Origin of the sequence: Cribrihabitans neustonicus (assembly GCF_048820895.1) — a bacterium.
In the GTDB taxonomy this organism is placed as follows: Bacteria; Pseudomonadota; Alphaproteobacteria; order Rhodobacterales; family Rhodobacteraceae; genus Cribrihabitans_A; species Cribrihabitans_A neustonicus.
This window is the reverse complement of record NZ_JBMERQ010000016.1, coordinates 1-52,652: the sequence shown is the minus strand read 5'-3', so window position 1 is coordinate 52,652 and position 52,652 is coordinate 1. Positions and strand designations below refer to the sequence as shown.

At 63.9% G+C, this 52,652-nt stretch carries 65 protein-coding genes and 1 pseudogene (1 of these 66 running past the window's edge); 16 read left to right on the top strand and 50 right to left on the bottom strand.

Annotated features, from left to right (window positions below; all coding sequences use genetic code 11):
• The 3 genes in view from ACOHWE_RS18910 to ACOHWE_RS18900 are tightly spaced (at most 15 nt apart) and all read right to left on the bottom strand, a layout consistent with a single transcriptional unit that may run on beyond the window.
• Nucleotides 1-1,263 carry the 5' portion of a sensor histidine kinase gene (locus tag ACOHWE_RS18910; RefSeq protein WP_420668287.1) on the bottom strand. 123 nt of this gene lie to the left of the window's left edge, so 1,263 of the gene's 1,386 nt are visible here — the first part of the coding sequence; it begins with the start codon at nt 1,261-1,263; its stop codon lies off the left edge, out of view.
• Between the two features lie 15 nt (nt 1,264-1,278).
• Nucleotides 1,279-2,697, bottom strand: a complete 1,419-nt coding sequence (locus ACOHWE_RS18905; protein WP_420668286.1) for a dihydrolipoyl dehydrogenase family protein — start codon at nt 2,695-2,697, stop codon at nt 1,279-1,281.
• Nucleotides 2,698-2,699: 2 nt separating this feature from the next.
• Nucleotides 2,700-3,473: a TVP38/TMEM64 family protein gene (locus ACOHWE_RS18900; protein WP_420668285.1), complete on the bottom strand. Its 774-nt coding sequence runs from the start codon at nt 3,471-3,473 to the stop codon at nt 2,700-2,702.
• A gap of 354 nt (nt 3,474-3,827) precedes the next feature.
• Between ACOHWE_RS18900 and rpmH the strand changes: the two genes are divergently transcribed.
• From rpmH to yidD, 3 genes are all read left to right on the top strand, one after another.
• A complete protein-coding gene (gene rpmH, locus ACOHWE_RS18895; RefSeq protein WP_008554144.1) occupies nt 3,828-3,962 on the top strand; it encodes a 50S ribosomal protein L34 in 135 nt (44 codons plus the stop codon).
• A 23-nt stretch (nt 3,963-3,985) separates the two neighbouring features.
• Complete coding sequence (rnpA, locus tag ACOHWE_RS18890; protein ID WP_420668284.1) at nt 3,986-4,420, top strand: ribonuclease P protein component; 435 nt, start codon at nt 3,986-3,988, stop codon at nt 4,418-4,420.
• A 70-nt stretch (nt 4,421-4,490) separates the two neighbouring features.
• A complete protein-coding gene (yidD, locus tag ACOHWE_RS18885) occupies nt 4,491-4,778 on the top strand; it encodes a membrane protein insertion efficiency factor YidD (RefSeq protein ID WP_420668283.1) in 288 nt (95 codons plus the stop codon).
• Between the two features lie 5 nt (nt 4,779-4,783).
• Here the strand turns inward: yidD and ACOHWE_RS18880 are convergent.
• Nucleotides 4,784-5,355: pseudogene (locus ACOHWE_RS18880) on the bottom strand (DUF3833 domain-containing protein).
• A gap of 147 nt (nt 5,356-5,502) precedes the next feature.
• Here ACOHWE_RS18880 and ttcA point away from each other — a divergent pair.
• The 5 genes from ttcA (at nt 5,503) to yihA (ending at nt 11,391) form a co-directional block, all read left to right on the top strand.
• Nucleotides 5,503-6,390, top strand: a complete 888-nt coding sequence (gene ttcA / locus ACOHWE_RS18875) for a tRNA 2-thiocytidine(32) synthetase TtcA (protein WP_420668282.1) — start codon at nt 5,503-5,505, stop codon at nt 6,388-6,390.
• Nucleotides 6,391-6,455: 65 nt separating this feature from the next.
• On the top strand, nt 6,456-8,000 hold the full coding sequence (locus ACOHWE_RS18870) for an EAL domain-containing protein (protein ID WP_420668281.1): 1,545 nt from the start codon (nt 6,456-6,458) through the stop codon (nt 7,998-8,000).
• Nucleotides 8,001-8,189: 189 nt separating this feature from the next.
• Nucleotides 8,190-9,995, top strand: a complete 1,806-nt coding sequence (gene yidC, locus ACOHWE_RS18865; RefSeq protein ID WP_420668280.1) for a membrane protein insertase YidC — start codon at nt 8,190-8,192, stop codon at nt 9,993-9,995.
• Entirely contained in the window at nt 9,992-10,744 is a 753-nt protein-coding gene (locus tag ACOHWE_RS18860) for an MOSC domain-containing protein (RefSeq protein WP_420668279.1), read from the top strand. Before yidC ends, ACOHWE_RS18860 begins: the two co-directional genes overlap by 4 nt.
• Nucleotides 10,744-11,391 (top strand): ribosome biogenesis GTP-binding protein YihA/YsxC, encoded by a 648-nt coding sequence (gene yihA, locus ACOHWE_RS18855; RefSeq protein ID WP_420668278.1) that lies wholly within the window; start codon nt 10,744-10,746, stop codon nt 11,389-11,391. The genes ACOHWE_RS18860 and yihA overlap by 1 nt, the downstream gene beginning before the upstream one ends.
• Before the next feature lie 63 nt (nt 11,392-11,454).
• On the opposite strand, the gene ACOHWE_RS18850 is transcribed toward yihA, so the two are convergent.
• Nucleotides 11,455-12,183, bottom strand: coding sequence for an SDR family NAD(P)-dependent oxidoreductase (locus tag ACOHWE_RS18850; RefSeq protein WP_420668277.1), 729 nt, complete (start codon nt 12,181-12,183; stop codon nt 11,455-11,457).
• 135 nt (nt 12,184-12,318) lie between these two features.
• Here ACOHWE_RS18850 and argB point away from each other — a divergent pair, with 135 nt between their 5' ends.
• From argB to ACOHWE_RS18825, 5 genes are all read left to right on the top strand, one after another.
• Entirely contained in the window at nt 12,319-13,179 is an 861-nt protein-coding gene (gene argB / locus ACOHWE_RS18845) for an acetylglutamate kinase (protein WP_420668276.1), read from the top strand.
• A gap of 133 nt (nt 13,180-13,312) precedes the next feature.
• Nucleotides 13,313-14,107 carry a sterol desaturase family protein gene (locus ACOHWE_RS18840; protein ID WP_420668275.1) on the top strand — a complete coding sequence of 265 codons (795 nt, stop codon included), beginning with the start codon at nt 13,313-13,315 and terminating at the stop codon, nt 14,105-14,107.
• Between the two features lie 104 nt (nt 14,108-14,211).
• Complete coding sequence (locus ACOHWE_RS18835) at nt 14,212-14,904, top strand: ferredoxin (protein ID WP_420668274.1); 693 nt, start codon at nt 14,212-14,214, stop codon at nt 14,902-14,904.
• Nucleotides 14,901-15,398, top strand: a complete 498-nt coding sequence (locus tag ACOHWE_RS18830; protein ID WP_420668273.1) for a SixA phosphatase family protein — start codon at nt 14,901-14,903, stop codon at nt 15,396-15,398. Before ACOHWE_RS18835 ends, ACOHWE_RS18830 begins: the two co-directional genes overlap by 4 nt.
• Before the next feature lie 225 nt (nt 15,399-15,623).
• The gene (locus ACOHWE_RS18825; RefSeq protein WP_420668272.1) at nt 15,624-16,061 is read left to right on the top strand and encodes a GNAT family N-acetyltransferase; all 438 of its coding nucleotides are present in this window, start codon (nt 15,624-15,626) and stop codon (nt 16,059-16,061) included.
• 63 nt (nt 16,062-16,124) lie between these two features.
• Here ACOHWE_RS18825 and ACOHWE_RS18820 read toward each other — a convergent pair whose 3' ends face one another.
• The 34 genes from ACOHWE_RS18820 to ACOHWE_RS18655 form a co-directional block, all read right to left on the bottom strand.
• Nucleotides 16,125-16,916 (bottom strand): amino acid ABC transporter ATP-binding protein, encoded by a 792-nt coding sequence (locus tag ACOHWE_RS18820; RefSeq protein ID WP_420668271.1) that lies wholly within the window; start codon nt 16,914-16,916, stop codon nt 16,125-16,127.
• A 12-nt stretch (nt 16,917-16,928) separates the two neighbouring features.
• Nucleotides 16,929-18,227 (bottom strand): amino acid ABC transporter permease, encoded by a 1,299-nt coding sequence (locus tag ACOHWE_RS18815; RefSeq protein ID WP_420668270.1) that lies wholly within the window; start codon nt 18,225-18,227, stop codon nt 16,929-16,931.
• Between the two features lie 3 nt (nt 18,228-18,230).
• Entirely contained in the window at nt 18,231-19,463 is a 1,233-nt protein-coding gene (locus ACOHWE_RS18810) for an amino acid ABC transporter permease (protein ID WP_420668269.1), read from the bottom strand.
• A 127-nt stretch (nt 19,464-19,590) separates the two neighbouring features.
• A complete protein-coding gene (locus tag ACOHWE_RS18805; protein WP_420668268.1) occupies nt 19,591-20,607 on the bottom strand; it encodes an amino acid ABC transporter substrate-binding protein in 1,017 nt (338 codons plus the stop codon).
• A 230-nt stretch (nt 20,608-20,837) separates the two neighbouring features.
• Nucleotides 20,838-21,542: an ATP12 family chaperone protein gene (locus ACOHWE_RS18800; protein WP_420668267.1), complete on the bottom strand. Its 705-nt coding sequence runs from the start codon at nt 21,540-21,542 to the stop codon at nt 20,838-20,840.
• Nucleotides 21,543-21,545: 3 nt separating this feature from the next.
• Nucleotides 21,546-22,214 carry an HAD-IA family hydrolase gene (locus ACOHWE_RS18795; RefSeq protein ID WP_420668266.1) on the bottom strand — a complete coding sequence of 223 codons (669 nt, stop codon included), beginning with the start codon at nt 22,212-22,214 and terminating at the stop codon, nt 21,546-21,548.
• On the bottom strand, nt 22,211-23,257 hold the full coding sequence (locus tag ACOHWE_RS18790; RefSeq protein WP_420668265.1) for an RluA family pseudouridine synthase: 1,047 nt from the start codon (nt 23,255-23,257) through the stop codon (nt 22,211-22,213). Before ACOHWE_RS18790 ends, ACOHWE_RS18795 begins: the two co-directional genes overlap by 4 nt.
• On the bottom strand, nt 23,254-23,634 hold the full coding sequence (gene crcB / locus ACOHWE_RS18785; RefSeq protein WP_420668264.1) for a fluoride efflux transporter CrcB: 381 nt from the start codon (nt 23,632-23,634) through the stop codon (nt 23,254-23,256). The genes ACOHWE_RS18790 and crcB overlap by 4 nt, the downstream gene beginning before the upstream one ends.
• A 157-nt stretch (nt 23,635-23,791) precedes the next feature.
• Nucleotides 23,792-25,114 (bottom strand): replication-associated recombination protein A, encoded by a 1,323-nt coding sequence (locus tag ACOHWE_RS18780; RefSeq protein WP_420668263.1) that lies wholly within the window; start codon nt 25,112-25,114, stop codon nt 23,792-23,794.
• Entirely contained in the window at nt 25,114-26,505 is a 1,392-nt protein-coding gene (locus tag ACOHWE_RS18775; protein ID WP_420668262.1) for a trypsin-like peptidase domain-containing protein, read from the bottom strand. The genes ACOHWE_RS18780 and ACOHWE_RS18775 overlap by 1 nt, the downstream gene beginning before the upstream one ends.
• Before the next feature lie 153 nt (nt 26,506-26,658).
• Nucleotides 26,659-27,738: a 3-deoxy-7-phosphoheptulonate synthase gene (locus ACOHWE_RS18770; protein WP_420668261.1), complete on the bottom strand. Its 1,080-nt coding sequence runs from the start codon at nt 27,736-27,738 to the stop codon at nt 26,659-26,661.
• A gap of 286 nt (nt 27,739-28,024) precedes the next feature.
• On the bottom strand, nt 28,025-30,322 hold the full coding sequence (locus ACOHWE_RS18765; RefSeq protein WP_420668260.1) for a CHASE3 domain-containing protein: 2,298 nt from the start codon (nt 30,320-30,322) through the stop codon (nt 28,025-28,027).
• A 174-nt stretch (nt 30,323-30,496) separates the two neighbouring features.
• Complete coding sequence (gene rplQ, locus ACOHWE_RS18760) at nt 30,497-30,919, bottom strand: 50S ribosomal protein L17 (protein WP_420668259.1); 423 nt, start codon at nt 30,917-30,919, stop codon at nt 30,497-30,499.
• Between the two features lie 136 nt (nt 30,920-31,055).
• Nucleotides 31,056-32,072: a DNA-directed RNA polymerase subunit alpha gene (locus ACOHWE_RS18755; protein ID WP_420668258.1), complete on the bottom strand. Its 1,017-nt coding sequence runs from the start codon at nt 32,070-32,072 to the stop codon at nt 31,056-31,058.
• A 113-nt stretch (nt 32,073-32,185) separates the two neighbouring features.
• Nucleotides 32,186-32,575 carry a 30S ribosomal protein S11 gene (rpsK, locus tag ACOHWE_RS18750; RefSeq protein WP_420668257.1) on the bottom strand — a complete coding sequence of 130 codons (390 nt, stop codon included), beginning with the start codon at nt 32,573-32,575 and terminating at the stop codon, nt 32,186-32,188.
• A gap of 15 nt (nt 32,576-32,590) precedes the next feature.
• Complete coding sequence (gene rpsM / locus ACOHWE_RS18745) at nt 32,591-32,959, bottom strand: 30S ribosomal protein S13 (RefSeq protein ID WP_420668256.1); 369 nt, start codon at nt 32,957-32,959, stop codon at nt 32,591-32,593.
• 253 nt (nt 32,960-33,212) lie between these two features.
• Complete coding sequence (locus ACOHWE_RS18740; protein WP_420668255.1) at nt 33,213-33,857, bottom strand: adenylate kinase; 645 nt, start codon at nt 33,855-33,857, stop codon at nt 33,213-33,215.
• Nucleotides 33,854-35,218 carry a preprotein translocase subunit SecY gene (secY, locus tag ACOHWE_RS18735; protein ID WP_420668254.1) on the bottom strand — a complete coding sequence of 455 codons (1,365 nt, stop codon included), beginning with the start codon at nt 35,216-35,218 and terminating at the stop codon, nt 33,854-33,856. Before secY ends, ACOHWE_RS18740 begins: the two co-directional genes overlap by 4 nt.
• Nucleotides 35,219-35,329: 111 nt before the next feature.
• Nucleotides 35,330-35,800: a 50S ribosomal protein L15 gene (gene rplO, locus ACOHWE_RS18730; protein WP_420668253.1), complete on the bottom strand. Its 471-nt coding sequence runs from the start codon at nt 35,798-35,800 to the stop codon at nt 35,330-35,332.
• A gap of 424 nt (nt 35,801-36,224) precedes the next feature.
• Nucleotides 36,225-36,437, bottom strand: a complete 213-nt coding sequence (locus ACOHWE_RS18725; RefSeq protein ID WP_420668252.1) for a DUF1127 domain-containing protein — start codon at nt 36,435-36,437, stop codon at nt 36,225-36,227.
• A gap of 268 nt (nt 36,438-36,705) precedes the next feature.
• Entirely contained in the window at nt 36,706-36,921 is a 216-nt protein-coding gene (locus ACOHWE_RS18720; protein ID WP_420668251.1) for a DUF1127 domain-containing protein, read from the bottom strand.
• 272 nt (nt 36,922-37,193) lie between these two features.
• On the bottom strand, nt 37,194-37,382 hold the full coding sequence (rpmD, locus tag ACOHWE_RS18715) for a 50S ribosomal protein L30 (RefSeq protein WP_093423267.1): 189 nt from the start codon (nt 37,380-37,382) through the stop codon (nt 37,194-37,196).
• 12 nt (nt 37,383-37,394) lie between these two features.
• Nucleotides 37,395-37,964 carry a 30S ribosomal protein S5 gene (rpsE, locus tag ACOHWE_RS18710; protein ID WP_420668250.1) on the bottom strand — a complete coding sequence of 190 codons (570 nt, stop codon included), beginning with the start codon at nt 37,962-37,964 and terminating at the stop codon, nt 37,395-37,397.
• 117 nt (nt 37,965-38,081) lie between these two features.
• Complete coding sequence (gene rplR / locus ACOHWE_RS18705) at nt 38,082-38,441, bottom strand: 50S ribosomal protein L18 (protein ID WP_420668249.1); 360 nt, start codon at nt 38,439-38,441, stop codon at nt 38,082-38,084.
• An 11-nt stretch (nt 38,442-38,452) separates the two neighbouring features.
• Nucleotides 38,453-38,986, bottom strand: a complete 534-nt coding sequence (gene rplF / locus ACOHWE_RS18700; RefSeq protein ID WP_420668248.1) for a 50S ribosomal protein L6 — start codon at nt 38,984-38,986, stop codon at nt 38,453-38,455.
• A 12-nt stretch (nt 38,987-38,998) separates the two neighbouring features.
• Complete coding sequence (gene rpsH / locus ACOHWE_RS18695; protein WP_008554600.1) at nt 38,999-39,391, bottom strand: 30S ribosomal protein S8; 393 nt, start codon at nt 39,389-39,391, stop codon at nt 38,999-39,001.
• A 13-nt stretch (nt 39,392-39,404) separates the two neighbouring features.
• Complete coding sequence (gene rpsN / locus ACOHWE_RS18690) at nt 39,405-39,710, bottom strand: 30S ribosomal protein S14 (protein ID WP_420668247.1); 306 nt, start codon at nt 39,708-39,710, stop codon at nt 39,405-39,407.
• A gap of 18 nt (nt 39,711-39,728) precedes the next feature.
• Entirely contained in the window at nt 39,729-40,292 is a 564-nt protein-coding gene (gene rplE, locus ACOHWE_RS18685; protein WP_420668246.1) for a 50S ribosomal protein L5, read from the bottom strand.
• Nucleotides 40,285-40,596, bottom strand: coding sequence for a 50S ribosomal protein L24 (rplX, locus tag ACOHWE_RS18680; RefSeq protein WP_420668245.1), 312 nt, complete (start codon nt 40,594-40,596; stop codon nt 40,285-40,287). The genes rplE and rplX overlap by 8 nt, the downstream gene beginning before the upstream one ends.
• A gap of 2 nt (nt 40,597-40,598) precedes the next feature.
• Entirely contained in the window at nt 40,599-40,967 is a 369-nt protein-coding gene (rplN, locus tag ACOHWE_RS18675) for a 50S ribosomal protein L14 (RefSeq protein WP_005621870.1), read from the bottom strand.
• Nucleotides 40,968-41,065: 98 nt separating this feature from the next.
• The gene (rpsQ, locus tag ACOHWE_RS18670) at nt 41,066-41,296 is read right to left on the bottom strand and encodes a 30S ribosomal protein S17 (RefSeq protein WP_420668244.1); all 231 of its coding nucleotides are present in this window, start codon (nt 41,294-41,296) and stop codon (nt 41,066-41,068) included.
• Between the two features lie 11 nt (nt 41,297-41,307).
• Nucleotides 41,308-41,508 (bottom strand): 50S ribosomal protein L29, encoded by a 201-nt coding sequence (gene rpmC / locus ACOHWE_RS18665; RefSeq protein ID WP_420668243.1) that lies wholly within the window; start codon nt 41,506-41,508, stop codon nt 41,308-41,310.
• Between the two features lie 228 nt (nt 41,509-41,736).
• Nucleotides 41,737-42,132 carry a hypothetical protein gene (locus ACOHWE_RS18660; protein WP_420668242.1) on the bottom strand — a complete coding sequence of 132 codons (396 nt, stop codon included), beginning with the start codon at nt 42,130-42,132 and terminating at the stop codon, nt 41,737-41,739.
• A gap of 3 nt (nt 42,133-42,135) precedes the next feature.
• On the bottom strand, nt 42,136-42,756 hold the full coding sequence (locus ACOHWE_RS18655) for a 2OG-Fe(II) oxygenase family protein (protein ID WP_420668241.1): 621 nt from the start codon (nt 42,754-42,756) through the stop codon (nt 42,136-42,138).
• 203 nt (nt 42,757-42,959) lie between these two features.
• Here ACOHWE_RS18655 and ACOHWE_RS18650 point away from each other — a divergent pair, with 203 nt between their 5' ends.
• Nucleotides 42,960-45,122, top strand: a complete 2,163-nt coding sequence (locus tag ACOHWE_RS18650) for a methyl-accepting chemotaxis protein (RefSeq protein ID WP_420668240.1) — start codon at nt 42,960-42,962, stop codon at nt 45,120-45,122.
• 240 nt (nt 45,123-45,362) lie between these two features.
• On the opposite strand, the gene rplP is transcribed toward ACOHWE_RS18650, so the two are convergent.
• The 5 genes from rplP to rplB are packed head-to-tail and all read right to left on the bottom strand — an operon-like array spanning nt 45,363 to nt 48,013.
• A complete protein-coding gene (gene rplP, locus ACOHWE_RS18645) occupies nt 45,363-45,776 on the bottom strand; it encodes a 50S ribosomal protein L16 (protein WP_420668239.1) in 414 nt (137 codons plus the stop codon).
• Nucleotides 45,777-45,788: 12 nt separating this feature from the next.
• A complete protein-coding gene (rpsC, locus tag ACOHWE_RS18640) occupies nt 45,789-46,505 on the bottom strand; it encodes a 30S ribosomal protein S3 (protein ID WP_420668238.1) in 717 nt (238 codons plus the stop codon).
• Complete coding sequence (gene rplV, locus ACOHWE_RS18635) at nt 46,505-46,885, bottom strand: 50S ribosomal protein L22 (protein WP_222456120.1); 381 nt, start codon at nt 46,883-46,885, stop codon at nt 46,505-46,507. The genes rpsC and rplV overlap by 1 nt, the downstream gene beginning before the upstream one ends.
• Nucleotides 46,886-46,888: 3 nt before the next feature.
• Nucleotides 46,889-47,167 (bottom strand): 30S ribosomal protein S19, encoded by a 279-nt coding sequence (rpsS, locus tag ACOHWE_RS18630; RefSeq protein ID WP_008554066.1) that lies wholly within the window; start codon nt 47,165-47,167, stop codon nt 46,889-46,891.
• Nucleotides 47,168-47,170: 3 nt separating this feature from the next.
• The gene (gene rplB, locus ACOHWE_RS18625) at nt 47,171-48,013 is read right to left on the bottom strand and encodes a 50S ribosomal protein L2 (RefSeq protein WP_420668237.1); all 843 of its coding nucleotides are present in this window, start codon (nt 48,011-48,013) and stop codon (nt 47,171-47,173) included.
• Between the two features lie 297 nt (nt 48,014-48,310).
• On the opposite strand from rplB, the gene ACOHWE_RS18620 reads away from it, so the two are divergent.
• Nucleotides 48,311-49,201 carry an SDH family Clp fold serine proteinase gene (locus ACOHWE_RS18620; RefSeq protein WP_420668236.1) on the top strand — a complete coding sequence of 297 codons (891 nt, stop codon included), beginning with the start codon at nt 48,311-48,313 and terminating at the stop codon, nt 49,199-49,201.
• A gap of 10 nt (nt 49,202-49,211) precedes the next feature.
• Nucleotides 49,212-49,412, top strand: a complete 201-nt coding sequence (locus ACOHWE_RS18615; RefSeq protein WP_420668235.1) for a hypothetical protein — start codon at nt 49,212-49,214, stop codon at nt 49,410-49,412.
• Between the two features lie 211 nt (nt 49,413-49,623).
• Here ACOHWE_RS18615 and ACOHWE_RS18610 read toward each other — a convergent pair whose 3' ends face one another.
• From ACOHWE_RS18610 to ACOHWE_RS18585, 6 genes are all read right to left on the bottom strand, one after another.
• Nucleotides 49,624-50,268, bottom strand: coding sequence for a hypothetical protein (locus ACOHWE_RS18610; protein ID WP_420668234.1), 645 nt, complete (start codon nt 50,266-50,268; stop codon nt 49,624-49,626).
• A gap of 8 nt (nt 50,269-50,276) precedes the next feature.
• Complete coding sequence (locus ACOHWE_RS18605; RefSeq protein ID WP_420668233.1) at nt 50,277-50,573, bottom strand: 50S ribosomal protein L23; 297 nt, start codon at nt 50,571-50,573, stop codon at nt 50,277-50,279.
• Nucleotides 50,570-51,187, bottom strand: a complete 618-nt coding sequence (gene rplD / locus ACOHWE_RS18600; RefSeq protein ID WP_420668232.1) for a 50S ribosomal protein L4 — start codon at nt 51,185-51,187, stop codon at nt 50,570-50,572. The genes ACOHWE_RS18605 and rplD overlap by 4 nt, the downstream gene beginning before the upstream one ends.
• Nucleotides 51,184-51,906, bottom strand: a complete 723-nt coding sequence (gene rplC, locus ACOHWE_RS18595) for a 50S ribosomal protein L3 (protein WP_420668231.1) — start codon at nt 51,904-51,906, stop codon at nt 51,184-51,186. The genes rplD and rplC overlap by 4 nt, the downstream gene beginning before the upstream one ends.
• A 19-nt stretch (nt 51,907-51,925) precedes the next feature.
• The gene (rpsJ, locus tag ACOHWE_RS18590) at nt 51,926-52,240 is read right to left on the bottom strand and encodes a 30S ribosomal protein S10 (protein ID WP_005621947.1); all 315 of its coding nucleotides are present in this window, start codon (nt 52,238-52,240) and stop codon (nt 51,926-51,928) included.
• A gap of 273 nt (nt 52,241-52,513) precedes the next feature.
• Nucleotides 52,514-52,652, bottom strand: a 139-nt coding sequence (locus tag ACOHWE_RS18585) for an EF-Tu C-terminal domain-related protein (protein ID WP_446247891.1), incomplete at its 5' end; no start/stop codon positions are given.

Genomic DNA, 52,652 nt, shown 5'->3' with positions numbered 1-52,652 from the left:
GCCGGTGCCGCCCTTGCGGGTGCCGCCCTGGAATGGGGTGAACAGGTTGTCGAGCGCCTTTTGCGGCAGACCGGGGCCGGTGTCGGCGACCTCGATCCACCAGGCATCGCGCTCCTCCCGTGCGGCGATGGTGACGCGGCCGGCGGTTCCCGTGCCTGCAATCGCCTGGCGGGCATTGCGCACCAGGTTCATGATAATGCGGTAGAGCTGCTCGGGATCGGCGCGCAGCATCATGCCAGGCGGAACCTCGTTCAGGATTTCGATACCCTCCTCATCCGCGGCCAGGGCTTCGCTGCTGGCAATGTCGCCGCAGACCTGGTGCAGGTTCACATGGGCAAAGGCCGGGGCCGGCTCCTCTGCCCGGCCGAAAGCGAGGGTGCCTTCGCACAAGGAGACCGCGCGGGTGATGGAATTCACCAGCTTCGGCGCCAGCCGCCGCACGAGCGGGTCCTGGCTGGCTTCGATCCGGTCGGTGAAGAGCTGTGCCGAGGTCAGGATATTCCGCAAATCGTGGCTTACCTTGGCCACCGCTCCGCCCAGCTGCGCCAGCCGTTCCTTCTGCTTCAGCGCATGGGTAAGCTCGGTCTGCAGCTTCATCAGCGCCTCTTCCGCCTCGCGCAGCTCCACCACACCGGCTTTGGGCTGGATGATGCCGCGGGCGTCCTCGGGCGCGGCGGCGTAGCGCTGCATGTAGCCGATCACGCCCTTGATCGGCTTCACCAGGAAGATCCGCACCGCGGCAAACAGCAGGAGCGCCGTCACAATCGAGATCACTGCCGACAGGATCAGGATGCGCACACCGTAGTCGAGCATCGCCGCCCTGAGCGGCGCGGTCTCCATGGTGACCTCGATCAGCAGACCCGCATCGCGCACCGGCGCGCCGATCACCCGGATAATCTCGTTGCGGGGCGTCACCAGACGCAGCAGCGCGTCGCGGATCAGGACAAAGGCGCTGGCATCGCGCAGGTCATAAGTTGCATCGATCGGGCGGGGGATGGGCGAGGCCAGCATCAGCTGGCGGATCTCGTCGCGGCGTAGAACCACGTTATAGACGCCCGCGTTCTCCAGCAGCTCCGCCTCGAGGTCGGTGTCCAGCATGTCGTCGGCCAAAAGCGCAAGCGATGCGATCTGCGCCCGTTCCAGCCGGTCGGAGAGGTAGTCCAGCCGGAAGCGCGCGATTGATGGGACAAAGATCAGGACTTCCGCCAGCATCACGAAGACCGTGGTCAGGACCAGAAATCTCCCCGATAGCGTGTTGAGCATTCCCCAGCCCTATATTCAAGGAATCCAGCGCTGAACCAGCCGCACCGCGCGTTTAACCAACTCACTATCAAATAGCCGGGGCGAGAAATAGGCCCCCGCGGCCCGCTTGTTGACCTCACCGATTGTCGGGTAAGGCGCCACCATGGCCGCCACATGGCTCATCTTGAGGTTATTGACGAGCACCAGCGACCACAAGCCGATCAGTTCCCCCGCCTGACGGCCAGCAATGGTTGCCCCCACGGGACGCCCCTTTACCACCATCACCTTGATGAAACCTTCGGAACAGCGCTCGGCAATTGCGCGGTCGTTATGATCGTAGCTGAACCGCGCGACGTCCAGATGCGCACCGTATATATCGCGGGCCTCGGCCTCGGTCAGCCCAACCTGCGCCAGTTCCGGCTCGGTGTAGGTGACGCGGGGAATGTGGCTGGTCTTTGCCTTGGAGGGCAAGCCGAAGAGGATCGAGCGGATCACCACATTGGCGTGGTAGCCCGCGAGATGGGTGAATTGCATGCCGCCTGCCACGTCCCCAATGGCATAGACCTTCTTGTTAGTGGTGCGCAGGCTGTCGTCCACCTTGATACCCGTGCCCGCAGTCTCGATCCCAGCAGCCTTGAGGTTCAACCGTGCAGTATTAGACTTGCGCCCCACCGCCACCAGGAGGTGCGATCCCTTGAACAGGCGGCCGTCCTTGCATCCGACCTCCACCGCGCCCGCGCTGCCGCGCACCTCCGCGGCATGCGCACCCTCGGCGACCTCCACGCCCTCTTCGCGCAGCCGCTCCAGAACCAGCGCCGCCGCGTCCGGGTCTTCGGCGCCCAGCGCCCGGGCGCCTTCGATCACGGTGACCTTGCAGCCAAGCCGCACATGCGCCTGCGCCATTTCGACTCCGATCGGCCCGCCGCCGATGATGAGCAGGTGATCCGGCTTCTCGCGCAGGTCAAACAGCGTCTCGTTGGTCTCATAAGGCACCTTGTCCAGCCCCGGCACCGGCGGAACCAGCGGCGACGAGCCCGCAGCGATCACGATCCGCCGCGCGGTGATGCGGTGGGGACCCGCCTCAACCTCGTCCGGGCCGGCAAAGGCACCGTACTCCCGGATCACCCGGACCCCCAGCCCTTCAAATCGCTCCTGGCTGTCGGCCGGCGCGATGGTTTCGATGATTTGATGCACGTGATCCTTGGCAGCCGCATAGTCGGGCTGCGGCGCATGATCCGGAACCCCAAAGGCGGACGCATGCGATTGTCCATGTGCGGCCTTGGCGCTGGCCAGCAGCGCCTTGGAGGGCACGCAGCCGTAGTTCAGGCAGTCGCCGCCCATTTTCCCGCCTTCCAGCAGCACCACTTCAGCGCCCATCTGGCTCGCACCGGCCGCCACTGAAAGCCCGCCTGACCCTGCTCCGATGACAAGGAGATCACATTTGATACGGCTCATCGTCACTGTCCCCTCTGCTGGTCCTTCGCCTTGGCCGCCGCCCGCAGCTTGCCCCGTACAGTTTTCACGATGATCGGCAGCACCGCCAGCCCGCAGAGCCCCAAAATCGGGCCGATTACGTAAGGCTCCCACAGCAGGCTCAGATCCGGCGCGCCGCCACGGCCGAAAACCTCGCCCAGCCCGACGCCGATCCAAGTGAAGACCAGAGCACCGGGAATGATGCCCACCGCAGTGGTCCACAGGAAGGTGCGGAACTTCACCCCGACCAGCGCGGGCAGGAGGTTGGCGGCAAAAAAAGGCACCGCAGGCACCAGCCGCAGCAGAAGCAGCACTTCCGCCTCATTCTCGCGCAGGCCGCGCTTCAGGGTCTCGATCCGCCCCTCGGCGGCCTCCAGCTTGGCCGTCAGCATCCGCCCCAGCCCCCAGCGCGCCGCAAGGAAGATACCCGCCGCCCCGATGGTGGCCGAGACCACATTGATAGCGGTCCCCGCTGCCAGTCCAAAAAGGAATCCCCCGGTGACGGAGGCCACCGTGGCTCCCGGCAGAGAGAAAACCACGATCAGGATGTAGGCCGCCATAAACAGCGCAGCCATGCCGAGGTAGTTGCGGTCCCGGAATGCCTCCAGCGCCTCCCGATGCTCCCGCAGGGTCTCGAAGGTCAGATAGTCGCGCAGCAGTACCGCGCCGGCCAGCGCCGCCGCCAACAGCGCGAGCAGCGGCAGATAGCGGATCAGTCCTGGCCCGCCCTTGGCGCGGGATTTGGGAGAATCAGTCATTCGTCCTTTCCGGTCTCTAAGGCAGATGCCCGGCGCGTGCCCCGGGTGTCATCCTTAAGCTTGCTACGAGTTAATTGGCCCGCCTGCGAGGCCGCGCAGCCCCGGCTCACAGCTGCTTGATCAGCAAGGGTGCAATCGTGAGCCTCTTTGCGGATTCGCGCGGCCGATGTTACAGGCAGCCCCGGAACCGGGGCATTCCGGCGCCTGTTCGGGCAGAAATGTTGCAGATCGGGCGGAAAACCTGCCCCAATGGGTTTGACTTGCCCGCCATTCCCTTCTAGAGACCGGGCTTCGAGATAGACCCCGGGGGGCCGATTCCGCGCCGCACCCGCATTCAAGTTGGAGACCGGAGCGATGAAACGCACCTATCAGCCTTCGAACCTGGTTCGCAAACGCCGCCACGGCTTCCGTGCGCGCATGGCCACCAAGGCAGGCCGCAAGATCCTGAACGCACGCCGCGCCCGCGGCCGCAAAGAACTGAGCGCATAAGCTCAGTTCCCGCGTCGACGGACATGACACCGCCGGAGGCCCCCAAGGACGGCAACGCTGCCCGCGGGGACACGCCTCCGGCGGTGTCCGTTTGTGCATCCGATGCACCAAAGATCGAGGTCCTGGCAAAGCGCCGTGACTTCCTCGCCTGCGCCCGCCCGCCTGCCCGCAAGCAGGGCACCAAGGGGATGATGGTCCAGGGCCGAAACCGGCAGGATGCCGGTGAAGGCACCGGCATCCGCGTGGGCTTCACCTGCTCCAAGAAGGTCGGCAACGCAGTTGCCCGCAACCGTGCCAAGCGCCGCCTGCGCGAGGCCGCGCGGATGATTCTGCCCGCGCATGGCCGCCCGGGCTGGGACTACGTGCTGATCGGCCGCGCGGCCGAGACCGCCCAGCGCCCCTTCGAGGAGCTGAAGTGCGACCTGATCTACGCCTTGAAGAAGATCCACGGCCAGTAACAGCGGCTCTGGCCCCTGCCCGCCCCCTGGCCGCATTGCCTCGCGGCCCGGACGGGCCTATCTACCCCTCATGACTCCGCTGGCCCACATCCTTGCGCTGCCCGTGCGCGCCTACCGGCTCTTGTTCAGCCCCTGGGTCGGCTTCAACTGCCGCTACCAGCCCACCTGCTCGGCCTATGCGCTGGACGCACTGGAGAGGCACGGGGCCCTCAAGGGCGCCTGGCTCACCATCCGCCGCATCGGCCGCTGCCACCCCTTCGGCGGCGACGGCTATGACCCGGTGCCGGGCAGCGATCCCTCCCATGACCGTGGCGGCCCCACCCGCGGAGACAGCACGCAGGACCGATCGCGGAGCTGAAACCGCTATTTCTTCTCGAAGAAGATCGTGAGCTCGCCCAGCGTCACGCCGTAGCGGCTCATGTAGGCTTTGTTCAGCAGGCACCCGTCCTCCATCAGCCACATCCAGTCATCGAAGGACACCCGCATGGTGTCTCCCCCGGCATCTGCAGGTCGATGGTAAAGGTCCAGTTGAACGTAGCGCCGCGCTCTTCCCCGCGGGCGATGCCTTGAACGCCGTCCGCCGTGCCTTCCCAGGTGTCTTCACCGGTCTTGGTCAGCGTCCAGATCCGCTGCTCGGTGCTGCCATCGGAATAGCGGAAGTCCTCTGTCAGGGTCAGCCGCTCGCCATCCCATTCCCCGGCGATATCCACCACGAAGCGCCGCCGCACGGTGCCGAAACGGTCCGCGAACTGCCCGTAAGCCACTGCGCTCCCGTCGAGATACTCTTCGAGATTTAGCTCCTTGCCGCTCAGTTTGTCATCGGACAGGCTGGGCCGCCCGCAGGAGGCCAGCGCGGCAATCCCTGCCTCCCCAAGCCCCAGGGCGGCCCACCCGGCCCAACGGCGCCGGCTTGCGGATTCTCTCGCGGCTGTCATCGCTCGCGACTCTCAACGATCACGCCTTGCATTCCGTACCGACTACGCAGGCCCCGCCGGTTTGGATGACTTGCCATTTGCCGCGCCAAGACCGGGCCGCCGCATATTTTCCTTGGCAAAATCCCCGTCCTCGGCTACGGGGCCGGCATGCTTGATGATGATCTGGACGAAATCCACCCGCTGTTTGCCGGGGCCCCCGCCACCACCGAGTTCAAGAAGCTCCGGAAGCGAATCGTGCGCTACACGCGCGAGGCGATCGAGCAATACGGCATGGTGGAACGGCGCTCCGACGGCAGCACGCCGAAATGGCTGGTCTGCCTTTCCGGCGGCAAGGACAGCTACACGCTGCTCGCGGTGCTCTACGAGCTGAAGTGGCGCGGCCTGCTGCCGGTGGACCTGCTGGCCTGCAATCTTGACCAGGGACAGCCCGGTTTCCCGGCCACGGTACTGCCCGAGTTCCTCGAGAAGATGGGTGTGCCGCACCGGATCGAATACCAGGACACCTACTCCATCGTGGTGGACAAAGTCCCCCAGGGACGCACATATTGTGCCCTCTGTTCGCGGCTGCGGCGCGGCAACCTTTACCGGATCGCCCGCGAGGAAGGCTGCTCGGCGGTGGTGCTGGGGCATCATCGGGACGACATCCTGGAAACCTTCTTCATGAACCTGTTCCACGGCGGCCGCCTGGCAACCATGCCGCCCAAGCTGGTCAATGAAGAGGGCGATCTCTTCGTTTTCCGCCCCCTCGCCCACGTCGCCGAGGCGGACTGTGAGAAATTTGCCCGCGCGATGAACTATCCGATCATTCCCTGTGATCTCTGCGGCAGCCAGGACGGGCTGCAGCGGCAGCAGGTGAAGCAGATTCTCGACCAGTGGGAATCAAACAGCCCGGGCCGCCGCCAGGTGATGTTCCGCGCCCTGATGAATGCGCGCCCCTCGCATCTGCTGGACCCCGCCCTGTTCGATTTTTCCGGGCTGGAGCTCAAAAAAACCGCAAGCAGCGAAGAAAATCCGGAAATCCCGAAGCTGCGTTAACTCCCGGGTCAGAACCCAGACCTAATCTGCGGATTGCACGAAGGCTGCAGGCGAAAGGTCTGAATATGACAAACAGGGGTCCAGGTCTCCTGGCACGCATCCGGAAATCCGCTGCCCCGGTCCTGTTCGGGCCGCCCGGCCTGGCGTTCCTGCCGGCCCTCACCCTCGCCACCTACTGGCTGGGCGGGGAGGTCGCGCTGCTGATCGTGGCGCTTGGCGCGCCGCTGGTGATTGCGGCGGCCAGCGGGCTGACGCGCCGCGCACCTGCCGCGCAGCCCAGGGATGGGGTTACCGGCATGATTCTGCGTGAAGGGTTCGAGGCGGCAGCAAGCCGTATTCACGCGGACAGCGCGGCCTCCGGCCTGCGCTCGGCGCTCTATATCCTGGACGTTGACGACTACAAGCACGTCGCGGACCGCCACGGGCAGGAAGCGGGCGACCGCGTGATGCGCCATTGCGGCACCCAGATCGCCGCAATTTTGCGCAACAACGATGTGGTCGCGCGGATCGGCGACAGCCGCTTTGCCGTCTGCATCGGCCCGGTAATGCAGCTGGACCTCGAGCTTTGTATCCAGATGGCCGGCCGCATGCAGGCCGCGGTAGAGGAGCCGCTGGCACTGGATGGCAGCACGCTCTATGTCTCCTGCTCGATCGGCTTCTGTCTGCGCAGCCGGGCGCCGGGAACCGCCGCGAGCGAGTGGATCGCCGCCGCCCACGCCGCGCTCGGCGAGGCCCAGAGCAACGGCCCGTCCAGCATCCGTGCCTATTCCGCCGACATGTCCGAACGCGTCACCGCGCGCAGCAACCTGCGCGAAGAGGCGGCGGCCGCACTTGAGAGCGGCCAGATCCAGCCCTGGTTTCAGCCCCAGATCTGCACCGATACCGGCCGGGTCTCCGGGTTTGAGGCGCTGGCGCGATGGTCGCATCCCGTCCAGGGCCTGATCCCGCCCTCCACCTTTCTGCCCGCATTGGAGGCGGGCGGGCTGATGGAACGCCTGAGCCAGGTGATGCTCTACCACTCGCTGGTGGCGCTCAAATCCTGGGATGCCGCCGGGGTTTCGGTGCCGCGGGTGGGCGTGAACTTCGCCACCCAGGAGCTGCGAAACCCGGCGCTGGCCGACCGGATCCGCTGGGAGCTGGAACGCTTCGAGCTGCCGCCGGGGCGGCTGACGGTGGAGATCCTCGAAACCGTGATGACCGACCAGCCCGACGATGCCGTTACCCGCAACATCCTCGCCCTGGGCGAGCTGGGCTGCCAGATCGACCTCGACGATTTCGGCACCGGCCATGCCTCCATCGCCGCGGTGCGCCGTTTCAACATCTCCCGCATCAAGATCGACCGTTCCTTCGTGATGAAGGCGGATCAGGATCCCGGCCAGCAGAAGCTGATCGCTGCCATCCTCACCATGGCCGAACAGCTCGACCTGGACACATTGGCCGAAGGGGTGGAGACGGCCGGCGAACACGCGCTCCTGTCGCAGCTGGGGTGCGGCCATGTGCAGGGCTTCGGCATCGGCCGCCCGATGCCCTTCGATCAAACCCTGGATTGGATTGCCGCGCATCAGGCCCGGCTGCAGGACGCCCCCGCCATCGGCCGCGGCGCGTATTAGGCCGCGCCGAATCGGCCCGCCCCCGCTGCGGAAGCCTGCGGCGCAACGCCGGCCATCCCCGGCTCCGGGACGATGTGCCGCCCCGCCCCGGCCGCCGCGCCTGGCCTTGCTCCCCGATTCTGCTTGACCTTTGCGGCCCACGTCTGTTGAACCCCACCTGTCATACTATGCACGAGGTGGCAGTCCCCAATGGACGATCAGAACAAAAATCTCATTCTCGCAACCGCACTCAGCTTTCTGGTGATCCTCGGCTGGTACGTCGTCTTCCCGCCGCCGGAGCCGGAGCGGGCGCCTGAGACCGCGATCAGCGAAACCGCACCGGAAAGCCGCGCCGCCGCGCCTAGCGCCGCCGAGGCTGAAGCGGATTCCGTCCCCGCAGCCGAATCGGAGGCTGGCGGGGAGGCTGGGCGCGTTGCCATCGAAACCCCGCGGATCAAAGGCAGCATTTCGCTGCGCGGCGGCCGGATCGATGATCTGTCGCTGAAGGACTACCGGGTTTCGATTGAAGAGAATGCCGAGATCGTCAAGCTGCTGAAGCCCGCGGGCGAACCGCACGCCTATTACGCGCTGTATGGCTGGGCGGCCGGGGCCGGGCTGGCGGCAGGCGACGTGCCGGGGGCGAACACCCTGTGGCAGGCCGAGGAAGGCGCGGCCCTCACGCCCGGCAGCCCGGTGACGCTGACCTGGGACAACGGCAAGGGGCTGACCTTCACCCGCACTGTCTCGGTGGACAAGGACTACATGTTCACCGTCACCCAGGCGGTCACCAACGGGTCCGGCAACAGCGTTGCGCTGGCGCCCTACGGCACGCTTGCGCGCCACGGCGAACCGGAGAACCTGAAGAACTTCTTCATCCTGCACGAAGGCGTCGTCGGCATGGCCGATGGCGAACTGGCCGAGATCGACTATGACGACATTGCCGATTTCGACCCCGACCCGCGCGACGGCTCGCTGTCGAAGGTGCGCCAGGTCGAGAATAACGGCTGGATCGGGTTCACTGATCATTACTGGATGTCGACCCTGGTCCCCGCGCCGGGCCAGAGCTTCCGGTCGCTAGTGAAATTCGACCCGCGCCGCGAGATCTTCCAAACCGACGTGGTGCTGCCGACGATGAGCGTCGCTTCGGGCGAAACCGCCGAGGTCACCACCATGCTGTTCTCCGGCGCCAAGGAATGGGCGACCATCCGGGCTTACGAGAAATCCGGCATCGAAGGCTTCCTCGATTCGATCGACTGGGGCTGGTTCTTTTTCCTTACCAAGCCGATGTTTGCGGTGCTCCATTGGCTGAACCAGCTGATCGGCAACATGGGCTGGGCGATCATCGGCCTCACCGTACTGATCAAGATCCTGGTCTTCCCGCTGGCTTTCAAATCCTACGCCTCGATGGCGAAGATGAAGGAACTGCAGCCGGAAATGGAGAAGCTCAAGGAGCGCGCCGGCGATGACCGCCAGCGGATGCAGAAGGAGATGATGGAGCTCTACAAGCGGGAGAAGGTGAACCCCGCCGCAGGCTGTCTGCCGATCCTGATCCAGATCCCGATCTTCTTCTCGCTCTATAAGGTGATCTTCGTCACCCTGGAACTGCGCCACGCGCCCTTCTTCGGCCCTTTCCAGGACCTGAGCGCCCCGGACCCGACGTCGATCTTCAACCTGTTCGGCCTGCTGCCCTGGGCCGCGCCGGCGCCGGAAAGCATCCTTGGGCTGGTCTTCATCGGCATCCTGCCGCTGCTGCTCGGCATCTCCATGTGGCTGCAGCAGAAGCTGAACCCGGCGCCGACCGATCCGACTCAGCAAATGATCTTTGCCTGGATGCCCTGGGTGTTCATGTTCATGCTCGGCGGCTTTGCCTCCGGCCTGGTGGTCTACTGGATCGCCAACAACACGATCACCTTCACCCAGCAGTACCTGATCATGCGCAGCCACGGCTACAAGCCGGACGTGTTCGGCAACATCAAATCGGGTTTCAAAAGGAAGCCCAAGGCGGACACAAAATGACGCACACCGTTACGGACATCTGGCGCCACCCGCTCAAATCGCACGGGCAGGAAGCGCTGGAGAAAGTAACCCTGACCGCCGGGCAGACTATGCCCGGCGATCGCGTTTGGGCGGTGGCCCATGAGGCGTCCAATGCCGATGGATGCGAATGGATGCCATGCGCCAATTTCACCCGCGGCAGCAAGGCGCCAGCGCTGATGGCAATCCGCGCCCGGCTCGAAGATGCAACCGGAGAGCTAACGCTGTCGCACCCGGACCGTCCCGACCTGCGTTTTTACCCCGAGGACCCGGCCGACCTGCCCCGCTTCCTGGAGTGGCAGAAACCGCTGACGCCCGCGGACCGCGCAGCTTCGGTCCGGATCGTGCGGGTGCCGGGCCGAGGCATGACCGACACTCCCTTCCCTTCGGTGTCGCTCTGCAACTGGGCGACGCACCGTGCGGTAGAGCAGGCAATCGGTCATGATCTGTCGCCCAAGCGCTGGCGCGGCAACATTTGGTTCGACCTGGGCGAGGCCTGGGCCGAAAATGAGCTGCTGGGCCGCGAGGTCCAAATCGGAACGGCGGTCTTTGCGGTGCGCGAGCGGGTGCGCCGCTGCCTCGCAACTACCGCCAACCCGGAGACAGGCGAGCGCGATGCGGACACGCTGAAAACCCTGCAGGACACTTGGGGCCATCAGGATTTTTCGGTCTATGGCGAAGTAGTCCGGAGCGGTGAGATCCGTCTCGGCAATGCGGTGGAGGTGCTGTGATGCATATGCAATTTCCCCTGGCCGAAGCGCCGGATGAACTCTCGGCCGAAAAGGGCCGCAAGCTGTTTGCGGGGCAGACCGAATTCCTCAAGGGCGTGGTCGCGATGAACGGCCTGCCGCCCGCCGACCGGGTGGAGATCTGCTTTGCTGGCCGCTCCAACGTCGGCAAGTCGAGCCTGATCAACGCACTTACCGGCACCAAGGCGATCGCGCGCGCCTCCAACACGCCGGGCCGCACGCAAGAGATCAACTATTTTACCCAAGGCCCGGACCTCTACCTTGTCGACCTGCCAGGTTATGGCTACGCCAACGCGCCGCTTGCGGTGGTTGAAAAGTGGCAGAAGCTCCTGAAGCAGTATCTCTCGGGCCGGGCCTCCCTGCGCCGCGCTTTCGTTCTGATCGACAGCCGCCACGGCGTGAAGAAGGTCGATGAGGAGATCATGAAGCTTCTTGACGGTGCAGCCGTCACGTTCCAATGCGTTCTGACGAAATCCGACAAGGTGAAGGAGAAGGACCGCGCCAAGGTGCTCGATCAGGTCCGCGGCGCGCTGGCCAAACACCCGGCTGCCTATCCGGAAGTCGTGCTGACCTCCTCGGAAAAAGGTGACGGCATCGCGACTCTGCGCGCGATCATCGCAAACCTCTGATCCTGCTTCCGGAGGCCTGAAGGCTTCGCTCCAGGCCGGGGTATCCATCTGCGGCCAGCGGCTTCAGACGTGCTGGGCGCCGTTCACCTCGATTTCGGCGCCGGAAATATATGAGCTGTCAGGGGAACACAGGAAGTAGATTGCCGCCGCCACTTCCTCTGGCTGACCCAGCCGCTGCAGCGGCAGCTTCTCGACGATCTTCTCGGTCCCGGGGCTGAGGATCGAGGTCTCCACCTCACCCGGTGCAATGGCGTTCACACGCACGCCCAGCGGGCCGAAGTCATGCGCCATCTCCCGTGTCAGCGCCGCCAGTGCCGCCTTGGAGGTGGCGTAGGCCGCGCCTGCAAACGGATGGACCCGGCTGCCCGCGATTGAGGTCACATTGACTACCGAGCCTTTGGCCGCGGCCAGCTCGTCCTTCAGCCCGCGGGCCAGAACCACCGAGGCGAAGAAATTCACGTGAAACACTTTGCCCCAGTCCAGAAGGTCGGTGTTAAGCGTGTTGAGCCGTTCGCCCTCCGGCCCCTTGGGCGAAATGCCTGCATTGTTCACCAGCGCATCGAGCTTGCCGTCCAGACGTTCCTGGATCTCTCCCACCACGTTGATCGTGCCCGCCGGGTCTGAAAGGTCGAGCTGCACGTGGTTCTCCGCACCGCCGCCCCAGGGGCATTCCTTGGGAAACGGCTGGCGCGAACAGGTGATGACCCGCCAGCCCTCCGCATTGAAACGGCGCACGGTGGCGTGGCCGATGCCGCGGCTGGCGCCGGTCAGCAGCAGGGTTTTCTGGCGCATGGCGCAAACTCCCGGGAGGATGACATTCGCGCCACAGCCTAGCAGCCATGCCGGCAGCTGCAACGGCGCAAGCGGCACATCCCTTGGCAGAACGGCTGGAAAGGCGTAACACAGCCTGCCAAAGGGACCCAAGCGATGAAGAAACAGAACATGAACCGCGACTGGATTGCTACAGCTGAAACCCTGTCGAGCGCCCTGCCCTACCTGCAGCGCTTCTCCGGGGCGATTGTCGTCATCAAGCTGGGCGGCCACGCCATGGGCAGCGATGAGGCGATGGAAACCTTCGCGCGCGACATTGTGCTGATGCGCCAGGTCGGGGTGAACCCCGTGATCGTCCACGGGGGCGGGCCGATGATCAACGAAATGCTCAAGAGGCTGGAGATCAAGTCGGACTTCGTGAACGGCAAGCGGGTGACCGACGCCGCCACCATGGAAGTGGTGGAGATGGTGCTCTCGGGTCTCGTGAACAAACGCATCGTGCAGGCGATCAACCGCCAGGGCGGGCGCGCGGTGGGGCTTTCCGGAAAGGATGCCAATCTTATCGTCTGCGACCGGGCCGACCCCGATCTCGGCTTTGTTGGCGCGCCGGCGGAAATGGACCCGAAGGTGCTTTACGGGCTGTTCGAGAAGGACATGATCCCGGTGATCGCCCCGATTGGTGCGGGCCGGGATGGCGAGACCTTCAACATCAACGGCGACACCGCGGCGGGTGCGATTGCCAAGGCGCTGACCGCGGACCGGCTGCTGCTGCTGACCGACGTGGCGGGGGTGAAGAACGGCGACGGCGACGTGGTGACCGAGCTCAAAGCGGCCGATGTCGAGGAAATGACCGCAAGCGGCGTGATTGCGGGCGGCATGATCCCCAAGACCGAAACCGCGCTGGACGCGGTGCGCAACGGCGTGCGCGCCTGCACCATTGTGGACGGACGGGTCCAGAATGCGGTGCTGCTGGAACTGTTCACCGACCATGGCGCCGGCTCGATGATCCGCGCCTGAATTGAAAGGCTGGCGGGAGCGGCGCTGCCCCTCTTGGCCTCCGGCCAATTCACCCCGCGGTATTTCGGGTCAAAAAGTAGCCCAGCGTGGCGGAAAGCTTGCTTTCCGGGGTCAAATGCGTGTTTCTGAATGTATGGAACATGAAAACCTGATCCGCCTTGCCGTCTTTCTGGTGCTGTTTGGCCTTTTGGCCGCGGCCGAAGCATGGGCGCCACGGCGGCGGCGCTGCCTGCCGAGAGGGCGGCGCTGGGTAACCAACCTCTCGATTTCGGTGCTGAACACGGCGGTGCTGCGGCTGCTGGCCTTCGGCTTGCCGCTTCTGGCAGCGGGGGCAGCGCTGGATGCGGCGGCGCGCGGGGCCGGGCTTTTCAACCGTGTGGACTGGCCAGGCTGGCTGGAGGTGCTGCTTGCGGTGCTGGTTCTGGATTTTGCGATCTGGCTGCAGCATTTGATCACCCACAAGGTGCCGCTCCTGTGGCGGCTGCACCGGGTGCATCACGCCGACCGCGACATGGATGTGACCACAGCAGTGCGCTTTCACCCTGTTGAGATTGCGCTGTCCATGCTGGTGAAGATCGGGCTGGTCTACCTGCTGGGCGCCTCTCTGGTGGCGGTTGTTCTGTTCGAGATCCTGCTGAGCGGCACCGCGCTGTTCACCCATGCCAACCTGCGGCTGCCCGCGCGGGCGGACGGCTGGCTGCGGCTGGTGCTGGTAACGCCCGACATGCACCGGGTCCACCATTCGGTGCTGCGCGCCGAGCATGACAGCAACTATGGCTTTGCCCTGTCACTATGGGACCGGCTGTTCGGCACCTACCGTGCCCGGCCCGGCAAGGGCCACGACGGAATGACCATAGGTCTTGCGTGGCAGGACGGACGCCCTGCGCGGCTGGGATGGAGCCTGCTGTTGCCATTCCGCCGCTTTTGAGCGGAGAAGGCGCGGAGAGGCAAGCTGCGGACGTTTTTGTGCAGGTTCCATCGCCTGCCTGCCGGCTAGGCTGGCCGCATCAGCGCTGCGGCAGGACTTCCAGCATGCCCGATACCATCCACTCCCGTTCCCCTGCCGGTCCTTTTGCCGAGGCGGAGGCCGCCGTGGCAGAGGCCGGCCTTATCGTCCTGGGCGCGCTGCACCCGGCGCGGCACGGGCTGGCGGATCCGGACGCGGGCACGCTCATCCTGCTCGGCACGGGATCGGCGTTCTGGGCGCTGATGACCGCGGCGCCGGAGTACCGCGACGGGGAGCCCGATCCCATCGACCGATGGTCCCTGCGCATTGGGCAGACCCTGGCCGCGCAGCTGGGCGCAACCGCGTATTTCCCCTTTGGCGGACCGCCATATGCCCCCTTCGTCACCTGGGCGCTGGCGTCCGGGCGCGCCTTTGTTTCCCCGGCCCGGATGCTTGTGCATGACGCGGCCGGGATGATGCTATCCTACAGGGCGGCGCTGCATTTCGGAGCCGAATTTGACATACCGTCTCCGCCTTTGGCAGACTCTCCTTGCGCAAGCTGTGCCGACCGCCCCTGCTTGAACTCCTGCCCGGCCGGGGCCCTTACCGAGGGCGAACCATACGACCTGGCCGCCTGCCACGCGCATCTGGCCAGCGCCCTGGGCCAAGCATGCATGGAAGAGGGATGCCTGGCGCGCCGGGCCTGCCCGCTCAGCCGGGCTTCCGGCCGTGATTCTGCGCAAACCGCGCATCACATGAGGTATTTTCACCCGCGATGACCTGCACCCTGATCCTCTCCCGCCACGCCAAGTCCGCTTGGGACACAAATCCGCCCAGCGACCACGCCCGTCCCCTGAATAAACGCGGGCGCCGCTCCGCCCCTGCGATCGGTGCCTGGCTGCGCGAAGCCGGCCAGGTGCCGGACCAGGTGATTGCCTCCTCGGCGCTCAGGGCTCGGGAGACCTGGAAGCTGATGGGACTGCAGGCGCACGCGGCCTTCACCGAGCGGCTCTATATGGCCAGCTCCGAGATGATTCTGAAGGAGCTGCGCCAAGCGGAGCATCCGCGCGTCATGGTGATCGGCCACAACCCCGGCATCGCGGCCTTTGCGCACACCATCGTCTCCCACCCGCCCGGCCATGCGCGGTTCGACGATTTCCCGACCGGAGCCACGCTGATCGCGGAGTTTGCGATAGACAGCTGGGCGGATCTCAATTGGAGCAGCGGTACCGCGGTGGACTTCGCCGTGCCGCGTGAGCTCCTGGGAGAGTAAGCCCCGCGCTTGCGCCGCGAGGACCACGCGGCTAGGCTGGCCCCGCAACACAGGAGATTTGATGTCCCGCTGACCGGGGCGCCTTTGGCGCCGCTACGCAAGCCTGAAACGCGAAACGCCCGCCGTATTCTGCGGGCGGCTTGCGGGCTGCGGTCTTCTTTCACATGACATCTGCTGCACCGAAAGCTTCAGAGAGTGCGGCCTCCATTCGGGAAAACACCGACAATGATCAGACCCTATACGCCCTCCGACGAGGAGCGGGTTCTTCACATTTGGCGCAGCGCCAGCGCCCAGGCGCACCCCTTTCTCTCCGCGGAGCAGACAGCGCAGGCCGAAACCATGATCCGCGAGACCTTCCTGCCGATGGCGGAAACCTGGCTTGCCTGTCCCGGCGGCACGCCTGCCGGCTTCATCGCCCTTATCGGCGAGGAGGCTGGCGGACTGTTTGTGCTGCCCGGTTTTCAGGGATTAGGGCTAGGACGGGCCCTTCTGGACCATGCGCTCACGCGGCGGTCGCGGCTCGAGCTCGACGTGTTCACCGAAAATCAGCGTGCCCTGCAGTTTTACTGCCACTACGGCTTCGCCAAGGTGGAGGAGCGCATGAACGCCCTCTTCGGTCATTCGGAGATCCGGATGCGCTACGACCCGGCGGGCAAGAGCTGATATGAAAAGGCCCCCGGAATCGCTCCCGGGGGTCCTGCAACGGTACCGGCCGCAGCCGTGGGCTCAGTGGCCCAGGATCTGGCTGAGGAACAGTTTGGTGCGTTCGCTCTTGGGGTTGTTGAAGAACTCTTCCGGCTCGTTCTGTTCCACGATCTGGCCCGCATCCATGAAGATCACGCGGTTGGCGACCTGTCGGGCAAAGCCCATCTCGTGGGTCACGCAGAGCATGGTCATGCCTTCTTCCGCCAGTTCGATCATGGTGTCGAGCACCTCCTTGATCATCTCCGGGTCGAGCGCCGAGGTCGGCTCATCGAACAGCATGATGCGCGGCATCATGCACAAGCTGCGTGCAATGGCCACCCGCTGCTGCTGCCCGCCCGAAAGCTGGCCCGGATACTTGTGCGCCTGGTCGGGGATCTTCACCTTCTCGAGGAAGTGCATCGCACGGTCGACGGCTTCTTTTTTGGGCGTCTTGCGTACCCAGATCGGCGCCAGCGTGCAGTTCTCCAGGATGGTCAGATGCGGGAACAGGTTGAAGTGCTGGAACACCATCCCGACTTCGGAACGGATCTTGTCGATGTTCTTGAGGTCGTTGGACAGCTCGGTGCCATCCACAACGATCTTGCCCTGCTGGTGTTCCTCCAGCGCGTTGAGGCAGCGGATCAGGGTGGATTTGCCGGACCCGGAAGGGCCCGCGATCACGATGCGCTCGCCCTGGTTCACCGTGAGGTTGATATCGCGCAGCACGTGGAAAGACCCGTACCACTTGTTCATATTGGTGATTTCGATGGCGACCTTGTCGCTCACCTGCATCTTGGAGCGGTCGATTTCGCGGTCGATTGCCAGTTCAGACATAAGTTGAACTCCTTAGCGGTGGTCGGTGGCGAGACGGCGCTCGAGCCACTGTGAGTATTGAGAGATGCCGTAGCAGACGACGAAGAACAGGAAGGCGGCAAAGCCAAGGAGTTCCCAGTAGACGCCATTCCATTCGGTCGAAGCGAGGATCGGGCCGCGGATCATGCCCACCAGGTCGAACATCGAGATGACCGAGACCAGGGTGGTGTCCTTGAACAGGCCGACAGCGACGTTGACGATGCCCGGGATCGAGATCTTCAGCGCCTGCGGCAGGATGATCAGGCGCATCGCCTGCGGGTAATCCAGGCCAAGGCTGTCGGCGGCTTCATACTGCCCCTTCGGCAAGGCGGCGAGACCGCCCCGGATCACCTCGGCGATATACGCCGCGGAGAACATGGTGATCATGATAACCACGCGCAGGAACAGGTCCACCGTGCTTTCCGGCGGGAAGAAGTAAGCCAGCATCACCGAGGCCACGAACAAGAGTGTGATCAACGGCACGCCGCGGACAAACTCGATGAAGATGACGCAGATCCACTTGATCAGCGGCATGTCCGACTGGCGCCCCAGCGCAAGCGCGATGCCCAAGGGCAGCGACAGCGATACGCAGGTCACTCCCAGCATCAGGTTCAGCATGAAGCCGCCCAGATCGCGCGATGGCACCGGGCTCAGCCAGGCGTTCTCCGACGCGCCCTCCGGGATCAGCATGCCGCCGAGGATCCAGACCGCAAACGCGGCGGCGATGGCGCCGAAGAACCCGATGGCGAAGCTGCCCTTGCTGAAGGTCTGGAACACTGCAAAGCCGGCAACCACGCCAAGGAGCGCCACAACCGGCACCATCAGCGTGCCGCCCCAGATCAGCCAGAAGGCCAGGAACGGATAGACAGCGGTGAAGACCAGCAGCTTGCGCGGCAGGTCAAAGAAAAGCACCGGGGCCGCGGCCAGCACGAACAGCACCAGCGCCAGGTTCGGCCGCCAGTATTCGTCGGTGGGGTACTTGAAGCCGTAGAGCAGCTGGTTCCAGCGTTCGGTCAGAACCGAGAAACAGGCCCCGGTCCTGCCCTGCAGCACCTCGCGGCATTCGGCCAGAGAATTGGTGGTCCAGACCCCGTTCAGCATCCAGGGGAGGATGTTCGCCAGCACCATGAAGATTGCAGCGAGCGCAACGATGGTGAGCGCGGAGTTCGCGGCATTGGAGAACAGATTTTCGCGCAGCCATTTCACCACGCCGGTTTCCGAGGCCGGCGGGGGCGCCGGCGGGATCTGAGTTTCGCGGACAAAGGCGACAGTTTGTGCGTGTGTATCGCTCATGTCTCAGCGCTCCTTCAGCTTCACAGATGCGTTGTAGACGTTCATCACCATCGAAATCACCAGCGAAGCGGTCAGGTAGAACAGCATCAAAAGCAGCACGCATTCGATGGCGCGGCCGGTTTGGTTGAGGGTGATGCCGCCAAGGGTTGCGGTGATATCCGCATAGCCCACGGCGATGGCGAGCGAGGAGTTCTTGGTGATGTTGAGGAACTGCGAAATCAGCGGCGGGATGATCACCCGCATCGCCTGCGGCAGAACCACCAGGTTCATCACGCGGCGCGGGCGCAGACCCAGCGCGGCGGCGGCCTCGGTCTGGCCCTTGGACACCGCCTGGATGCCGGCCCGGACGTTCTCCGCGATGAAGGCGCCGGTATAGATCGACAGCGCGAACCACAGCGCGATCAGCGGGCCGCCGATTTTGATGCCGCCGCTGAAATTAAAGCCTCTGAGTTCGGGGTATTCCCAGGTCAGCCCCATGATCGTCATCAGCGCCAGGAAAGGCACCAGCCATGCGGCGAGTACCGGCAGCAGGGTCTTGGGGCGCACGCCTGTCGCTTCCTGCTTGTGGTTGGCCCAGACATTGATCTGGTGCGCCACAACCCAGGAGAGGCCAAAGCCCGCCAGCACCAAGAGCCAATTCAGCGCTGTGCTGGCAAAGATGCCGTTCTGGAACCAGGGCAGCGGCGTGTAGATGCCGCGGTTGGTGAAGGCAAAGGCATCAAACAGCATGCTGGAGGTGGCATCGTCGCCGCGGAACGCCCGCGGGCCCGGCAGCACCGCCGTCATGATGGTGAAGATGATAATGATCCAGATCAGCACCGGAATATTGCGGAAGATCTCCACGTAGACCGCCATCAGCTTGGAGACGAGCCAGTTGTTGGAGAGCCGCAGCACGCCGGCAATGACACCGAAGATGGTGGCGGTCACGCAGGCGAGGAAGGCGACGAGCAGCGTGTTCAGCAACCCGACCAGCGCTGCGCGCGCGTGGCTGGACTGGCTGTTGTATTCAACCAGGGTCTGGTTGATGTCGTAACCCGCTGAATCGCCCAGGAAAGCGTAGGAAATATTGAGCCCGGCCGCACGCAGGTTCTGGATCAGGTTGTTGCCCAGATACCAGATAAAGAGGGCCAGAACGATCGCCGCTATCACCTGAAACGTCAGGGACCTGTAACGGGTATCGTTGAGAAGCATGGACAGCCGGAAGCTTTGGGCCGGCGGGTCGGTTAACGTTGACATAGGTGTGATCCCCTGGCTCCGGAGGTCTGTCCTGGCGGTGTTGGCCACCGCTCCGCAGCATTCCGGAGTTTATTATTACGGATAGGAAAAGGGCGCAGGAATTCCCTGCGCCCCTCCCGTGGTTGGCTTAGCGGAACGGCGGAGCGTACAGCAGGCCGCCGTCGGTCCACTGGGCGTTGAGACCGCGGGCCAGGCCGATCGGAGTGTCCTCGCCGATGTTCTTAGCGAAGATCTCACCGTAGTTGCCTGCGGCCGAGATGGCGTTCTTGGCCCAGTCGTTGGACAGGCCCAGCATCTCTCCCAGGTTGCCTTCGGTACCGAGCAGACGGCTGATTTCCGGGTTGTCGGAGCCGGCCCCCATCTCGTTGATGTTGGTCGAGGTGACGCCAAGCTCTTCAGCCGCGATCAGCGCGTTCAGGGTCCAGCGGACCACATCGCCCCACTCGTGGTCGCCATGGCGGACCAGCGGGCCAAGCGGCTCTTTCGAGATGATTTCCGGCAGGATCACATGCGCGGACGGGTCGTCGAAGGTCGCGCGGGTTGCGGCCAGACCGGAGGCGTCGGTGGTGTAGACGTCACAAGCGCCCGCCAGATACTGCTGCTGCGCTTCGGCGTTGGTCTCGATCGGAACCGGCTCGTAGCTGATGTTGTTGGAGCGGAAGAAGTCAGCCAGGTTCAGTTCCGTGGTGGTGCCGGTCTGGATGCAGACGGTGGCGCCGTCCAGTTCCTTGGCCGAGGACACGCCCAATTCCTTCGGCACCATGAAGCCCTGGCCATCGTAGTAGTTGATGCCGGTGAACTCGAACTTCAGATCGACGTCGCGGGAGAACGTCCAGGTGGTGTTGCGCGCCAGCATGTCGATCTCACCCGAGGACAGCGCGGTGAAGCGGGTCTTGCCGGTGGTCGGGACGAATTCCACCGCGGTGGAGTCGCCCAGCACGGCCGCGGCCACGGCGCGGCAAACCGCAACGTCAAAGCCCTCCCATTCGCCACTCGCATTCGGGGCCGCAAATCCGACCAGACCGGTGGTGACGCCGCAGTTCAGCTTGCCGCGCGCCTTCACATCGTCCAGCGTGCCCGCAGCTGCAGCTCCAGCCGCCAGACCGGCTACGGTCACAGCGCCCAAAAATACGGATTTTTTCATATTTACCTCTTCCTGATGGCCCGCCTGTCCGGCGGTTCTTATTTGCCGGCGCTTGCCCGCCGGAACTCAGACTGAACAGGAGCTTTCCCCTGATCCGTGGCCAAGTTTGGGCGCATTCATCAGCAAACGTCAAGTATGGTATCAGGAAATTCGATGGCCGGATAACGCTCAGTCACTCCTCCGGCAGCAATCTTGCCCCCGGCCCCGAAGCTTTGAAATTTCTGGTCTTTTCAGGACAGGCGGAAGAAGCGCTCCGCGTGCAGAAATTCCTGCCGCTTCACCTCGGCGGCAGCGGCGGCTTCCTCGTCCACGCCCCATTGTTCTTCCTGCCAGCGTTCGTCCAGGCGGGAAAGCTGCCAGATTTCCCCGGCACTGCGCCAGCCCCCGGCGGCGGCAAATGCCAGCACCAAAGAGCCGGAAATCCCAACCAAATCGTGGAAGGCGGCCAGCTGGAAAGGGTTCAGCGCATGCACCCGGCCCCGCAACACATCCAGAGCCGCGGGATCCTGGGGGGCGTGCAATACGCCCTCGCGCGGCCGCAGCCGGGCACCCAGCGCCGTCTCGGCCCAGTCCAGCGCCGGGTCCCATTCCGCGGCCTGGCGCCGGGCCAGTTCCTCCGGCGTGGTGGCACGGTAACAAAGAAGATCGGTGTCGCCATACTCGCTCAGCATGTCGGCCACTTCGCCGTGCTGATGTGTCACCTTGTCAATCGCGGCATTGGCCGAACGGGTGCAAGGCATCGCGCGCGGATCAATTGATTCGCCCTGCGCATCCCATTCTGCCGCAATGGCCTCCGCCAGGGCGCGGGTCGGCACCGCCAGCGGCGCCTTGGCCGGGGTCTTCACCCGGCGGCCGTCCAGTTCCACCGCAAAGCTGCCGTCTGCCTCGGCAACCGTCACTTGTTTCCAGAACCGCTTTTGCTTCCACTCGCTCATCGCTCATGCCTTCCAGATCTGTGCCAGCAGCGGGCGCAGTTCCGCGAAGCTGCGGATCAGGAAATCGGCGCCCAAAGTTTCTGCCGGATGATAGCCCCAGGGCACGGCGATAGTTGTCACCCCTGCTGCCCTGCCCATTTCAATGTCAAACCGCGTATCGCCGATCATCACCGTGCTTGCGCGTCCGACCCCGGTTTCCGCCATCGCCGCCTCGATCATCGCCGGATGCGGCTTCGAGGGGTGGTGGTCCGCCACCTGCCGGGTCACGAAACAATCGAGCCCATGCGAAGCAATCAGCGCCTCCAGCCCGCGCTGGGATTTGCCAGTGGCGACGCCGAGCAGGTACTCCGGCACCGCGTGCAGCTCCGTCAGCATCTCGCGGGCACCGGGGAACAGCGGCGTATGGCCGGCACCCGCCGCCTCGCGTGCCTGCATGTAGGCCCGCTTATATCCCCCCACCAGCGTGTCCAGAACCGGCGCTTCCTGCTCCGGCGCCAGCTCCCGCATTGCCAGCGGCAGCGACAGGCCGACGATCGACAGGACCGCCTCGCGCGAAGGTGCCGGGAGTCCGGCGCCGCCGAAGGCCGCTGCCATCGCGCCGGTGATCGCCGCCTGGCTGTCCGCCAGCGTGCCGTCGACGTCGAACAATATGAGCCGCAGCGGCGCGGTCACTGCAGATCCTCGAAGGGATCGTCGGCGGCCAGATCCTCGTTCCAGCCGAAGGTCTCCCAGCTTTCCTTCATATGCGCAGGCAGAGGTGCCACCACGGTCACATTCTTCCGGTTCACGGGATGTTCAAACACCATGCGGCGCGCATGCAGGTGCAGCTTCTTGGAGATCACCCCGCCGATCTGCGCGCCCCAGCCGTCACCAAGATTCTCCTGACCCGACCCGCCATATTTGCCATCACCCGCAATCGGATGGCCGATACCGGCCATATGCGCGCGCAGCTGGTGGGTGCGGCCGGTGACCGGTTCCATCGCCACCCAGGCAGCGCGGCTCGCGACCCGGAACAGCGTCGCATAAACGGTGTGCGCACGCTTGGCACCCGGCGTGCCGGCAATGTCGCGCGGATCCACGTTGATCATCTTTTCGCCTTCACCGCCCTTGCCGTGGCCCGGCGCTTTCACCAGCCCGGTCTTGATCTCGCCGAGATAAGGCGTCGGCACGCCCGCCACCAGCGCCCAGTAGATCTTGCGGGTGTTCTTGTGACGGAAGGCCGCGGTCAGCGCCTGCGCCGCCTTTCGGTTGCGCGCGAGCACCAGAACCCCCGAGGTGTCCTTGTCGAGCCGGTGCACCAGCCGCGGCTTTTCCTCCAGCCCGAACTTCAGCGCTTCGGACAGCCCGTCCACATGTTTCGAGGTACCGGAGCCGCCCTGTACCGCAAGACCCGCGGGCTTGTTCAGCACGATCACGTCGTCGTCGCGGTAGATCACGCAGGCCTGGATCATCTTCTCGTCCGCGGGCGAGATCCGCGCAGGCCGCGCCTCGGCCGGCTTGTGGTCGCTGTCGGGCAGCGGCGGCACCCGCACGGTCTGCCCCGCCTCAATCCGCGTGCTGGCCTTGACCCGGCCGCCCTCAAGCCGCAGTTCGCCCTTGCGGCACATCTTCTCGATCCGCCCCTGGCTCAGGTGCGGAAACAGCCCGCGCAGCCAGCGGTCGATGCGCTGGCCGCCGTCGTCCTCGCTTACGGTGATCATCTGCACGCCGCTCATGCGAACACTCCTCTTCCGGCCATCAGGCCCAGGAACAGGCCGCCGATGGATCCCCCCGCCGACAGCCCGACATAAATAGCGGCCTGCCCGAGAGCGCCGCGTTCGATCAGATTGGCGGCCTCCAGTGAGAACGCCGAAAAGGTAGTGAAGCCGCCCAGAAGCCCGGTCATCACAAAGGGGCTGAGCCAGGTCAGCCCGCGCATCGCCGCCGCCACCACAAAGATCCCCATCAGGAAAGATCCGAGTACGTTTACCGACAGCACCGCCACCGGGAACGCGTGGTGGCCTGCCAGACGGATCACCGCCAGCCCGGCCAGATAGCGGCAAGAGGCGCCGATCGCACCGCCGAGCGCCACCATGGAAACCGTTGAAATCATCCCCGTCCTGTCGCGCGCGCAGGCGGAGATGTCAAGTTTCCGTGGCGCAAACCCGCCTTGCGGCCGCCGCTCAGGCCGCCGTGCTGCGCGCGCCCGCTCTTTCACCTCGGCCCAAATACTCCCGCCGGAGGCACCGGCTTTCCGGCGGAAAGCCGGTTCACGAGTTCCGCTGCACCCTGAGCTTCGCGAAATACTCCGTGCGGCGCTTCAGCTCGCGCTCGAACCCGCGCTCTACAGGCTGGTAGAGCACCGGCCGCTTCACGCCCTCGGGGAAGTAGTTCTGCCCCGAAAACCCGTCCTCGGCGTTGTGGTCGTAGTCGTAGCCCGAGCCATACCCCTGCTCCTTCATCAGCTTGGTCGGCGCGTTCAGGATATGCTTGGGCGGCGGCTCGCTGCCGGTCTGCCTGGCAAGCCTGCGCGCCGCCTTGTAGGCCATGTAGCCCGCGTTGGTCTTGGGCGCGAGCGCGAGGTAGATCACCGCCTGCGCCAGCGCCAGCTCCCCCTCGGGCGAGCCGAGCCGTTCATAGGTGTCCCAGGCCTGCAGGCAGACTGCCTGCGCCTGCGGATCGGCCAGCGCGATGTCCTCCACTGCCATCCGGGTCAGGCGCCGGGCCAGATAGCGCGGGTCCTCGCCGCCCTCGAGCATCCGGGCAAACCAGTAGAGCGCCGCATCCGGGTCCGAGCCGCGCACCGATTTGTGCAGCGCCGAGATCAGGTTGTAATGCTCGTCGCCCGACTTGTCGTATTTCGCCGCCCGCCGCATCAGCCTGGTGGCCAGCGCCTCGCGGCCCAGGGGCGCGTCCACCTGCCAGGCCGCGACCTGCTCGATCAGGTTCAACAGCGCGCGGCCATCGCCGTCGGCCATCTCCTGCAGCGCATCGCGGGCATCGCCGGCGAGCGGCAGCGGGCGGCCCAGCTCCTTCTCGGCCCGCTGGGTGAGCCGCTCAAGGTCGGAAAGCGGCAGCCGCTCCAGCACCAGCACTTGCGCGCGCGACAGGACGGCGGCGTTCAGCTCGAACGAGGGGTTCTCGGTCGTCGCCCCCACCAGGAGGATGGTGCCATCCTCCATATGCGGCAGGAAGCTGTCCTGCTGGGCCTTGTTGAAACGGTGGATCTCGTCCACGAACAACAGCGTCCCCTGCCCGTTCTGGCGCCGGATCTTGGCCGCCTCGAACACTTTCTTCAGATCCGGCACGCCCGTGAAGATCGCCGAAATCTGCACGAAATGCAGATCCGTCTCCTTGGCCAGAAGCCGCGCGATGGTGGTCTTGCCAACCCCCGGCGGGCCCCAGAAGATCAGCGAAGACAGCGAGTTCGAGGCCAGCATCACCCCCAGCGGCGCGTCCGGGCCCAGGACCCGCCTCTGACCGATCACGTCGGACAGGCTTTGCGGGCGCAGACGGTCGGCCAGCGGCCGGTTCGGCTCGGGCCGCGGCGCATCATCGCCGCCGGGCGGAGGGGATGCAAACAAGTCCGCCATCAGATCCGGAACCGCAAAGACAGGCTGCGGCCGCGGCGCTGCAGGTCGATCTGCACCCAGCGGCCGCTGCGAGACAGTACCTTTGCCACGTCCTCCGGGCTGCGCACTGCACGGCCATTCACCGCCATCAGCAGGTCGCCCTGCTGCACCCCGCCGCGGGCGGCATAAGGGCCGGGGTCGACCACGGCCACACCCGTGGCCGCCAGGGGCAGCCCCAGACGCGCGATCACTTGCGGATTCACCCGCGCCACCGTGAGTCCCGGCAGCGCCGTTCGGCGGCCAAGCTGCACCGGCTCTGACGGCGGCTGGTCCGGTGCGGCCGCCATACGCACTTCGACCTCTTCTGCGCGGCCATCCCGCAGCCGCGTGATGCGGGCGCTGCTGTCCATGCCGGCCACGCTCATCCGGAACACCATCTCGGATGGAGAGTTCACCACCTCGCCATCAACATGGGTAATCACGTCGCCCACCCGGAAGCCCGCCACGGCAAAGGGGCTTTCCGGGTGCAGGTCGGAGACCACCATCCCCTCCGGCAGCGCCATCCCGAGGGAAGCCGCAAGATCAGCGTCCACCGGCTGCCCGGCCATGCCCGCCCAGGGGCGCTGGAACTCCTCCGCGCCCGCGCGGGCCTGCGCCACGAATTCCCGCACCAGGTTGGCCGGGATCGCAAAGCCGATCCCGTTGGAGCCGCCCGAGCGCGACAGAATACGCGTATTGATGCCGATCAGCCTGCCATCCACGCCGATTAGCGCGCCGCCCGAATTGCCCGGGTTGATCGGCGCATCGGTCTGGATGTAGTAGCCAAAGCCGTCGCCCGCCCCCATGCCGGTGCGCGCCAGACCCGAGATGATGCCGCTGCTCACCGTTTGCCCCACGCCAAAAGGGTTGCCGATCGCCAGCGCCAGCTCCCCAACCTGGACCCGGTCGCTGTTGCGCAGTTCCAGATGCGGCAGGCCCTCCGCGCCTTTCAGCCGCAGGATGGCGAGGTCGCTGGCCTTGTCGCCCAGAATCACCTCGGCGTCATATTCGCGCCGGTCCGCCGTCACCACGCGGATCTCGGTGGCCGAGCCCACCACGTGGTAGTTCGATACCACGATGCCATCCGCCGACAGGATCACGCCGGAGCCCAGCGAATTCTCTACCCGCGGGCGCGGCTCGGCAAAGCCGCGGAAGAAATCGTCGAAGAACGGATCGCTGGCGAAGGGCGAACGCCGCTGCACCCGGGTGACGATCTTGGCGTAGATGTTGACCACCGCGGGCGCGGCTTCCTTCACCAGGGGCGCAAATCCCAGCGAGATCTCGGACTGGCTTTGCGGCACGCGGGTCTCGGCGGTGATGGCGGAAGGCAGGGCCAGCGCGAGGGCCAGGATGGTGAGGGCGGCACGGATCATGAAAGCTCCCATGGTGGCTGCCCGATGGATATGCGGAGCCTGCGCAAGGATTGCAAGCCGCCCCGATGCCGGGGCGCGGCTGCCTGTCATCTTTCCCGCAAATACTCCCGCCGGAGGCACGCGCCGAACAGGCGCGTCCCCCCGGCGGCTGCATCATGCATCCGCCAGTTCGCGGCGCTCCGCCCGCTGCCGCCGTGCCTTGACGGCCTGCGCCAGTTTCTCCAGCTCCGCGGCCGTGTCCTCCCAGCCAAGACAGCCATCGGTGACCGACTGCCCGTAGGTGAGCGGTTTCTGCCCCAGGTCCTGGCGCCCGGCCACCACGTGGCTTTCGATCATCACGCCAGTGATGCGGGCATCGCCGCCCGCGATCTGACCGGCGACATCCGCCAAGACCTGGGGCTGGCGCAGCGGATCCTTGCCGCTGTTCGCGTGGCTCGCATCGATCATCACCTGCGGGCGGATGCCGTCGCGCGCCGCCAGCTTGCAGGCCGCTTCGACCGAGCCCGCATCATAGTTGGTGCCGCCGCCCCCGCGCAGGATGATATGGCAGTCCGGATTGCCGCTGGTCGCCGCGATGGCGGCGCGGCCATTGCCGGCAAGCGCCATGAAATGATGCGGGTGCGCTGCCGCGCGCACCGCATCCACCGCAATCTGCACATCGCCTTTGGTGCCGTTCTTGAACCCCACCGGGCAGCTGAGGCCCGAGGCCATTTCGCGGTGGATCTGGCTCTCGGTCGTGCGGGCGCCAATTGCGGCCCAGGCCACCAGGTCCGAGATGTACTGCGGCACCGCGGTGTCGAGGAACTCGGTTCCCGCGGGCACGCCAGCCGCGTTGATCTCCAGGCACAGCCGGCGCGCGAGCTCCAGGCCGTCATTGATCCGGAACGAGCCGTCGAGGCCGGGATCGTTGATCAGCCCCTTCCAGCCGCTGATGGTGCGCGGCTTCTCAAAGTAGACCCGCATCACGATCTCCAGTTCCCCTGCCAGCCGGTCGCGCAGCGGCTTCAAGCGGCGGGCGTAGTCGAGCGCCGCTTCCGGGTCATGCAGCGAGCACGGGCCGGTCACGACGATCAGGCGGCCGTCCCGGCCGTGCAGGATGTCCTGGATCGCGGCACGGCTCGCGCGCACGGTATCAAGCGCGGCCCTGGGCGCCGGCAGGCGTGCGGCCAGCGCGTCGGGAGAGACCAGTTCCTGCATGCCGGTGATGCGCAGGTTTTGGGTTTCGGCTGTCATGGTTCTGCGGGTCCTTGCTGGAGGCCCAAGCCCGGCGGCGGATACAAAAAAACCGCCTGCGGGACGCGGGCGGCTGGTTTGGTATCATGCGGGTTCCAAAAATCTCAGAACGCCTAGACCCCTCCGTCCGCCTGCTGGCGCGGATAGTAAAAATACCAGAATGCGGTATAGGTACGGGTCATGCCCGGGACGTTAGCTGGGGAAATCCGCCCTGTCACCCCTTAAAATGCCCCCGCCCGGAAACCGGGCGGGGGCAAGCGTAACGGCGCCTCGCGGGAGCGGCGCGTCAGGCGGCAGCCGCCTGTTCCCGCTGCGCGGTCTGGACCGTGCCGCCGGTATTAAAGTGCCCCATCAGCTCCGCCAGCTTGGTGGCGTCGCTGTTCAGCATGTGGCCTGCGGCGGTGGCTTCCTCCACCATCGCGGCATTCTGCTGGGTGACCTGGTCGAGCTGCGACATGCCCATATTGATCTCGTTCAGGCCGATGGATTGCTCGGCCGCGCCCTCGGCGATCCCGGACACCAGCTGAGAGATGTGGCTCACCTGCGCCACGATGCTTTGCAGCGCCTTTCCGGTCTTTCCGACGAGATCCACGCCGCGCTCCACCTGCTTGGAACTGTCGCCGATCAAGGTCTTGATTTCCATCGCCGCGCCGGACGACCGCTGCGCCAGTGCCCTCACTTCGCTTGCAACGACTGCAAAACCCTTGCCCGCTTCGCCAGCGCGTGCCGCCTCGACACCTGCATTGAGCGCGAGAAGGTTGGTTTGGAAGGCGATGTCGTCGATCACGCTGATTATCTGGGAGATATGCTTCGAGCTCTGCTCAATTTCTGTCATAGCCGAGACGGCGCTCTGCACCACTTCTCCGCTCGCCTCGGCCTCGGCCTTGGCTTCACCCATGGTGGTCTCGACCGAACGGGCGCCTTCAGCCGCGGATTTGACGCTTGCTGTCAGCTCATCCAGCGCCGCGGCGGTTTCCTCCAGTGTCGCGGCCTGGCTTTCGGTACGGCGCGACAGGTCGTCGGACGACTGGCTGATCTCCGCGGCGCCATTGCGGATGCTGGCCGACAGCGCTGCGACCTGGTCCACGATGGAATGCAGGTTGCGCGCGGTGGTGTTGAAGTCCTGGCGCAGCTTTTCGTAGTCCTCCGGGAAGGCCTCGGCGATTTCCACCGTCAGGTCACCCTGCGCCAGCAGCGACAGGCGTTCGCTCAGCTCGCGCACCACGGCGGTCTGCTCGGCGTCCTTGCCCTCGGCCTTCTTCTTCTCGGCCTCCTGCATCTTGATCAGCTCGCTGCGGAAAGTGTGCAGCGCCGAAGCCATCTCCCCCACCTCGTCGCGGCGGTTCTGGCCCTTGATCTCGACGCTGTTGTCGCCTTCGGCCAGGGCGCGCATCGCACCCGCAATGCTGCGCACGCCGGAGGCGATGCTGGAGCCAAGAACCAGCGCCATTACCGCGCCGATCAGGATCGCAGTGCCGGTGGCAGCGGGAATCATCATGCGGGTTTCGGACGAAATCTTCTGCGCCTCGGCCCGCCGATCAGCCATCAGATCCGCCTCGGCGCTGCGGAATTTCCCAAGCGCGGCGCGGAAGGCGTCGAAATACTGCTTGCCGCGGCCTTCGGCGACGAAATCGGCCATGTCGTCCATAGTGGCGGCATCGCCGATCCTGCGGCGCATCTGCATCGCGGGCGCCGCAACCTCGTTGCGCCACTTGCCGACAATGGAGGTCATGTTGTTGAGCCGGTTCACTTGCAGCAGATTATCCCCCAGCGCCGATTTCAGCTTTGCCAGGAGGCCGTCGAACTTGATGCTGCTGTCCACGTATGCGCGCAGGAACTCGGGATCTCCCGCCAGAAGGAAGCCGCGCATCCGGGTTTCCATGTCGACCGAGGCCGCCAGCAGATCTTTGGCAGTGTTGATGACACCGTAGCCGGCCTCTACCGCTTGCAGCGACTCGGTGAGGTAGTCGGAACTCGCGATCCCCAGCTTCACAAGCGAGGAGAAGCTGCGGCGCTTGTCTTCGAGCGACACCTCCTCCTCGCTGGTGAAGCTCTCGATCTCGGCCCTCAATTCCTCGAAGTAGACTTTGCCTTGGGACTTCTTCACCTCATCGGCCATGTCATTCATGTTGAGCGCATCGCCGATCTCCTGCCGCAGGGAAATGGCCTCAACCGCGACGTCCTCCTGCCAGCCTTTCAGCGCCTCCGCCGCCTCGTCGAGGCGCGCCAACTGGTCGGGCCGGCCTTCTGCCATGGACCGGAGCGCGGCAAGAGCGGTCGCGGCACGGGCCTGTCCGGCCTCGTAGGGCGCCAGGTACTCCTCCCGCCCCGCCAGCAAATAGCCGCGCAGCCCGGTTTCCATGTCCGCCGCCGCGATGGCGTATTCCTGGGCGGCGTCCAGCGATTTCTGAGTCTGCTCCACCCGCCCGGCCGTTTCGGCCATGCGGCCGAGGTCGACCACCGCAAGGACGCCCACGCCCATAACCAGGATCAGCGGCAGAAGCGCCGTGAGGACGATCTTCGATTTGGTCCGCAAGTTGCCGAGCGACCAGCGCCGGCGTGGTTTTAACTTTGAAACTGCCATTTCATCGGTCCCATGCTTCGCTATTCGGAACCGTCAAAGCAGAATAAAATTACGATTCCATTGCCAGCGCGGGAAACCGGCAAGGCGGAAGGCATGTTGCCGGACAAATAAGAAAACCCCCGCTCCGGGCGGAGCGGGGGTTGAGGCTGCGGTCCGCGAGGGACCTGCTGCGCCTTATTCTTCTTCGGCGGCCTCGAGCTCTGCCAGGCGGGCCTTGTCGGCGGCACCTTTGGCAGAGGTGTCACGGTCGACGAATTCGATGATGGCCATCGGTGCCATGTCGCCATAGCGGAAGCCGGCCTTCAGGATCCGGACGTAGCCGCCCTGACGGTCCTTGTAACGCGGGCCCAGAACCTCGAACAGCTTGGCGACGTCCTTGTCCTCTTTCAGCTTGGACGCGGCCTGACGGCGGGCGTGCAGGTCGCCGCGCTTTGCAAGGGTGATCATCTTTTCGATGATCGGACGCAGTTCCTTGGCCTTGGGCAGGGTAGTTTTGATCTGCTCGTGCTCGATCAGCGAGCCTGCCATGTTGGCAAACAGGGCCTTCCGGTGCTCGTGGGTCCGGTTCAGGCGGCGGTAGCCACGTTTATGACGCATTGTCGTCTTCCTTCTTCAGGTTTTGCTTTGTCTGCCGGCTGATGCGTGTCAGCCGTTCTCCTTGGGGCGGGAGTGCCCAGATGTCCCCGGCAAGCCCGGGAATTTTCGAAGGGGGCCGTGGCCCCCTTCAATCGGATCAGAAGCTGTCTTCGAACTTCTTCGCCAGATCCTCGATGTTGTCCGGCGGCCAGTCCTCAACATCCATGCCGAGGTGCAGGCCCATGCCCGACAGCACTTCCTTGATCTCGTTCAGCGACTTGCGGCCGAAGTTCGGGGTGCGCAGCATCTCCGCTTCGGTCTTCTGGATCAGGTCGCCGATGTAGACGATATTGTCGTTCTTCAGGCAGTTCGCCGAACGCACCGAAAGTTCCAGTTCGTCCACCTTCTTCAGCAGAAGCGGGTTGAACTCGAGCCCGTCGTCCTCGGTTTCGCGGCCAGCAGATTCCGGCTCGTCGAAGTTGACGAAGATCGACAGCTGGTCCTGCAGGATGCGGGCGGCAAAAGCAACGGCATCATCGGGGGTGATGGAGCCGTCGGTTTCCACCTTCATGGTCAGCTTGTCATAGTCCAGAACCTGGCCCTCGCGGGTGGGCTGCACGTCATAGGAGACCTTTTTGACCGGCGAGTAAATCGCGTCGATCGGGATCAGGCCAATGGGCGCGTCTTCCGGCTTGTTCTTGTCGGCGGAGACATAGCCCTTGCCGGTATTCACGGTCAGCTCCATGAACAGGTCGGCGCCGTCGTCCAGGTGGCAGATCACGTGGTCGCGGTTCAGAACCTCGATGCCTGCGGTCTCGGCGATGTCGCCTGCGGTGACTACAGCCGGGCCCTTCGCGTTGATCGACAGGCGCTTGGGGCCTTCGACTTCCATACGCAGGGAAACGCCCTTGAGGTTCAGGATAATGTCGGTGACGTCTTCGCGCACACCGGCAACGCTGGAGAACTCATGCAGCACGTTGTCGATCTGCACGCTGGTGATCGCGGCACCTTGCAGCGAGCTCATCAGCACACGGCGCACAGCGTTGCCCAGCGTCAGGCCAAAGCCGCGCTCCAGCGGTTCGGCGACGACAGTCGCCTGGCGCGCAGGGTCGTTGCCCGGCTTCACGTCAAGCTGTGTCGGCTTGATCAGCTCTGCCCAGTTCTTGTGGATCATGCGGTCCCTCCATTCCTGTCTTCGCCCCATGTCCTAAGGCGAAAACTCCCGAGGTTTAAATGACGGACTGGGGCCCTGCGAATCAAGCGGGGCCCCAGCAGAATTTCCTGCGATCAGACGCGGCGGCGCTTCGGCGGGCGGCAGCCGTTGTGCGCAATCGGGGTCACGTCACGGATCGAAGTGATGTTGAAGCCCACCGCGGCCAGCGCGCGCAGCGCCGATTCACGGCCAGAGCCGGGGCCCTGAACTTCGACTTCCAGGGTCTTCACACCGTGTTCCTGTGCCTTCTTTCCTGCATCCTCTGCAGCCATCTGAGCGGCATAGGGGGTCGACTTCCGCGAGCCCTTGAAGCCCATGGTGCCGGCCGACGACCAGGAGATCGCGTTGCCCTGCACGTCGGAGATCAGGATCTTGGTGTTGTTGAACGACGAGTTCACATGCGCAACGCCGGTTGCGATGTTCTTGCGCTCTTTACGCTTAACGCGGGATTTATCGCGTGCCATTGATCGAACCCTCCCTTACTTCTTCTTGCCGGCAATCGGCTTCGCCGGGCCCTTGCGGGTACGGGCGTTGGTGTGGGTGCGCTGACCGCGAACCGGCAGGTTGCGGCGGTGGCGCAGGCCGCGGTAGCAGCCGAGGTCCATCAGGCGCTTGATGTTCATCTGAACTTCGCGGCGCAGGTCGCCTTCCACGGTGTAGTTGGCGTCGATGTGCTCGCGGACCGCGAGGACTTCCGCGTCGGACAGCTCGTTCACACGACGGGTCGCGTCGATGCCCACGGCTTCGCAGATTGCTTTCGCCGAGGTGTTGCCGATACCGGTGATGTAGGTGAGGGCGATGGGTACCCGCTTTGCAGTCGGGATGTTAACGCCGGCAATACGTGCCACGTGTCACTTTCCTTTTCGTTGCGGTTCCGTAGTACCAGAACCTTTTTTCACAACGCTTGACCGTGGCAGTGTGGCCAGCGGGTCCAGCATTTAATGAGGTGTGTCAGCAGGCAAACGAATCTGCCCGCCGGGAATCATTCCCAGGAGGGATGCGGTTGGGTATGTGGAAAACCCGGGGGCGTCAACCCCGCCGGAAATAGGAAAGGCCGGGAATCCTTCCCGGCCTCCAAACTCTTGCCCGAACCCAGCGGGATCAGCCGAGAACGGCCTGGATCGAGGCCTTCACCTCGGAGATGTCGGCCAGGCCGTTGACCGGGCGCAGGTCGCCCTTCGCATAGTAGTAGCCGATCAGCGGCGAGGTCTTCTTGTAATATTCCATCAGCCGGGTGCGCAGGCTTTCCTCGTTGTCGTCGGCCCGGCGCACCATTTCTGTGCTGCCGCATTGGTCGCAGACGCCCGGCTCCTTCGTCGGCTTGGTCTTGTCGTGGTAGACCTCGCCGCAATTGCCGCAGGTGAAACGGCCGGTGATGCGCTCGACCAGCGCGTCATCGTCGACCCGGATCTCGATCACCGTGTGCAGGGACTGACCCAGTTTCGCCAGCAGCGCGGCCAGCGCATCAGCCTGTGCGAGAGTGCGCGGGAAACCGTCGAAGATGAAGCCGCCGCCGGTCTGGGAGGTCAGCTTCTCCTCGATCAGCCCGATTACAATCTCATCGGTGACCAGCTTGCCCGCATCCATGATCTCTGCCACGCGGCGGCCCATTTCAGTGCCGCTGGTTTTGGCCTCGCGCAGCATGTCGCCGGTCGACAGCTGGATCATGCCGCGGGTTTCCACCAGGTGACGCGCCTGGGTGCCCTTGCCGGCGCCCGGCGGTCCAAGAAGAATAATATTGGTCATCGGCGAGAGGGTCCCCGTTTCGTGCGTTTCTTGTTGCGCCCGCGCAGCTGGCTCTTCTCGATGAGGCCTTCATACTGATGCGCGAGGAGGTGGCTTTGCACCTGCTGAATGGTGTCCATCGTGACCGAGACCACGATCAGCACCGAGGTGCCGCCGAAGTAGACCGGGATCGCGAACTGGCCGCGCAGCACCTCGGGCAGCAGGCAGACCAGCGCCAGATAGGCCGAGCCCAGCACCAGGATGCGGTTCACGACATATTCAATGTATTCGGCGGTCTTCTTGCCCGGGCGGACACCGGGGACAAAGCCGTTCTGGTTCTTCAGGTTGTTCGCCACATCCTCCGGCTTGAAGGAGACGTTGAAGGTGTAGAAGTAAGCGAAGAACACAATCATCGCGACGAAAAACAGCAGGTACAGCGGCTGGCCAGGGCCGAAGTTGGCGAGCAGCCAGGACATCACCGGACCGGTCGCCGCGCCCGAGGAGAAGGCGGAGATCGTGGTCGGCAGCAACAGCAGCGAGGAGGCGAAGATCGCCGGGATCACGCCCGCCGGGTTCACCTTGACCGGCAGATGCGAGGAGCCGCCGTCATAGACCTTCATGCCGACCTGGCGGCGCGGGTACTGGATGTGGATCTTGCGCAGCGCGCGCTCCATGAACACCACGAACATGATCACCGCGATCACCATCAGGATCACGCCGATGATCACCGCAGGGCTGATCGCACCGGAACGGCCGGAGGCGAAGAACTGGGCGATAGCGGCCGGAACCTCGGCGATGATGCCGACAAAGATGATCAGCGAAATGCCATTGCCGATGCCGCGCTGGGTGATCTGCTCGCCCAGCCACATCAGGAACATGGTGCCGCCAACCAGGGTGATCATGCAGGCCATGCGGAAATACATGCCCGGATCGGTCGCCAGATCACCGGATTCCAGCGACACCGCCAGCCCGTAGGCCTGCGCGGTCGCCAGCACCACAGTGCCGTAGCGGGTGTACTGGTTGATCTTCTTGCGGCCCTGCTCGCCCTCTTTCTTGATTTGCTCAAGCGCGGGCACCATGGAGGCCAGAAGCTGAACGATAATGGAGGCTGAAATATAGGGCATGATGCCAAGGGCAAAAATCCCCATCCGGCCAAGCGCGCCGCCGGTGAACATCGACACCATGCCGCCGATGCCCTGGCCTGCCTGCTCCATGAACTGGCGCAGGGCCACGGCATCGATGCCGGGAACCGGAATAAAGGTGCCAAGCCGGTAGACGATCAGGAGGCCGAGGGTGAACAGGATCCGGTTGCGCAGATCCGTGGCCTTGCCCAGGGCAGCCCAGCTGGTGTTCGCCGCCATTTGTTCTGCTGCTGATACCATGAAAAGGTCTCTTCTTTAGCGGAAACGCCGCCCGGAACCGTTTTCCGGCTCGGGCGGCGTTCAAGGAAAACTTGGGACTATGTAAGCGGCATTGGCGCCGCGAACAAGCCGTTACTCCGCGGCGGCTGCCTGAGCCACGGTCAGAGCGCCGCCAGCCTTTTCAACGGCCTCGATGGCCGCCTTGGAAGCGCCGGTTACCGTAATGGTCGCCTTGACTGTGATGTCGCCCTTCGCCAGCACGCGGACACCGTCCAGCTTGCGGCGCACCAGGCCGGATTCGATCAGCGCGTCTTCGGTGACGTTGGCCGCGTCCAGCTTGCCGGCGTCGATGAACTTCTGGATCAGGCCCAGGTTCACAACGGCGTAGGACTTGCGGTTCGGCTTATTGAAGCCGCGCTTGGGCAGACGCTGGTACAGCGGCATCTGGCCGCCTTCGTAGCCGTTGATCGAGACACCCGAACGGGATTTCTGGCCTTTGATACCGCGGCCACCCATCTTGCCCTTGCCGGAACCCGGGCCACGGGCCACGCGGGTGCGTTTCTTGGCGGCGCCGGGATTGTCGCGCAGTTGGTGCAGTTTCATGTCGCTTCTCCTTGCCGGATGTGGCCCCCGAAGCGGAATGGGCCAAACGCGGCGTTTTGCAATAGATGATTCCGTGGCCCGCAAGGCCACCGGGGGCGTATAGACCCGATGCGCGTCCGGTTCAAGCCCGCGGCGCGGAAATGCGCGTCCCCGCGGAACCGGGGCAAAACAAACGTAGGTTCCATACGCCGCGCATCGCTGCCGTATGGGAGCGCGCCGGCAGTGCCCGGCGGAGTCTCGGCGTTGTTCCGCGCTGGAGACCTACCGGTAACGATGCGGCGCAGCGTTCTGCTGGGCGCAGGCGCTTCCGCGCACGAATTTCCCCCTCCCCAAAGAAAACGCCCCTGCCGGGCAGGCAGGGGCGTTTCTGGTCCGGATCCGGAGAGGAGGGAGGAGACGGATCCGGGGAGGAGACCTCTTGATCTCAGAGGCGGCCGTAGACCTGCTCGCGGGCCACTCCGCGGATGCCGGAGCGGTGCAGGCCGATGTCGGCCAGCTCACGGTTGGACAGCGCGCGCAGCTCGTTCACGGTGCGCTTGTACTCGCGGCGCTGACGCCAGGCGTCCGCCAGGGTCGACAGCGCGGCACGCAGAGAGAAGCCGGAGGCGGCGGGGGCGGAGACGGTCGAATATGCCATTGGTCAGTTCCTTTTCAGCAGCCCTGGGACGGGTTCCCGGAGCAAGGCATGTCGTGGTCATGGTGTGATGCGCGGGAGATAGTCAGAGGCCCCTGCCCCTGCAACGCCCGCTTTGGTCTGGCCGCCATGCAGCGGCTGCATGGCTCACGCGTCCTGCGCGCTCATGCGGGTCTGGGAGATAACGCCCCCGCCAGTGCGGCGGGGGCGCTTTGCGCCCGGAGGGCCAGGGAGGAGGAAAGAGCCGCCCCGGGCGAAAACCTGTGCAGCCTTACTGGCCGTAGACGTGCTGGCGGGCGATGTCCGCAATATCGCAGCGGCGCACGCCGATATCGGCCAGCTCATGGTTCGACAGCCCGTCCAGCTCGGCGTAGGTGCGCTTGTATTCGCGGTTCAGCGCCCAGGCGCGCTTCACGTCGTCGACGTAGCGGCTGACGCGGGCGGAGAGGCCAAGGCCGGTGTTCGGGGTGCTGATAACATGTGCCATCGTTTCGTCCTTTCTCTGCATCCGGGCCTATTCCCGGTGCCTAGTGTTTCCATCGTTTGGTGAGGCTGAGATAGGCCTTTGCGGTGGCGCTAACAATAGACACAACGGACAACCGGCTATGCAGCAGGCGCATGGGAAGAGGCGCTGATCCAGCGAACGGCCCGGCCGCCGTCCGGGCATGGGCCGCCAATGCGGACTGAGGGGCCGCAAAACGCAAAACGCCCCCGGTTTCCCGGAGGCGTCTTCATTTACAATCGTCAGCCGAAAGAGGCTTAGCCGCGCTCTTCGACGATCTCGACCAGATGCGGGATCTTTGCGACCATGCCGCGCACCGAGGGAGTATCCTCCAGCTCGCGGGTCTTGTGCATCTTGTTCAGGCCCAGGCCGATCAGGGTCTGGCGCTGCTTGGCCGGGCGGCGGATCGGCGAGCCGATCTGCTTCACAACGATGGTTTTAGCCATATGTCCGTCTCCTTACGCTTCAGCGGCTTCGGCAGCCGGTGCATCGTCCCGCTTGGGCAGGATGTCGGCGACCTTCTTGCCGCGGCGCTGTGCAACCGACCGCGGGCTCTGCTCTTTGGTCAGGCCGTTGATGGTGGCGCGGATCATGTTGTAGGGGTTCTGCGAACCGATCGACTTGGACACCACGTCCTTGATGCCGAGCATTTCGAAGACGGCACGCATCGGGCCGCCCGCGATGATCCCGGTACCTTCCGGCGCGGTGCGCATCACGACCTTGCCGGCGCCGTGGCGGCCGCTCATGTCGTGGTGCAGGGTGCGGCCCTCTTTCAGCGGCACGCGGATCATCTGTCGCTTGGCCTGCTCGGTTGCCTTGCGGATCGCCTCGGGCACTTCTTTCGCCTTGCCCTTGCCGAAGCCGACGCGGCCCTTCTGGTCGCCGACGACGACGAGAGCTGCAAAGCCAAAGCGCTTACCGCCCTTGACGGTTTTCGACACGCGGTTGATCGCGACCAGGCGATCTGCGAATTCCGGTGCTTCCTCGCGTTCGCGGCGGCCGCCCCGGCGGTTGTCACGTTCTGCCATAAGGCATCCCTTTCTTCCTGGCGCTTGGCGCCTGTTGCTTCAATCCAGGTGAGTCCGCGCCCCGCGGCCCGGGCTCCCGGATCATCGGGGCAGCCCCGAAAGGCTGCCCGCAGGTTCTTAGATCTTCAGGCCGCCTTCACGCGCGGCGTCGGCCAGGGCCTTCACCTTGCCGTGGAACAGGAAGCCGCCGCGGTCGAAATATGCTTCTTCGACACCGGCTGCCTTGGCCCGCTCTGCGATCACCTGGCCGACCTTGGTTGCCGCTTCGACGTTGTTCTTGCCGACATAGCCCAGGTCCTTCTCCAGGGTGGAGGCGGAGGCCAGGGTCACGCCGCGCAGATCGTCGATCAGCTGGACGGAGATGTTCTTGTTCGAGCGGTGCACGGACAGGCGCGGACGGCCTGCGTTCACTTTGCGAAGCTTGTTCCGGACGCGCAGCCGGCGCTTCAGAAACAGGGTACGTTTGCTGTTTGCCATCTTGCTGGTCCTTACTTCTTCTTGCCTTCCTTGCGGAAGATGAACTCACCCTTGTAGCGGATGCCCTTGCCCTTGTAGGGCTCGGGGCGGCGCCAGTCGCGGATTTTCGCCGCCACTTCGCCCACCTGCTGCTGGTCGTTCCCTTCCACAACGATTTCAGTCTGCTTCGGCGCGGTGATGGTGACACCTTCCGGAGCAACGAAATCGACGTCGTGGCTGTAGCCCAGGTTCAGCTTCAGGGTGTTGCCCTGAACCTGTGCCCGGTAACCCACACCCTGGATCTCCAGTTCTTTCTTGAAGCCCTGGGTCACGCCGGTGACGAGGTTCTGCACCTGGGTGCGCGACATGCCCCACTGCTGACGGGCGCGCTTGGACTTGCCGCGCGGCTCGATGGTGACGACGTTGTCCTCAACAGTGAGGGTCACGTCATCGGTGGCAGTGAAGGTACGGGCGCCTTTCGGGCCCTTCACCTCGATGGTCTGGCCGGACACGCTCGCGGACACACCGCTGGGCAGTTCGACCGGTTTCTTACCAATACGGGACATCGTGTGGCCTCCTTAGAAGACGGTGCAAAGCACTTCGCCGCCGACGTTGGCTGCGCGTGCGTTCGCGTCCGACATCACACCCTTGGGGGTGGAGACAATCGACACGCCCAGGCCCTGACGGACCGACGGGATGTCATTGACGCCCATGTAAACGCGGCGGCCGGGCTTGGAGACCCGCTTGAGCTCGCGAATGACAGGTTCGCCGTCGAAGTACTTCAGGCTGATTTCAATGGCCGGGTGGCCATTTTCACCAGTCGTCTTTTCGTAGCCGCGGATGTAGCCCTCGTCCGCCAGCACGTCCAGCACCCACGCCCGCAGCTTGGAAGCCGGGGTCATGACGGTGGATTTGCCGCGCATCTGGGAGTTGCGGATACGGGTGAGCATATCGCCGATAGGATCGTTCATATCACTCTCTCCCTTACCAGCTCGATTTCACCAGGCCAGGAATCTGGCCGGCGGAGCCCAGCTCGCGCAGCGCGATACGGCTCATCTTCAGCTTACGGTAGTAAGCGTGCGGACGGCCGGTCAGCTGGCAGCGGTTGTGAAGCCGCGTGGGCGACGAGTTGCGCGGCAGTTTCGCCAGCTCGAGGCGCGCCTTGAAGCGCTCCTCCATCGGGCGGTTTTCGTCATTCGCGATCTCTTTCAGCTCGGCACGCTTCGCGGCGTATTTTGCCACCAGGCGCTCGCGCTTCTTCTCGCGTTCGATCATGCTTTTCTTAGCCATGTCTGTTCCTTCCCGCGCTTAGCTGTTGAAGGGCATGTTGAAAGCTTTCAACAGCGCCTTTGCTTCCGCGTCGGTTTTCGCGGTGGTGGCGATCACGATATCCATGCCCCAGGGCTCATCGATCTTGTCGAAGTCGATCTCCGGGAACACCATGTGCTCCTTCAGGCCCATGGCGTAGTTGCCGCGGCCGTCGAAGGACGTGCCCGAAACGCCGCGGAAGTCGCGGATGCGGGGCATTGCAATGGTGATGAGGCGATCCAGGAATTCGTACATCCGGTCACCGCGCAGAGTCACCTTGGCGCCCATCGGCATGCCTTCGCGAACGCGGAAGCCGGCGATGGAGTTCTTGGCCACGGTGGTCAGCGCCTTCTGGCCCGCGATTGCGGTCAGGTCGGCCTGAGCGGACTTGGCTTTCTTGCTGTCTTTGACGGCAGCACGGCCGCAGCCGATGTTCAGAACGATCTTCTCCAGCTTGGGGAGCATCATGTCGTTCTTGTAGCCGAACTCCTCTTTCAGGGACGCGCGGATGGTGTCCTTGTAGAGGGCTTTCAGACGCGGGGTGTAGGTTGCAGCATCAAGCATCGATCACGTCCCCCGTGGTTTTGGCAAAACGCACCTTCTTGCCGTCTTCCATGCGGAAGCCAACGCGGGTAGCTTTTCCGTTTGCGTCCAGCAGAGCCAGGTTCGACAGGTCGATCGGCAGGGCCTTCGGCAGGCGGCCGCCCTGGCTGTTCTGTGTCTGGCGGGTGTGGCGGATCGCCATGTTCACGCCTTCGACAACGGCTTTGCCGGCCTTCGGGTCGACGGAAGCGATGGTGCCTTCCTTGCCCTTGTCCTTGCCGGCCAGCACGACGACCTTGTCGCCTTTGCGGAGTTTAGCAGCCATGATTACAGCACCTCCGGAGCCAGCGAGATGATCTTCATGAAGTTCTTCGCGCGCAGTTCACGGACAACCGGGCCGAAGATACGTGTACCGACCGGCTCGTTGTTGTTGTTCAGGATGACGGCGGCATTGCGATCAAAACGGATCGCGGTGCCGTCTTCGCGGCGGACTTCTTTGGCGGTGCGCACGACGACGGCCTTGCGGACGTCACCTTTCTTCACGCGGCCGCGCGGGATGGCTTCCTTTACCGAGACGACGATGATGTCGCCAACGGATGCGTATTTACGCTTGGAACCACCCAGAACCTTGATGCACTGCACCCGGCGTGCGCCGGAGTTGTCAGCTACATCCAGATTTGTTTGCATCTGGATCATGTGGTTTCTCCCGACCTTTGGGGCGCCGATGCGTGGCGTGATCCCCCAGGGTTTCGACTGACTGTTAAGTCTAGCCGCCAGGAGTCTCGGTCAGAGACTCAGGCGGTCAGAACTTCCCAGCGTTTCGTTTTCGATTTCGGCGCGCATTCGATGATGCGGACAGTGTCGCCGACCTTGAAAGCGTTCTGTTCATCGTGAGCCCGGTACTTCTTGGACTTTCGGATGGTTTTCTTAAGAACCGGATGCGTGAAGCGGCGCTCCACCAGGACGGTCACGGTTTGGGCGTTCGCGTCGCTGGTCACAACGCCTTGCAGGATACGTTTGGGCATTGTGTCGCTCCTTATTCAGCCGCAGCTGCGGCTTTTTCGTTCAGGATGGTCTTCACGCGGGCAGCATTGCGGCGTGCCGCCTTGATGCCTGCAGTGTTTTCCAGCTGACCGGTCGCCTGCTGAAAGCGCAGGTTGAAGCTCTCTTTTTTCAGGGATGCGAGGAGATCGCGGAGCTCGTCCACGGTCTTGTCGCGCAGATCATTGGCGTTCATCGCCTTTGTTCCTTGTCCTAAGCACCAGAAGGCCCCGCGTGGGTCACCTTGTCGCCTGGTGGGTTATGTCACCCGCAACCGAAGGATGCGGCAAAAAAGAATCACTTGGCCCGGATCCGAGGCGGATTGGGGACAAGCGATGGGTCCCTATAGAGGAGATGGAGGGTGGGGGCAAGGGCCGTCCCGGCGATTGCCGGGAGAGGCGGTCCGGGGAGGCGGCCCGGCACGCTATTGCAGCTGCCGGACGCGTGTGAGCACGGTGTCAAACTGCCAGCCGTCGCGCAGCCGCGGCAGCCACAGCACTGCGCCGCCCGCCCCGTGAACCATCATGGCCCCGCGCAGCGTCCTTGTGCGCCGGATATCCGCGATCGCGATCTCTCTTGCGGTGCCTTCCGGCTCAAGGACGAGCACACGCTTGGTGGTGATCACATAGGCCACACGGCGGAATGTGCGATGGATCAGGAAATAGAGGATTAGCGCAGCCGGCGCGAACAGCAGGATCAGCGCCATTTCATTCAGCGTGGGAAGCGTCCGTGCGGGTACGGCAAGGACCACCTGCTCGCCATCGCCAAGTAGCAGGCCGGGAATACCGTGAGCTTCAGTGTTCGCCGCCAGCAGACCCAATCCTCACCCCCAGCTGTAGTTGAAGCTGACCGAGATGCGCTCGTCCTCGGCCATGTTCATCGGCACCTCGTGGCGCAGCCAGCTTTCCCACAACAGCACGTCGCCGACCTCGGGCTTCACGTAGATGAAGGGCTGCAGCTCGCGCCGCGCGCCCTTCAGCCGTGCGGGGGCCGCCATCATCCGGGCCGAGCGCGGGTCTTCGAGCTTCAGCGCACTCGCGCCGTCCGGCATCGACACATAAGTGGTGCCGGAGATCACCGAATGCGGATGCAGGTGCGAGGAATGGGTGCCGCCTTCGGGCAGGATGTTGATCCAGATGTCCTCCAGCTTCAGCTCGCGCCCGTCGAGGTCGAACTCAAGGTCCTTGGCAAAAGCCGCCACATGCTGGTCCAGCACCTTCACCAGATCCGCAAAGATCGGAAAGCGCCAGGGCAGATCGGTGAGCGAGGCATACGACGTGTATCCGGGATAGCCGTTCTCCTCGCACCAGTCCTGGCCAGCATCATCATCGCCGGCGATCACGAGGCAGGAGTTCTCCAGCTCGCCCCCGTCAATCTTGGGGGCGAACTCGGACAGGGGCGCGCGGTAGAGGCGCGTAACGAAGAGCGATTCAATCTGTGCCATGCCCCCTCTTACCCCAGTCCGAAGGCCGGGGCGAGAGGCGGGTTTCAGTGGGTTGAACGAGCCAGATCGCAGCAAATTCACGGCATCATTTTAGTAACCGGTCGCTGACTCACGCTGTTTTAACCGTTCAGTGTCAGTTTGGGACACGTACGTCCTGACAGTCACCAAGCTCCCCAGCTTCTCAGTAAAGTGGTTTTTCTCCCATGAAATCAATCCTGACGATCCGCACTGCCATTCTCTCCATCATTGTGCTTGCGGGCGGGCTTATGTTCGCCCAGGTCAGCCTCGCCCTCTACTCCCACGGGGTGCGTGACCGCATGCAGGCCCAGGTCACCATGGTTGAGAAGATCTATATCCACCTCGACGAAACCGAACTGAAGTTCCTGATGGCCCGGCGGGCAGAGAAGGACTTCCTGCTGCACCGCGACCCGGAACAGGCCGCGCGCCATGCCGAAACCATGGCGGACCTCAAGGCGACCTTTGACGAGGTAGTAGAAGAAATCTCCACCGTCGCGGCGCTGTCCGGCAACGAGGCGGAACTTGCCGCAATCGGCAAGGCGATCACCAGCTACGAAACTGCCTTCCACGCCCTTACGGCCAGCAAGACGCGGCTGGGCCTTGACGAGAACAGCGGACTTGAAGGCGAACTGCGCGCCGCGGTGAAGAACGCCGAAGCCACGCTCAAGGAGCTGGACCAGCCCGTGATGCAGGTGAAGATGCTGATGATGCGCCGGCACGAGAAGGACTTCATCATGCGCCGGGCGCCAAAATACCTCGACCGGCTGAACGCCCGAATCGAGGAATTCCGCGCCTTCCCGGCGAGCTACTATGAAAGCCCCGCCCAGCAGAAGGAGATCCTCGGCCTGATGGATACTTACCAGAAGTCTTTTGCCGCCTATGTCGCGGAAACCCTGCGCGAGGAAGCGTTGCGGGGAGAAGTGGCCAGCCACTATGACACCGCCGAGCCGCTGCTGGCCAAGGTACACCAAAAGGTCCGCGAGGAACTTGCCTTCGAACAGGCCCACAGCAAGGAACTCAGCGCGGCTGCCCAGAGCAACGCGCTGAATGCCGGGATCGCCGGAGCCATTCTGTTCATCGCGCTGGCCCTGCTCCTGGCGCGCAGCATCGCGCGGCCGCTGCAACGCACCGACCTCGTGCTGAAGAAGATGATGCAGCAGGATTTCACGCCCGAACTTCCGAAAAGCCGCATCCGCGAAATCTCCGCGATCGCCACCGCGGTCGGTGAGTTCCGCAAGGCCGAGGACTCCAAGCATCAGCTGACCGCGGAAATTACCAGCGTGATCGAGGCCTGCGGCGAGGGCGACTTCTCCCGCCGGATTGCCGACAGGGGCGCCGATCGCCAGTTCGGCGGGCTGAGCCAGGGCGTGAACACGATCGGCGACGTGGCCGAGAAGGGCCTGGGCGACGTTCTGGACGTTGTCGGCGCGCTGGCCAAGGGCGACCTCACCCGACGCATGCCTACGGGCCAGAAGGGCATCTTCAAGGAAATTTCCGAAGCGATCGACAACTTCGCGGACAACCTCGAAGGCATCATTCGGCAGCTGGCCGGCAGCAGCGCGATGCTGAACAACACCTCGACCGAGATCTCCTCTGCCGTGGCGGATGCCTCCCGCCGGGGCGAATCCTCGGCCGCCTCGCTGGAAGAAACCTCCGCCGCGCTGCAGACCGTGAGCGACACCGTGCGTGACACCGCGGGCAGCGCGCAGGAGGCCCGGGCGTTCGTCAACGACGCCCACACCAAGGCCGAATCCACCCGCGAGGTGGCAGAGCAGACCGTCGCGGCGATGCAGCGGATCAAGGACTCCTCCGATGCGATCTCCAAGATCACCGGGCTGATCGACGACGTTGCCTTCCAGACCAACTTGCTGGCGCTAAACGCCGGCGTCGAGGCGGCGCGCGCCGGCGAGGCCGGCCGCGGCTTCGCGGTTGTCGCCTCCGAAGTCCGCGCCCTGGCGCAGCGGTCCTCGGACGCGGCCAAGGAGATCAGCGCGCTGATCAACAGCAGCCAGGCCGAGGTGACCTCAGGCGTGCAGCTGGTGGACGAGGCCGGCAATTCGCTCGCCGCCATCCTGGAAACCGTGAGCCGCGCGGTCGAGAAGGTGAACGAAATCGCCGAGAATACCGTCGACCAGTCCAACAGCATCGCGGAAGTGAATACCGCGCTGGACTCGCTCGACAAGGACTCCCAGCACAGCGCCGCAATGCTGGAGGAAACGGCCGCCTCGGGCCAGATGCTGCGGGAGGAAGCCGCCCGGCTGGCCCGCGCCATCGCCGGCTTTAAGATCGAAGAAGAGGGCAGCGCGCCCCCGGCTCGGGCTCCAGGCAGCAGCTCCTGGGCGGCCTGACCCTCGCCCTTCTACCCCCCGGCCCGGGGTTCGCCCCTGGCCGGAAGACTGCTCAGCGCTTCCCGCCCCCCCCAGGCACAGTCCGCAAGTTGCCCGGAAGGCCGGCCGGGAACCGCCCTCTTACTGGCAAGCCACTGTAACAGCCGGCCGCTCAACGTCCTGCGAAGGGACGTTGAGGGACAAAAAAAGCCCCCGCCGGAATTCCGGCGGGGGCCTTTTAACTTTTGAGAACGACTGGGCTTACCAGTCTTCGCGGACCACGATGCGGGTCTTGATCGGCAGCTTCATCGCAGCCAGGCGCAGGGCCTCGCGGGCGATGTCGTCATTCACGCCATCGATTTCGAACATCACGCGGCCGGGCTTAACTTTGGCTGCCCAGTAATCCACAGAGCCCTTACCTTTACCCATACGGACTTCGGTCGGCTTCGAGGTCACCGGGGTGTCCGGGAAGATCCGGATCCAGACGCGGCCCTGACGCTTCATGTGGCGCGTCATGGCACGGCGTGCGGCTTCGATCTGGCGCGCGGTGACGCGCTCGGGCTGGGTTGCCTTCAGACCGTAGGTGCCGAAGTTCAGGTCGGAGCCGCCTTTTGCCAGACCGGAGATCCGGCCTTTGTGCATCTTGCGGAATTTAGTACGCTTTGGTTGAAGCATCTTTCTGTCTCCTTAACGGTCGCGGCGACCGCCACCAGCACCACGCGGTGCAGGGCCGTCCTGGAGTTCTTGCGCCTTGCGGTCACGCGCCGAAGGATCGTGCTCCATGATCTCGCCTTTGAAGATCCAGACCTTGATCCCGATGATCCCGTAGGGGGTCATCGCTTCGGAGTGAGCGTAATCGATGTCAGCACGCAGGGTGTGCAGCGGCACACGGCCTTCACGGTACCATTCGGTACGCGCGATTTCCGCACCGCCCAGACGGCCGGCCACGTTCACCCGGATACCCAGGGCGCCCATGCGCATGGCGTTCTGCACGGCCCGCTTCATTGCGCGGCGGAAGGACACACGGCGCTCCAGCTGCTGCGCGATCGACTCGCCGACCAGCTGAGCGTCCAGTTCCGGCTTGCGCACTTCGACGATGTTGAGGTGCAGCTCGGAGTCGGTCATCTTGGCCAGCTTCTTGCGCAGGACTTCGATGTCCGCGCCTTTCTTGCCGATGATGACGCCCGGACGCGCAGTGTGGATGGTGACGCGGCATTTCTTGTGCGGGCGCTCGATGATCACCCGCGCAATGCCTGCCTGCTTGCACTCTTCCTTGATGAACTCGCGGATCTTGATGTCCTCGAGCAGCAGATCACCATAGTCCTTGGTGTCGGCGTACCAGCGGCTGTCCCAGGTGCGGTTCACCTGAAGGCGCATGCCGATCGGATTGACTTTCTGACCCATTAGGCTTGCTCCTCAACTTGACGCACCTTGATGGTGATCTCCGCGAACGGCTTCAGGATTTTGCCGAACCGGCCACGGGCACGCGGGCGGCCGCGCTTCATGGTCAGGTTTTTGCCAACCCAGGCCTCGGCGACGATCAGCTCATCGACGTCCAGGTTATGGTTGTTTTCGGCATTCGCGATGGCGGACTGAAGGCATTTTTTCACGTCCTGCGCGACCCGCTTGTTGGAGAAAGTCAGGTCGGTCAGCGCCTTCTCGACTTTCTTGCCGCGGATCATCTGAGCCACCAGGTTCAGTTTCTGCGGGGAGGTACGGAGCATGCGCAGTTTTGCCATTGCTTCGTTGTCTGCCACGCGGCGGGGGTTCTTTTCCTTGCCCATGACTTACTTCCGCTTCGCTTTTTTGTCTGCGGCATGGCCATAATAGGTGCGGGTCGGCGAGTATTCACCGAACTTCTGACCGATCATGTCTTCCGAGACGTTGACTGGGATGTGCTTCTGGCCGTTGTACACACCAAAGGTCAGGCCGACGAACTGCGGCAGGATGGTGGAACGGCGCGACCAGATCTTGATCACTTCATTGCGGCCCGACTCACGCGCTGCTTCGGCCTTTTTCAGGACGTAAGCATCAACGAAGGGGCCCTTCCATACGGAACGTGCCATGGATTAGCGGCCTTTCTTCTTGGCGTGGCGCGAGCGGACGATGAGCTTCTGCGACGCCTTGTTTTTGTTGCGGGTGCGCTTGCCTTTGGTCGGCTTGCCCCACGGGGTCACCGGGTGGCGGCCACCGGAGGTGCGGCCTTCACCACCGCCGTGCGGGTGGTCGATCGGGTTCATCACGACACCGCGGACCGACGGGCGCTTGCCCCTGTGGCGCATGCGGCCGGCTTTACCGAAGTTCTGGTTCGAGTTGTCGGGGTTCGACACGGCACCGACGGTGGCCATGCATTCCTGACGGACCAGGCGCAGTTCGCCCGAGGACAGGCGGATCTGAGCGTAACCGCCGTCACGGCCAACGAACTGAGCGTAGGTACCGGCTGCGCGGGCGATCTGGCCGCCTTTGCCGGGCTTCATTTCGATGTTGTGGACGATGGTACCGATCGGCATGCCCGAGAACGGCATTGCGTTGCCCGGCTTGATGTCGGCCTTCGCGGAGGCGATGACCTTGTCGCCGACAGCCAGACGCTGCGGCGCCAGGATGTAGGCCTGCTCGCCGTCTTCGTATTTCACCAGCGCGATGAATGCGGTCCGGTTCGGGTCGTATTCGATCCGCTCGACGGTGGCCGCAACATCAAATTTGTTCCGTTTGAAGTCAACGATCCGGTAGAGGCGCTTTGCGCCGCCGCCACGGCGGCGTGCAGTGATCCGTCCGGTGTTGTTCCGGCCGCCCGATTTGGTCAGGCCCTCAGTGAGGGATTTGACCGGACGCCCTTTCCAAAGCTCCGAACGGTCGATCAGAACCAGCCCACGCTGGCCCGGCGTCGTCGGCTTATACGACTTGAGTGCCATGCTTTCTGTCTTCCGTTTAGCGTGCGGTGCCGCGGGTAAGTGTGTGTGGCACCGCTATGTGAAAGCCCCCCGAAGGTGGCCAAGGTATAGGGCCCCGAAGGTCCCCGCTCGTAGATCCCGGCAAACGTAACGGCCCCGGAACGAATCCGGGGCCTGCGGGATGGATGGCGTGTAGCAGAGGTCGGAGGGGGTGGCAATGGGGAGTCAGGCAATGATGAAATAGAGCCAACACCCTTGGGTTGTAACCCTCATGCTGGTATGCTTTTAAGGAGTAAGACTATTTGACTGGATAGAATTTTGGACATCACAACTTCAAACCTCTACATCGAACACGAGCTGGATCAACGGCTCAAACAGTTGGCCAGCGCCATGGAAAGCGATGTTATCACAATCGTATCACCGATGGCTCCGGGCATCGACGACATTGTTCGAGGGTATGTCGAAGACATAGCCGACACGCAGGAAGAGCGGCAGGATGACCTCAGTGTGATTCTCGAGACGAATGGCGGATCTATCGAAGTCGTTGAACGCATCGCCAACGTTCTGCGGCACCACTATCCCACTGGTGAGATCAACTTCATCGTGCCGAACAGAGCAATGTCAGCTGGTACAGTTCTAGTTATGTGCGGCGATAAGATCTTTATGGACTACTACTCAATCCTAGGACCAGTCGATCCACAAGTTCAGAGCCAAACAAGTGGTTATTTTGTACCGGCACTTGGTTACCTCAACAAGTACGAGGAGCTCATAGCCAAGTCGCAGGAAGGCTCCCTTTCAGCCGCGGAGATGGCCTTTATGATCGAGAAGTTCGATCCGGCTGAACTCGACTCTTTTGAGAAGGCACGCGATTTGTCTACTGCGCTGCTGGTAGACTGGCTTACACAGTACAAGTTCAAAGATTGGACCCATACAGAAACACGTGGAATCCCGGTGACGGAGCAAATGAAGGCTGACCGCGCGAAGGAGATCGGCACAAAGTTGAACTCTACGGAACGCTGGAAAACGCACTCGCGCGGCATCTCAATGGCAGTACTTCAACGCGATCTTAACCTAGTTGTGGAAGACTATGGCGCCGATGAGACAAAAAACGACGCGATCGGAAAATACCATAGACTTCTCCAAGACTATATGCAAAGGCGCGGCAAAGATATTGTGTTCCAGAACAAACACACTATAACTCTGTTATAGGGAGATCATAATGGCAAACCTCAACATCCAATCGGTTATCGCTGCCAACCCAAAGGTCCAACGAGACATTCACACGATGGAAGAGGCTCTGTCAGTCATCAAAAGACTGAGAGCGAAAGGCATCGAAGGCAAAACTTACGACCTGGCTTCCCCTTTTGAACGCCACAGAAGCACCGAGGCTCGCCCCATAGTTGTGCACTCGACGGATTGATGCTACCTTCATTCTGGCCTCATCGACCGAAAGCCCCGCAATTTTGCGGGGTTTTTTCTTTTAGCCACAGCAAGAGCTCACAAGCGCCAGCTTAGTCGCCAGCGCCGCCCCATAGGGGCGGGTCATGCCGGAGGCATGCTCTCAGCATGACGCTGGCGCGGCGGCCTGCGGCCTTGATTGCGCGCTGGGGCCTGCCGCAGCCCCCCTACCCTCAGATCCCCATGGTCCCCAGCGCCCGGCGGCGACGGAGGGGCTCGGCGGCGACGGCCTCGCGCTGGAGGTAGCGCAGCTTGCCCATCTCCTCGCGGAAGGCATCGTGTTCCGGCTTGCGTTCCAGGTAGTCCGCCAGCCGCAGGATGTTGATCGGCTGCCTGCGGATCAGTGCGGCGATGCGCTCGAAAGCGTCCTCGGTGGCGTAGCCGTCGATCATCATCGCCGCACTCTGGGTCGGGGTCAGAAGGTAATAGTCATACGTGCCCCGGGGCGTGTAGCGGGCGATGTCGAAGGGCGAGGCGCCAAGGGCATGGGACTTGGGCATCAGAACCCGGATTCCGCTTTCCTCGTGCACGAAGCTGCTGCCGGAGGTCTGGGCAAAGCCCAGCGGCCCCAATTTCTGCGCCGCATGCTCCCGCATCGCGCCGCTCAGGCTGTCCATGTCGGCGCGGTCGTAGCAGACATCGTCGAATACCGAGATGAGGCGCAGCCCGGCATCCGCCACGCAGATATAAGGCGTCCGGTTCAGCTCCTGCAGACGCGCGGCCAGATCTGCCGCCTGCTCCGCGGTGGCCGGAACGGAAACAGCCCCGGCAGGTTTCCCCGCCGAGGCTGCAAGCTTTCTGATCCATGACCAGATCAAGGCAAATCTCAGAGTCCGGTGGACACGTCGATGGTGTTGCCTTCTTCCAGGGTCACATAGGCCTTCTTCACGTCCTTGCGGCGGCCCATCTGGCCGCGGAAACGCTTGACCTTGCCCTTGGTCACGGTGGTGTTGACCGCTTTCACCTTCACACCAAAGAGCGCCTCGACGGCTTCCTTGATCATCGGCTTGTTGGAGTCGATTGCCACTTCGAAGACCACTGCGCCGTTTTCGGACGCCATGGTGGATTTCTCGGTGATGACCGGCTTGCGGATCACGTCGTAGTGTTCTGCCTTCACGCTCATTTCAGACGGGCCTCCAGAGCTTCGACACCTGCCTTGGTGATCACCAGGGTGTCACGTTTCAGGATGTCATAGACGTTGGCACCGATGGTCGGCAGCACATCCAGACCTTCGATGTTCTTGGCGGCGCGGGCAAAGCCCTCGTTCACCGACGCGCCGTCGATGACCAGAGCGCGCTTCCAGCCCAGGTTTTTCACCTGCTTGGCCAGAGCGGCGGTCTTGCCCTCTGCGGCTGCGTCCTCGATGATGACCAGCTCGCCCGCTTTCGCTTTGGCGGACAGCGCGTGGCGCAGGCCCAGCTTGCGGAACTTCTTGGTCAGCTCGTGGCCGTGCGACCGGACAACGGGGCCCTTGTAGATGCCGCCCTTGCGGAAGATCGGCGCGTTACGGTCACCGTGGCGTGCGCCGCCGGTGCCCTTCTGGCGGTAGATCTTCTTGGTCGAGTAGGAGGTCTCGGAGCGGGTCTTCACCTTGTGGGTGCCCTGCTGCGCATTGTTGCGCTGCCAGCGGACCACACGGTGCAGGATGTCCGCACGCGGCTCCAGGCCGAACAGGTCTTCCGACAGTTCGATGTCGCCAGCCTTGCCGCCGTCCAGTTTGATCACGTCAAGTTTCATGCTTCACCCCCTTCCGCGGGCGCTTCGGCAGCGGGTGCCTCAGCAGCAGTTTTCAGAGCAGCCGGGAACGGCAGGCCCTCGGGCGCCTTCTTCTTGACGGCGTCCTTGACGGTGACCCAGCCGGATTTCGGGCCCGGAACGGCGCCCTTGATGAAGACCAGGCCGCGGTCGGCGTCGGTTTTCACCACTTCCAGGTTCTGGGTGGTCACGCGGGCAGCGCCCATGTGGCCGGCCATCTTCTTGCCTTTGAAGACCTTGCCCGGGTCCTGACACTGGCCGGTGGAGCCGTGCGAACGGTGCGAGATCGACACGCCGTGCGAGGCGCGCAGGCCGCCAAAGTTGTGCCGCTTCATGGCACCGGCGAAACCCTTACCGATCGAGGTGCCGGTCACGTCCACTTTCTGGCCTGCCAGGAAGTGCTCGGCCGAGATCTCGGCGCCGACGTCGATCAGGCCGTCTTCGGAGACGCGGAATTCCGCGAGCTTCCGCTTCGGCTCAACCTTGGCGGCGGCGAAGTGGCCGCGCATGGCTTGCGAGGTGCGTTTGGCCTTGGCGGCGCCTGCACCCAGCTGAACGGCGGTGTAGCCGTCCTTGTCCGCGGTGCGCTGCGCAACAACCTGCAGCCCGTCCAGCGAAAGCACGGTCACAGGGATCTGCTTGCCGTCTTCCATGAACAGCCGGGTCATGCCGACTTTCTTTGCGATAATACCAGAGCGCATGTTCAACTACCCTCCGATCTTACGACTGCAGCTTGATTTCGACGTCCACGCCGGCCGCGAGGTCGAGCTTCATAAGCGCGTCCACGGTCTGCGGGGTCGGATCAACGATGTCCAGGAGCCGCTTGTGGGTGCGGATCTCGAACTGGTCGCGGGATTTCTTGTCGACGTGCGGGCCGCGCAGAACGGTGAACTTCTCGATCTTGTTCGGCAGCGGGATGGGCCCGCGCACCTGCGCGCCGGTCCGCTTGGCAGTGTTGACGATTTCCTGCGTGCTGGCGTCCAGCACGCGGTAGTCAAATGCCTTCAGCCGGATACGGATGTTTTGGCTTTGCATAGATATGCCTTTTTATCCAGGCGTTGGGGTTGAGAGGAGGGTCTGCGCTCACCGCAACCCCTCATCGAACCCAAAAGGCGGGAATCATCCCGCCTCAATCCACCAATGGTGAACCCGCGCCCTATACGCGGGTTTGGCTTTGCCGGCAAGAGGTTCCCGCCGTTTTCCTTCGAGGGAACTGGCCTGACAAGAACCGCGCCGGTTTCCGGTCGCGGCAAAATGAGAAAGGGCGCCGCTGGGGCGCCCCTTCAAACTCGCAATCAGGAGACCTGATTACTCGATGATCTTCGACACAACGCCGGCGCCGACGGTGCGGCCGCCTTCACGGATGGCGAAGCGCAGGCCGTCTTCCATCGCGATCGGCGCGATCAGCTCGACGGCGAACTTCAGGTTGTCGCCCGGCATCACCATC

What these genes read in the sequence shown, in the direction of transcription:
- ACOHWE_RS18905 (WP_420668286.1), bottom strand. Translation starts at nt 2,697, where the DNA reads ATGAGCCGTATCAAATGTGATCTCCTTGTCATCGGAGCAGGGTCAGGC.
- ACOHWE_RS18900 (WP_420668285.1), bottom strand. Translation starts at nt 3,473, where the DNA reads ATGACTGATTCTCCCAAATCCCGCGCCAAGGGCGGGCCAGGACTGATC.
- rpmH (WP_008554144.1), top strand. Translation starts at nt 3,828, where the DNA reads ATGAAACGCACCTATCAGCCTTCGAACCTGGTTCGCAAACGCCGCCAC.
- rnpA (WP_420668284.1), top strand. Translation starts at nt 3,986, where the DNA reads ATGACACCGCCGGAGGCCCCCAAGGACGGCAACGCTGCCCGCGGGGAC.
- yidD (WP_420668283.1), top strand. Translation starts at nt 4,491, where the DNA reads ATGACTCCGCTGGCCCACATCCTTGCGCTGCCCGTGCGCGCCTACCGG.
- ttcA (WP_420668282.1), top strand. Translation starts at nt 5,503, where the DNA reads ATGCTTGATGATGATCTGGACGAAATCCACCCGCTGTTTGCCGGGGCC.
- ACOHWE_RS18870 (WP_420668281.1), top strand. Translation starts at nt 6,456, where the DNA reads ATGACAAACAGGGGTCCAGGTCTCCTGGCACGCATCCGGAAATCCGCT.
- yidC (WP_420668280.1), top strand. Translation starts at nt 8,190, where the DNA reads ATGGACGATCAGAACAAAAATCTCATTCTCGCAACCGCACTCAGCTTT.
- ACOHWE_RS18860 (WP_420668279.1), top strand. Translation starts at nt 9,992, where the DNA reads ATGACGCACACCGTTACGGACATCTGGCGCCACCCGCTCAAATCGCAC.
- yihA (WP_420668278.1), top strand. Translation starts at nt 10,744, where the DNA reads ATGCATATGCAATTTCCCCTGGCCGAAGCGCCGGATGAACTCTCGGCC.
- ACOHWE_RS18850 (WP_420668277.1), bottom strand. Translation starts at nt 12,183, where the DNA reads ATGCGCCAGAAAACCCTGCTGCTGACCGGCGCCAGCCGCGGCATCGGC.
- argB (WP_420668276.1), top strand. Translation starts at nt 12,319, where the DNA reads ATGAAGAAACAGAACATGAACCGCGACTGGATTGCTACAGCTGAAACC.
- ACOHWE_RS18840 (WP_420668275.1), top strand. Translation starts at nt 13,313, where the DNA reads ATGGAACATGAAAACCTGATCCGCCTTGCCGTCTTTCTGGTGCTGTTT.
- ACOHWE_RS18835 (WP_420668274.1), top strand. Translation starts at nt 14,212, where the DNA reads ATGCCCGATACCATCCACTCCCGTTCCCCTGCCGGTCCTTTTGCCGAG.
- ACOHWE_RS18830 (WP_420668273.1), top strand. Translation starts at nt 14,901, where the DNA reads ATGACCTGCACCCTGATCCTCTCCCGCCACGCCAAGTCCGCTTGGGAC.
- ACOHWE_RS18825 (WP_420668272.1), top strand. Translation starts at nt 15,624, where the DNA reads ATGATCAGACCCTATACGCCCTCCGACGAGGAGCGGGTTCTTCACATT.
- ACOHWE_RS18820 (WP_420668271.1), bottom strand. Translation starts at nt 16,916, where the DNA reads ATGTCTGAACTGGCAATCGACCGCGAAATCGACCGCTCCAAGATGCAG.
- ACOHWE_RS18815 (WP_420668270.1), bottom strand. Translation starts at nt 18,227, where the DNA reads ATGAGCGATACACACGCACAAACTGTCGCCTTTGTCCGCGAAACTCAG.
- ACOHWE_RS18810 (WP_420668269.1), bottom strand. Translation starts at nt 19,463, where the DNA reads ATGTCAACGTTAACCGACCCGCCGGCCCAAAGCTTCCGGCTGTCCATG.
- ACOHWE_RS18805 (WP_420668268.1), bottom strand. Translation starts at nt 20,607, where the DNA reads ATGAAAAAATCCGTATTTTTGGGCGCTGTGACCGTAGCCGGTCTGGCG.
- ACOHWE_RS18800 (WP_420668267.1), bottom strand. Translation starts at nt 21,542, where the DNA reads ATGAGCGAGTGGAAGCAAAAGCGGTTCTGGAAACAAGTGACGGTTGCC.
- ACOHWE_RS18790 (WP_420668265.1), bottom strand. Translation starts at nt 23,257, where the DNA reads ATGAGCGGCGTGCAGATGATCACCGTAAGCGAGGACGACGGCGGCCAG.
- crcB (WP_420668264.1), bottom strand. Translation starts at nt 23,634, where the DNA reads ATGATTTCAACGGTTTCCATGGTGGCGCTCGGCGGTGCGATCGGCGCC.
- ACOHWE_RS18780 (WP_420668263.1), bottom strand. Translation starts at nt 25,114, where the DNA reads ATGGCGGACTTGTTTGCATCCCCTCCGCCCGGCGGCGATGATGCGCCG.
- ACOHWE_RS18775 (WP_420668262.1), bottom strand. Translation starts at nt 26,505, where the DNA reads ATGATCCGTGCCGCCCTCACCATCCTGGCCCTCGCGCTGGCCCTGCCT.
- ACOHWE_RS18770 (WP_420668261.1), bottom strand. Translation starts at nt 27,738, where the DNA reads ATGACAGCCGAAACCCAAAACCTGCGCATCACCGGCATGCAGGAACTG.
- ACOHWE_RS18765 (WP_420668260.1), bottom strand. Translation starts at nt 30,322, where the DNA reads ATGGCAGTTTCAAAGTTAAAACCACGCCGGCGCTGGTCGCTCGGCAAC.
- rplQ (WP_420668259.1), bottom strand. Translation starts at nt 30,919, where the DNA reads ATGCGTCATAAACGTGGCTACCGCCGCCTGAACCGGACCCACGAGCAC.
- ACOHWE_RS18755 (WP_420668258.1), bottom strand. Translation starts at nt 32,072, where the DNA reads ATGATCCACAAGAACTGGGCAGAGCTGATCAAGCCGACACAGCTTGAC.
- rpsK (WP_420668257.1), bottom strand. Translation starts at nt 32,575, where the DNA reads ATGGCACGCGATAAATCCCGCGTTAAGCGTAAAGAGCGCAAGAACATC.
- ACOHWE_RS18740 (WP_420668255.1), bottom strand. Translation starts at nt 33,857, where the DNA reads ATGACCAATATTATTCTTCTTGGACCGCCGGGCGCCGGCAAGGGCACC.
- secY (WP_420668254.1), bottom strand. Translation starts at nt 35,218, where the DNA reads ATGGTATCAGCAGCAGAACAAATGGCGGCGAACACCAGCTGGGCTGCC.
- rplO (WP_420668253.1), bottom strand. Translation starts at nt 35,800, where the DNA reads ATGAAACTGCACCAACTGCGCGACAATCCCGGCGCCGCCAAGAAACGC.
- ACOHWE_RS18725 (WP_420668252.1), bottom strand. Translation starts at nt 36,437, where the DNA reads ATGGCATATTCGACCGTCTCCGCCCCCGCCGCCTCCGGCTTCTCTCTG.
- ACOHWE_RS18720 (WP_420668251.1), bottom strand. Translation starts at nt 36,921, where the DNA reads ATGGCACATGTTATCAGCACCCCGAACACCGGCCTTGGCCTCTCCGCC.
- rpmD (WP_093423267.1), bottom strand. Translation starts at nt 37,382, where the DNA reads ATGGCTAAAACCATCGTTGTGAAGCAGATCGGCTCGCCGATCCGCCGC.
- rpsE (WP_420668250.1), bottom strand. Translation starts at nt 37,964, where the DNA reads ATGGCAGAACGTGACAACCGCCGGGGCGGCCGCCGCGAACGCGAGGAA.
- rplR (WP_420668249.1), bottom strand. Translation starts at nt 38,441, where the DNA reads ATGGCAAACAGCAAACGTACCCTGTTTCTGAAGCGCCGGCTGCGCGTC.
- rplF (WP_420668248.1), bottom strand. Translation starts at nt 38,986, where the DNA reads ATGTCCCGTATTGGTAAGAAACCGGTCGAACTGCCCAGCGGTGTGTCC.
- rpsH (WP_008554600.1), bottom strand. Translation starts at nt 39,391, where the DNA reads ATGAACGATCCTATCGGCGATATGCTCACCCGTATCCGCAACTCCCAG.
- rpsN (WP_420668247.1), bottom strand. Translation starts at nt 39,710, where the DNA reads ATGGCTAAGAAAAGCATGATCGAACGCGAGAAGAAGCGCGAGCGCCTG.
- rplE (WP_420668246.1), bottom strand. Translation starts at nt 40,292, where the DNA reads ATGCTTGATGCTGCAACCTACACCCCGCGTCTGAAAGCCCTCTACAAG.
- rplX (WP_420668245.1), bottom strand. Translation starts at nt 40,596, where the DNA reads ATGGCTGCTAAACTCCGCAAAGGCGACAAGGTCGTCGTGCTGGCCGGC.
- rplN (WP_005621870.1), bottom strand. Translation starts at nt 40,967, where the DNA reads ATGATCCAGATGCAAACAAATCTGGATGTAGCTGACAACTCCGGCGCA.
- rpsQ (WP_420668244.1), bottom strand. Translation starts at nt 41,296, where the DNA reads ATGCCCAAACGTATCCTGCAAGGCGTTGTGACCAGCGACGCGAACGCC.
- rpmC (WP_420668243.1), bottom strand. Translation starts at nt 41,508, where the DNA reads ATGAACGCCAATGATCTGCGCGACAAGACCGTGGACGAGCTCCGCGAT.
- ACOHWE_RS18655 (WP_420668241.1), bottom strand. Translation starts at nt 42,756, where the DNA reads ATGGCACAGATTGAATCGCTCTTCGTTACGCGCCTCTACCGCGCGCCC.
- ACOHWE_RS18650 (WP_420668240.1), top strand. Translation starts at nt 42,960, where the DNA reads ATGAAATCAATCCTGACGATCCGCACTGCCATTCTCTCCATCATTGTG.
- rplP (WP_420668239.1), bottom strand. Translation starts at nt 45,776, where the DNA reads ATGCTTCAACCAAAGCGTACTAAATTCCGCAAGATGCACAAAGGCCGG.
- rpsC (WP_420668238.1), bottom strand. Translation starts at nt 46,505, where the DNA reads ATGGGTCAGAAAGTCAATCCGATCGGCATGCGCCTTCAGGTGAACCGC.
- rplV (WP_222456120.1), bottom strand. Translation starts at nt 46,885, where the DNA reads ATGGGCAAGGAAAAGAACCCCCGCCGCGTGGCAGACAACGAAGCAATG.
- rpsS (WP_008554066.1), bottom strand. Translation starts at nt 47,167, where the DNA reads ATGGCACGTTCCGTATGGAAGGGCCCCTTCGTTGATGCTTACGTCCTG.
- rplB (WP_420668237.1), bottom strand. Translation starts at nt 48,013, where the DNA reads ATGGCACTCAAGTCGTATAAGCCGACGACGCCGGGCCAGCGTGGGCTG.
- ACOHWE_RS18615 (WP_420668235.1), top strand. Translation starts at nt 49,212, where the DNA reads ATGGCAAACCTCAACATCCAATCGGTTATCGCTGCCAACCCAAAGGTC.
- ACOHWE_RS18605 (WP_420668233.1), bottom strand. Translation starts at nt 50,573, where the DNA reads ATGAGCGTGAAGGCAGAACACTACGACGTGATCCGCAAGCCGGTCATC.
- rplD (WP_420668232.1), bottom strand. Translation starts at nt 51,187, where the DNA reads ATGAAACTTGACGTGATCAAACTGGACGGCGGCAAGGCTGGCGACATC.
- rplC (WP_420668231.1), bottom strand. Translation starts at nt 51,906, where the DNA reads ATGCGCTCTGGTATTATCGCAAAGAAAGTCGGCATGACCCGGCTGTTC.
- rpsJ (WP_005621947.1), bottom strand. Translation starts at nt 52,240, where the DNA reads ATGCAAAGCCAAAACATCCGTATCCGGCTGAAGGCATTTGACTACCGC.